Raw genomic sequence first — 56,673 nt, forward strand, 5'->3', positions numbered from 1 at the left:
ACTGCAATCATCCCCCAATTAGCCTCCTCACGCCCGCTGCGAGCGTTAGGGAGGGTGCTGACATCAAACGTCAGAGGGGTCGAAATTGGACGCGATTTTCGCCCCTCAGGGGGTCGTTATTGCAAGCGAATTTACATTCCTTGATCTGGCGCCGGTCACGGGCGACCTCGTGGAGTTCTGCCAGATGCTGCGCGGCGCGGTCCGCCAGATCGCGAAGATCCCGACCTGTGTAGGTGTCGGTCCCAGTAAAACAATTGCAAAGGCCGCAAACAAACTCGCCAAATCCCGACCCGAACTGAATGGGGTGTGCGATCTGCGCGACGAGGCGGCGCGCGTGGCCCTGTATCAGGACCTCGGGATTGGCGAGGTCTGGGGGATCGGCGGCAAGACCGCTGAGAAGCTTGCTGCCAGCGGCGTCCGGACCGTTGCGGATTTCCTGCGCCTCGATCCGCGCAAGGTGCGCGATATGATGTCTGTGGTGGGTGCGCGGGTGCAAGCGGAATTGCGCGGCGTGTCGTGTCTGCCGCTGTCGCTGATGGCGCCGCAGCGCAAGGGCATCGCGGTGACGCGTAGTTTTGGCATGCCGATCACCGATTGGTGGACGATGCGCGAGGCGGTGGCATCCTACGCGACCCGCGCCGGCGAGAAATTGCGCGAGCATGGTTTGCTCGCCAGCACGATGACGGTTCTGCTCCACACCAACCCGCACAATGGCGATCCCTGGTACAGCAACCAGCATTCGGCGCGGATCGAGGCGACGAACGATACGACATCGTTGATTGGTGAGGCGATCCGCATGCTGGAGCCGATGTGGCGTGCGGGGTTCCGGTATTCGAAGGCGGGGATCATGCTCGGCGAGTTGATCGACGCGGGCAGTCAGCCGGTGTCGCTGTTTCCGACCAGGGATCCTGTGCGGTCGGCGCGGGCGATGGCGGCGCTCGATGCGGTCAATGGCCGGTTCGGTCGTGACACGCTGCGTCCGCTCGCAACTGGGATTACGCGGACCTGGACAGCCAAGGCGATGAATTTGTCGCCCCGCTATACGACGCGGGTTGGCGAGATCCTGGTTGGAACCGCCTATTGAGGGGACGCGCTCTCGAGGGGGCACTCCCGGTTTGATGGCCTTGGCGGGCCGCAAGGGGCTATGAACCGCACGCGATCAGCCGCTGGAGGGGAGGGACCATGACCGAAGAGGAGGTGAAGCGGCTCGAGGAGATGGCGCGGACGCTCAGTGCCTCCGGTGCCTACCGCGTCCTGCGCAAGCTGGCACCCCGCTCGCCGGCCGCGGTCGAACCTGGCACGCCAACCCGGCCAGGATTATTCGTCGATGTCGAAACCACCGGGCTCGATCCCGAAACCGATGAGATCATCGAGATCGCGATCGTGCCGTTCACCTATGCGCTTGACGGTCGGATCACCGATGTCGGCGAGCCCTTCCAGTCCTTTCGTGATCCCGGTCGCCCGATACCGCCCGAGGTGGTGGCCCTGACCGGCATTACCGATACCATGGTCACGAACCAGACGATTGATCTGACGACGGTGGAGGGAATGGTGGCCCCCGCCGCTCTCGTGGTCGCGCATAACGCGGCGTTTGATCGCCGTTTCATCGAGCGTCTATGTCCGGCCTTCGCGGGCAAGCCCTGGGCGTGCTCGATGACGGAGGTCGATTGGGTCGCGGAGGGGTTTGAGGGTCTGAAACTTGCCTATCTCGCGATGGGGGCAGGTTTCTTCTACGACCGGCACCGGGCAGCGAATGATTGCCTCGCGGCGATCGAGCTGCTGGCCCTGCCACTGCCGCATTCGGGCACGATTGCGATGAGCCGTCTGCTCGATCGCGCCCGCGGCGTGACGTGGCGGATATGGGCCGAGGGTGCGCCGTTCGAGCTCAAGGATGATCTGAAACGCCGGGGTTATCGTTGGGGTGGTGACACGGGGTTCCGGCCGCGGACATGGTATATCGACGTTCCGGAGGCGAAGCAGTCCGATGAGATCGCCTATCTCAAGACCAAGGTTCTGGGTGCGGGTCGGGAACCATCGGTGCAGCGGATTACCGCCTACGACCGGTTCTCGAAACGTGGCTGAATCTGCGGCCGGCCAGCCGGATGCTTCAAGGATGTGAGGCTATCTCTCCCGGTTTGGCCCAGCCGTGTAGTCTGGATGTCAGATGGGCTTGCGGAGGACCAGATCGACAAACGCGCTCATGCCGGTATGGCGGGGGCCTTCGTTCAGTTCCGTGATCTGGTCGGCGAGGTGGATCAGTTCAAAGCCTGGAAATGCCGCCAGCAGCAGGTCCACAGTATAAAGATTTTCGACTTCAGGCGGGCCGCCGGTTTTGAATTCAAGCTGCTTTGGTGTGTAGCCGCGCAGGAAAATCCGGCCACCCGGCTTCGCCGTTTGTGCGATGCCGGCAAATGCCTTGGAGCGTGCGGCAGGGTCCAGGAATTGAAAGAAAATCCCGACCACCACGTCGTAGGCGTTCGGCGTCCATGGCCAGGTTTCTATGTCATGCTCAACCATGTTCACCGAGACACGCCGCTCGTCGAAAAGTTTCTGAGCCTTGGCGATCGCGGTATCTGAAAAATCAAAACTTGTGACGTTCATGCCAAGCTGCGCCAGATAGGCGCTGTTACGCCCTTCACCATCCGCAACCGAGAGCGCGGTATCGCCGGCCCGCAGTAAACTTTTGTGGCGTACCAGAAGTTCGCTGGGTTCCTTGCCGAAAATATAGTCGTCAATCGCGTAACGCTGATTCCAGGTCTCGCGTCTTGTCGCTTGGTCCATGTTGCGTTTTCTCCATGAGCGAAAGAGCCGCTCGCCTTCTCGCGGTGATAGCTAAACCTGAAACCGTATGGAATGTTGGGGGCACAATTCTCGTCGGCCGCACCTGATGTTTCGGTCATGTGAGAGCATCGATCAAGCGCCGCATGGTTGCTGGATCGACGGCACCGGCGACCAGCGTCAGCCCGACGAATGCCGGGAGACTTGGACACCTCGCATTGCCGCACCGCTTGCCCCGACAATCCCCGTCCGCCCCAATCCCCGTCCGCCCCAATCCCCGTGCGCCCCAATCCCCGTGCGCCCCTGCATTCCATCATCACCGAAACGTGAACCGGCGGGTGCGGTTTGCATTATGCACTTGCGATCCGGCTCGCAATGCTTCCGGCTGGAGGTGTTGTGATGGAACTCGCGCTAGCCAATTCCCGACCCTACGGGGCGGATGCCGTCCCGATTGCGGGCAAACTGCCGACTGTCGATATTCGAGCCGCGTTGCCGCATGCCGCGCCAACGCTGGGCGGGCTGATGCGCCTGTTGGTGTCGACCTATCGTTTGAGTCGTGGTCCGGGTCGATTGATGCCGGTGGAGTTCTTGCAGCATCGGCTGTGGGATCGCGAGCTGATGTCGGGCGATCAAGCACGTTTTGTGGGGCTTGCCGCGCAGGGTTTGTTTCATCGCACGACCTGCGATTACGGCTGGCGCGCTGTTGCCGATGACAAGCTCATCGCGCAAGCGACCTTGTCGGCAGCCGGTATTGCCGCCGTCCCCGAAATAACCGGGGTCGCACATCCGACCCGGGGCCTGGATGGTGCCGCGGCGTTGCGGTCGATCGATGATGTTGTCGGGTTCCTGCGCGATCCGTCACAGTATCCGTTGGTCGCCAAACCTATCGATGGCGTGTTTAGCGTTGGGGTGATCCACGCGGTATCGGTCGATCCGACGTCCGACACGATCCGCGGTGTCACCGACGCCACCGTGCCGCTACCGGCTGTCGCAACCCGCATCCTCAATTATCGGGGCGGGTATCTGATCCAGCGCGCCCTCCTGCCTCCAACTGAACTGGGCCGGGTGTCGGGTGGACGGCTTTGCACGGTTCGAGTGCTGGTGTTGCTCACGGATGCCGGCCCGGTCATCCATCGCGCCGCCCTGAAAATCCCGATCCGGGCGAACGAGGCGGACAATTACTGGCGGGAGGGCAACCGGCTTGGCGCGATCGACCTCGTCACGGGTGAGGTAACGCGGGTGATGACGGGGAAAGCGACGTCGTTGCGGCGCGATCCGATCCATCCCGATACGGGGTGCGCGATCGAGGGGGTCATCGTCCCGGACTGGAACGATCTCCGATCCCTGGTCACGCGGGCCGCGCCATTGTTTCCGGGGATCAGGACGCAATCCTGGGACGTCGCGATCACCGACCACGGGCCGATTTTGCTTGAGCTGAACTGGGGTGGTGATCTTTACCTGCATCAGATCGCCCACGGCGCGGGTGTGCTCGACGATGCCTATTGCTCGCATCTTCGCGCCTGTGGGTTTCAGGGACGGCTGCCGGGGTAGGTGAGGGCGAGGGGAAGGGGAAGGGGAAGGGGAAGGGGAAGGGGGAGATGCTCTCGATCGCGCCGAAAGGAAAGACCAGTCCTGCGACGCCGTTGTCGCGGCGCGAGGATCAGTTAGTGCGTCGCGCGTTCGGGCGCTATGCGGTGTTTGCGGAGCGTGTGCCTGCGGCCGATATCATCAAGCGCGTCCAGGACTCCGGCCCCGGTCACTGGATCCTGTGCGACTGCCTCGGCAGTGCTGGCGAGGACCGGCCACCCGCGCTGGTACCGGTCGCGTCGAGCCATATTCGTCGTCATACCAATGTCTGCTGGCCGCCGCATGCACCGGACTGCGATTTCTTCCGCGAGCCGGAGGAGCAGAAACACGTCACGGCGAGTTTCCGGCTGGGAGATCAACCGCCCTGTCTGATCAAGGGTTATGCCGTGGAACCCGTGGAGTACCGGGTTCACCTCTCCGGTGTGAGCCATGCCGAGGAGCGTTCCCCGCTTGCCCGCCTGCTCCTCGGGTTGGTTGAAGAAGCTGGCTTGCAGCGTGTGCGCCCCGGCTGGGTCGCGGGTGATCTCGCTTGCCAGTATCGCGCGCTGCGTCAGGCGGCGAAGCAGATTGAACTCGCCGACAAGGTGTACCTACGCCCGTATCTCGAGACCTATGCGCCGCAGTATGAGGCCTTTCGTCTGCGCATCGAGGAAACGCCGGCGAAGAAATTCCGCAAATCCCGCCCGCATGGGATTTTCATCACCGCGGCGCGGTCGATTTCCGAGGGTATGATTGAACCGATGGAGGGGATTTCGATTCCGGTCATCGGGCGGCTCTCGATCTTCGGCGAGATCGAGGGTCATGGCAGAATCCACGACGCGGCGGCGCGGCGGCCACCTTATCTGGTGGCGGCTCTGGTCGCGCGGCCCGACAAGGACAGTCCTGCCGCGATCCTGCGCGCCTATGCCCATCCGGTTGCCTCCCGTTCGCATCTCTTGCTGCTCGATAGCGACAACGAGCGCTTGACCTTGCACAATCTGATCGACCTGCAGGGATGGCTGGCCAGGGCGCGGAACGTGTTGATGACGATCGAGAAGCCGCAATTCGATCTCGGGCCCGAATTCAACCCGGCTGCACCGGACGCGAGTGCTGACGCGCGGCCGCCGATCATTCCGGATTTCGTGGTGAGGGCGAAAGCGGCGAATGGGCGCGAGGCCACGGTGATCGTCGAGACCATGGGTTATGACGATGACCGCTATCTCGAACGCAAGCGCCATGTTCATCCGCTGATGAGAGCGGCGCTTGGTGGCGCGCCGATCGTCCTGCATCATCCGCGTCGCGCAGGATCGAAGGTCACGCCGGACGACAAGGAGTTCAAGCGGCTCCTGCTCCGTTCGCTCTTCCAGCAGATCGATCCGCCCGGCGATCGGCCGCTCCAGCAGGCATCTGCGTAGTCGGGCATCTGCCGTTGCGGGCTTCACGATAAAGTGAAGATCTTCCCCTCTCTGACCTGTACGCAGTTGCAATCGCGGTCGCGAAGCTCTCCGGCGAAGGAGATTGATCATGCGTGTTGCTTTAGCTGTTTTCCTGGCGGGTCTGCCTGGTCTGGCAATCGCGGCGTCGGGTCCCGATTGTGCGGTTTCGTCTGCGAGCCTGGGGCAGGTGGCGTCGACCCATCCTCTGGCGTTGCCCACCTATCCCGCGCCGGTGATGCCCACCGCGAACCGGACGGTACTGGCGTCGCCGACCAAGGTGCCGCTCAAGACGAAACCGGCGTCGCCACCCTCAGCGCCTCCGACGCAGTTGGTTCACGCCGTCGATCCACCCCTGACACCCTCCGTCGCCGCTTTACCGGCGGCCCAGCCTGTTGTGGCGCCACCGTCCGCGCCAACACCAACACCAACGCCAACAGCAGCGCCCGCAACGACACCAGGATCACAGGCGGCACCGGTTCTCCATTCGGTTCGTGACCTGCCGATGCCCGCCGGGGTCAAGCGGATCCCGACCGCCGAGGTCGCCGCGGTCCCTGCGCTACGCCAGATCGCCTCTCATGGGGCGAAGCTCTACGATATCGGCACGGTGGACGGGATGCGGGGCGTTTTTGCCCGGAGCGGGCCGCTGTTTTCCGTCTTCTACATTGCCCCCGATGGCCGTTCGGAGATCCAGGGTGAGATGTGGAGCGACCACGGCAAGAACATCACCCTGCGCCAGGTGGCCGCCATTCCGGGTGTGCTGCCTACGGTGACGATCGGTCGGATCGGCAAGCATCAGCCGGTTACCCATGCCTTCGTCCACCACAGCGGTCCGTCTGCTGTCGTTCCCGCGACGGCTACGGTTCCAACCCGTACGACCAAATCAACACCCCCGGATGCCCCCCTCCCGGTTCCGGCTACCTCGGCGCAGAAGGCGAAGGAGGTCGCCTCGGTATTCCGGATGCTGCGGTCGACCGACCACGGGACCGTCGGACCGGCGAACGCTCCACATCTCTGGATGCTGATCGATCCGATGTGCATCCATTCGATCCACGCGATGCAGGCGTTGGCTCCCTATGTGAACGCGGGAAAACTCCGCCTGAGCGTCATTCCGTTGTCGATCCTGGATTACGAGGACAAGGGGGAGAGCACATTGAAGGCGAAAGTGATGGTCAGCCGCGCACCGACCCGGATGGTCGCCGACTGGATCGACAAGGGGTTGCCGGAGACCGCCAGCGCTGGCGCTACGGCGCGGCTGGCCCGCAACATGGCGGTGGCGCACGACATAGGGTTGACCGGCACGCCGACCTTGCTGTGGCACACGCGTGATGGGCTGATCGGCCGGAGCGATGGCAATCCGGGCGATCTTGCCGCGATCGTCGCGTCCCTCCCACCGCCGACCTGATCGGCGCGCAGCATGACGCGCAAACGGGCGCGCGCCGGAGAGAGCCAGGCGAGGAAGCCGGTCGGGCGCCCCCCCAACGGACACCATCATCCCCCTGAACAATTGGAGTTGCCTTTATGGACGAGCCTCAATTCCCCGATCCGCGTGATGCCGAAGCCTGGATCGAGCGACACGGTTGGGACGCCCTCACCATATTCCGGATCCCTCGCTCCGGACGACGCCTCCAGGGAATGACGGCGCGGATGGTCGAAGCCTTATGCAATCCCACCAACAGCGACTGGTTGAGGCGTGGCATCATCAGTTCTTCGGCGCGGGATGCGCTGGATGCCGCGCGGGATGCGTCGCATCTGGCGACATTGCTGGATGAGCGCCTCGATCGCGTATTCGCGGCCCATCCCGGCCGCGCGGTGGACATCAATAGAAGACAGGAGGGGTGAATGGCGCGGAAGGGGCAGACCGGAAGCCGGTCGAAGGACGGCAAGGATCCGAACCAGGCGGCGGGTATGTTCAAGCGGGCGTTCCGGTGGGGGGTTAGTCCGAACGCGATATTCGGGACCGATGAGATCCGGACGAACGCCCGCTATATTGGCGACATGTGGTCGGACATTCAGAGGGTACCGCCGCATCGTCGGCGCCGGCTGACACCGGAGGGGACGTACGATATCGTCGCGATGGCGTTCGATTATGGCAGATCCCCGGACCAGATCCGGATGATGATGGCGAACTCGCGGGTGATTGCGGCGCGGGCGAGCCGGATTTACCTGGTGTCGGGGATCCTGCTGCTGTTGTACTGGGCCTATCGGGTGATGGTCTCGCCGGTCGGTCTCGGAAATCTCTTCTATGTCCTGCTGGTGCTGGCGATGGGCGTATGGTTTCTCGTACTCTCGTTTTTCAAGGCGATGGAGAATTGGCGTTTGCGAACCCAACGACCCGGCACCTTCGCCGAGTTTCTGCACACGGAGGACAGCTGGTGGCCGCGGTGACCGCGATGGGCGGGGCAGGGGTTGTGGACCGGGTCATCCTGCCGGCAGCGCTGATCCTTTCGAGGAAACGCATCCCGCCGCCCTGAGCCGGATCGACGCGGCGATTGCCGAGACCGCGCGGCACCTTTCCCATTTACGTTCCTCTCCACCGAAAGCCCCGCGATCGGCGTCTCGTCCGTGAGTCTTTACGGGGAGGCGATCGCCGCGATGCGGCGGATCGTTCTGCTTGATGACAGGGTGACCCAGTTAGCGGAACAGAATCGCGACCTGACCGTGGTGGTGCAGGACCTCCGCGATCGGGTCAGCAGGCTCGAAGGGATGATTGCGGGAATGACGGTCAGCCCGGTTTCGAACCGGCCGCGCCGGTTACCGCCGTGGGGAAAGACCGACTGACGCGGTGCGTTCCGGCGGTTGAAGCTCTTCGGGGTTGGTCATCCAGAAGCGGATTACGGTGAACGTCGATCCAGCAGCGGCAGCATGGGCGTGACGCCGGCGGTTGCTGTGGGATTTCTGGACCGCCCCGGCCGGGGGATGGCGGGGCCGTCGAACAGGACGCCCTGTCGTTCGGCTTGATCGATCTGCCGGCAGGCGAGATCGAACCATTTGGGATCGATCTCGATCCCGATGAAACGCCGTCCGAGGCGCATGGCGGCGACGCCGGTGGTTCCTGATCCCATGAAGGGATCCAGAATGGTTTCGCCCGGATCGCTGGTCCATTCGACCAGCCAGTCGAAATGTTTCAGCGCGCGGGAGCAGGGGTGGCCGTTGGTCCGCGCGTCGTTCGGCTGGGCGGCCGGTGCGCGGCTGGGGATAAGGTTGCGGCCGCGACCAGGGCGGATTGGATCGCCGAACCAATAGGCGATTTCGTCGCGGCCGAGTTTGCGCCCGACGAACGCCGGGATGGTGTAGGGCAGGTGGATCAGGCGGAAGAAGGGCAGGGCGGTCGGCACCGGCGCAAGGAACCGCGGGTCGCTGTCGCCGCGCAGCACCACGACCAGGCGGGTCGGGATCCGCATGACCCGCATGGTTTCCTGCCAGAGCCGTGGCGGATCTTCGCTGCCGGCGATGAGACCTGTGGGGCAGTTCGGCCAGACAGGATCGGACAGGATGGTATCGACGGCCCCGATCTGGGTCAGAACATCGAGCGCGTTACCGCGATAGAGGCTGGCGCGGCCGATATCGACGCGCTCGATTGGATCGGACATGGCGGCGGCTCAGAACGTGGCGCTGAAGGCTGAGGATTTTGCGCCGGTGGCCCAGGGTGCGGCTTCGTAATCCGGACGGGTGAGGGTGACGCTGGGATCGTTTGGTTTAACGATGGTTTGCCAGCGATTGAGGACTGGGGGCTCCCAGGTGGCGTGGGTACTGCCATAAGGGGCGTAGGGGTTGAAAGAGGGATCGGCGACGGGTCGCGCGGGCGGGGCGTGGTAATCTGCTTCGGTTTTGAGGTTACCTGAGGCGCAGCCGGCGAGGGCGGTGCAGGACAGGATGACGGCAAGCATGGGTAGACGCATGGGTGATCTCCTTCGAAGGAGATCACCATGGCGGGTGCTATCGCCACTGGACGCATAATTTTTTTGGGTGGAGGAGGGCTGGTTTTCCGGGGGCTGGAACGAAAAAGGAGCGCCAAGGGCGCTCCTTTCGGTGGTGGTCAGAAGGACCTTACCAGTAGCCAGGAACGTCGTAGGGGTCGCCCTCCTTGATTCCGAGCAAATCACGATAATGCCGGTAGGCTTTCAGGAACTTGCCGATCGTTTTGACGAAACCGGCCCCGGCTTGCTCTTCACGTTGCAGCTTGAACTCGGTCTCGTGAAGTTTGATCCGTTCATCCATCAGATCGAGCTTCAGTTTCTCGATTTCGACACCCTTCCTTGAGACAACGGCATCCTTCTGCAAAAGTTGCCATTTTAGATTGGCATTCTCTTTGCTCTGCCGATTAAAGTCTTCAACCAAGGCATTATACTGGTTGATCAGGTCGTAGAAGCTCGCAGGGTCGACCTGAGGCTGGCTATTCTGGTTCCGGTTTCTCCAGGCGATCATCTCATCAAGCCGGCGCTGCGCTTGTTCAGACGCAAGGATTCCGTTGATGCTGCCCAGCTGCATAGCCATGTAATCACTCATAGCAGGCACTCCTTTCACTCTGCCGGCGGAATGACCTCGGTGGTCGCCGCCAGTGTGGAATCAACCTCGGCAGCAGCGCCGCCGCCTCCTGATCCACCAGGACTTGGTTTATTATATGGCAGATACCCGCCCGGTGTCATCCCGTTATTTCCGGAGCCGCCATAACCCGTGGCAAGATTGGCAATCTGGTATGGTGCCTTCCCGGAAACCCAGCGGGCGGCACCCTCAGCCCCGCCATAAGTCGCCTCGCGAGCGAATTGCATGCCATCCACTCGATCTGCCGGTTCGAGGTTGCCCCACCGCATGATGTTGGTGACCATCGAGATCATTCTGAAGGACAGGATCGCCAGCGTGGTGAGCATGATCACCATCACCGAGACCATGATCATGAGCCCGAAGAAATTGGTCACCACGTTTCCCTGATTAAACACAAAATCCGCGGCCAGCGTGAAGAGGTTGAAGATCAACCACGACCCGGCGGTGAAGATGAAATAACTGAGCATCAAGCCGAACAGCATCACGACGGGCCGAAGCAGGATGTTCAGGAGCATCTTGTAGCCGTAGCTGGCATTGGCCCCGTGGAAACCATCGCCGCGATAGGTCATATGAGCCAGTAGAAAGACCGGGACCGCGATGACGCCTTCGCAGACCAGGATCAACCAGTTGATCACCTGGGCGATCCAGAGGGCGAGCGGGATCATCGGGATCACATAGGCGAGCATAAGCCCCTGAAAAATCAATCCAATGCACACAAAATAGATGAAGTTGATCAAGCGGCTTAATACACCGCTGGCAGCCATCGCGGCCGTCGCAACCGCGCCGACCTCGTCGCCGACAAGCGCTTGCCCCCCGACTGCGGCAACCGTTCCGAGTTTGGTATTCAGCAGAGCGGAAAGCCCGATCGCGGAGATACCGGCCTCGACCATGTGCTGGCCGAGATTGATCATCGGCACGAAGGGATCGGACCATTCACCGTTGGTCGGCAGCACGGCGGTTGCCATGAAGTTCAACAGCCGACGGTTGATGCCGATGGCATCGAAGACGGTGTTGATGATCCCGAGCCCGCTCGATGAGGGGCGATTGCTGATCAGGGCGGTCGGGGGTGTAGCACCGGCGTCCACATTGGTATCGATCTGAATCTCGTTCAGGAAGCTGGTCACCGGCGGCATATATTGGGCGAGATCGGATTTGAGATCGGCGGGAAGTCCGCTCCAGCTGGGTGCCGCAACACTGGCGGTATTGTCGAGAATGCTGAGGTTGCGGCCGTTCATCGCGGCGATCTGGATGAAATACGCGCCGGCGCCACTCCATCCCAGCGCCTTCATCTGATTGAGGTTCTCCTTCTGGATCGTGCTCTGTCCCTCCTCCTTCACGACGCTGGACGCGGCCTTGGTGAGAGCGCTCGAATAGTCTGACGTTGCGGTGGTCATGACGTTCATCAGACCGGTGAGGAGCTGGGGATTATCCGACTGGAAATAATTGGCGATGATCGTCGAAACCTGGGGCTCGATGTCGCCGTAGTATACCTTGTCGAGGGCCGCTTTCTGATCGGTCGCGATATTTTCCGTGGCATTCAGTGCTGATCCGCTGGTGGGTGCAGGGGTGCGCAGGGTGATTTCGCCGCAGACGGGCGTTCCCCCGCTATCGCCACTGGTGGCGGAGAAGGGATAGATCAGCGTGCCTCCGGTGCCCACCGCCGGGTTCACGAAGGCGTTGAGTTCAGGTCCGATGTAGGGGATTTTGCTGATCGCGCTGCCGATGCTCGATGGGATACCCCATTCGCTGCCGTAGGAGCTTTGCCGGAAGATCGGCGCGGGTTCCGGTACGATCAGTGTCCGCGTGTTCGAGCCGGAGACATCGTTGATGAGATCCCGACACGCCTCGTCCTCCACCATGCCGGCGACGATACGCTGCGCGTTCGGAACTTGCGGGGTGGCGATCGGCAGGGCACCCGGACCGAGGGCGGTCAGCCCGGCATCATAGACCAGATCGGCAATGCCGACGCCCCACTGGGCGATCTGCACGACGGCCGCCTGGCCGACATTGAACCCGCCCGCCACCGGGATAATGAGGATCGCGGCCATGGCGATCCGGGGTGCGACCCATGAGCTGGTCCGTTCGGAGAGCACTTCACCGGTTTCGGCACCGCGATGGATCTCCATCAAGGTCGCGTAGGCGAACCACGCGGCCGCGATGAGGCCGACGATGCCGTTGAACAAGCCCATCATGGTGCCGATGACCGTCTGCTCGTTGCCGATCCCGGTTCCGGCAGTGGGTGTGCCGGTCTGTTGGCCGGTCAGGTTGATCGGGAACAAATCGTTGATCACCCCGCCCGCCCAATCGTTTGGCGCGTTCAGTTGCTGCCATGTGACCTGAGTGCCGGATTGGGTTGACCCAGTCCCAACCCCCGTGCCCGCCGCGGCGAGGGCGGGCGCGGTGATCGTGCCTGCGAGCATGAACGAGATCAGGATCAGCCTCGCAAGTCGCGCAATTTTTCCTATCATGATGGTCTCTCTGTGCGGGGTCCGGGAATAACGAAGCGGGTGAGGCGGATCAGCCGGGGCGCGGGCCGGGGCGTTGTTCGTTCTGTGGTCCAGCGGGGGAGGGGGAGGGGTCGCTTCCCATGCCAGGACCGAAGCCGAGGGCGGTTCGTGCCCGGTCGATGATCTGCATGATCGCCTCGCCGAATTTCGTGGCCATTTCCTCAAGCATGCTCAAGCCCGACGTCAGTCCGGGCGTTTTTTGCAGGGATTCGAACAACCCCTTTTCGACGGGGGCGAGGTCCTTATCGAGATCACTGACCTTCATGGCATTGCTGCGAACCCAGGATTCCGCATCCAGTCTGCTCGACACATATTGATCCAGGGCTGCGGTGGCTTGCTGGTAGGTTCCGGCAAAGCCTTGGGTCTGCTGGATCTGCGCATCCAGTTCCGACCGCAATTCGGCGTATTGGCCGCCGGGTTTCATGCCCGACATGACGTTGGCGTAGCCTCCGGGATCATTTTCAGCTGCAGCGTCGATCTTCTGGCCAATACCCCCCATCATCTGCCGCAGGCTGGTCAGGGCCTGTGCTGCTGTGACGGCGGCTTCGGTGACGCCTTCGACGATGAGATCCCGCTCAATGCCGGCAACAGCACCCTTATGATCGAAACTGGTATCAGCGTAGGGGGCGGGCTGGGTTGGTGCGGGTGCTGAGGTTTGTGCCGCTTCGGCGTTGTGGGTGAAACCGTTATTGTTGCTCGCCCGAGGGGCGGGGGCGCGGAACAACGGCGATTCCTTCACACGATTGGCAACGGCCTCCAGCCATCCGGGACCGGTCGATGTGCCTGGTGTGACCTTGACGTTGGCTGTCGTGGCTTGCACGACGGGGCGCTGCGTTGTTCCCTGTCCGGCCGCAGCCCCGGCTGTTTCCGATGGGGCCTGTGCGGTCTGAGCCCGCGCTTCGACAGTCCGGTTCTGCCGGACTTCCTGGTTAAGCTGATTGTCCTGTTCCATTCGCGCGCCCTTCTCGACCGAGAGGGTCTGTTGCTGTGACATCTGGTTTAGATTTTCGTCGAGAACGCGTTGTTCGAGTTTGGCGAGGACCATATTGTCGCCGGACTGAACCTGCGGGGGGTTGTTCTGGGCGACTCTCACCGCAAAATCGCGAATTTCGTCGACGGTGTCCTGATTATCCAGACGATTGGTGTATTTCATCAAACGAACGACGCTCGGGTCGCTCAACCCCTGGATCGTCACCGCGAGCGTGAGAAGCTGGTCGCGGATATTATCCCCGACATTCGTTTTGATCCCGGTTGCCCGCTCCGTGTCGGTCATTGCCCAGGCGATTTTCTGTTGGACCGCACTATCATCCAGCACACCGGCCTTTTGCGCCCGCTCCGTGAGGTCGGAGATTCTCTGCTTAAGTGCGTCGTTGATGTTGCCAGCCGGTAGCTGTGCGGCATTCTTCCCGAGTTCATCGAGCACTTGGAGATAGGGGTTCGTGTTCGATGTTGTGGGGGCTTTCGGGCCGGTATTTCCGGCGATGGCACGTTCGACATCCCGGCCGGCGCTGAATGCGGCACTTTCGCGGGCTTCGTCGCGGGTCGGGAAGGACTGGCTCCATTCGGATGCCGGCAGATCACGACCATTCAGGGTCACGATACTCTTATAATGGAAGCCGGCCTCGCTCTGGCCGATATCGACGCTGAGCTTGGCCGTTTCGTTGACCGCTCGCGGCTGACCGCGCTCGATCGTCTCGATATTCGGGGCGGTCCGCTCAGAGGTAGCGGGACGCGGGGCGGTAGCGCCGTCGTTTTCCGGGGCGCCTGTTGTGATGTCACGGGTGATCATGGCGTTGAAGTCCTTTTGTCCATGGGAGGGGAAGATCCGATCGGGCACGAAGCTGGCGGCGTGGCCAATGGCGGCGATCCGATCGGCGAGGGCATTGCCGGCGTCGGTCGTGGGGGTGGCGACAACGAGTGACAGCGTTTCCGGGTTGATCCGGTCGATGTAGGCCCGCAGTGTCGCGCTGGTTTCCGGCCCGACCGCCCCGCTGACTGCCGTGTAGAGCGTGTCGGTGCGCATGCGTTCGATCGTGGCGAGGCTCATCGCCTCGATCGGCGTGTCTGCGACGACGATGCGCGTGGCGTTGCCATTGGCGGCATCGAGCGTGAACAGGGACCGAGTGGCGTTTGAGGCGAAGTTTTTGAATCCCGGCCCTTCGGCATCCCATCCGGTCATGTCACCGGAAGCGGTGCGGTGTGCCGCCCAAAGGGTAGCATTGGGACCCTCGCGCAGTTCCTCCTGTGCGATAGCGGCCTGGGCGACGATCGGGTGGATACCGCGCTGCCCGGTGAGCCAGGTATAGGCCGGGCTGCCTTCCTTCAGCGGGTGATGCGTGACCCAGAGTCGGGAGTAGCTGCTCCGCCGTGCATCGCCGGGTGTGCTGGATGCAGTGACAGTTCGTGCCTGCTCGATTGCATCGGGTGAGGCCATACCCGCGACCCGTGCCCGCCGGGCCGGGAAAGACGTCAGGGTCGGATCGAGGTAGCCGGCGAGATCAAAGACGTCGCCCTTCGTCTGTGTGCCTTGCACAAAGAATCCCTGCCCGCCGTATGTGGTGACGATCGACGGCGCGCTCGGAGGCGCGTCGCGTTCGCGCCAGACCATTTTGTCGCCACCCGGTTTGTCATCCGTCTGCCACCCGGCGTTTTCCAGTACGGCCGGGCAGGTGACAGCGGATTTCAGGATCTGGTTGTCGGGCTGCGGGCTCATGATCCGGCTCCCGCATTCGATGCGATCTGCGGTGTCGGCAATGTGGCCGATGAAGGCAGCAGCACTTTCGCTTTGTCGGCGAGGATGCTCGCGAGCAGCAAGTTCGTTTGCTGCTGTGATTTCAGCCGATGCAGTGCGATGTAATTGCTCTGGGCGAGTTCATCGGCGACCGAGATCAGAACCGTTTTCGCGTTGGGGTCGGATTCGAGAGCCGCGTGCCAGGACGTGCTGCTTTCCCGGCGATCGACGGCGAGGGTGAGGGCACCGAGCCACGATGCGGTCTGTGTCTGAGGCATGCCGAGCGCTGTCTGTTCGGCCTGTTGGCTGGCGGTGAGGTCCACGCTGGGGGTGCGGGTAGCCTGAATGTCGGTGGCGACGCGCCGCGCCAACGACATCTGCGCGTTGTATTGCCGGCGTTTGACGACAGCAAACTGCCCTTTGAGCGACGTGAGCGCTGGCCCCCGCAGGGCGGCCGGCGCGTAGGGTTCGATCAGGGTCTGGCTATAATCATTGGCGGCCGTGGCCGAGGTCTGATTCGGGTAGGTTTCCACCCCAAGGAGGCTGGCCGCTTCCTGGTCGGCGTCGGGATCTGGGCTCAATCCATCCTTGCACGGCAGGCCGGCCGCCATGTCCTGAGCAGAGCAATAGCGCAGATCATGTAACGCATTGATCGAGGCGACGCCCTCGCTGACCGAATTATAGGAGGGATCGCCCGGTGCGGCGATCGTCACCGGGTCGGTTACCGATTCAATCGAATTGGCGATCCCGCTTGTCTGATGGGCACCGACGACGATCGATTGGCCATTGGTCAGTGCATTGCAGGCCTGGGGGGTGAGAACGTGATTGTTCTGGATCTGGATTTGATGGTTCTGGAGATTTTCTGTGGCTTTATCTGCTAGCACGGCATCGGCGACCTGCTCGTTGGCGCCGACCGCGGCCTTGGCGTAATTGGCGTTCTGATTAAATCCGTTTTGCAAGGTTGTGCGCAGATTACCGCCGCCCTGGGCACCCGAATACCCGAATTCGGATGCCAGTTTGCCCTCGATCGCGTTCTGCATGTTGGTGACGTCGGTGCCGACCGAGACGACCTTGCTGGCGACCGCATTCACGGCGGCAATCAGCGCCGCGATATCGGTTCCGAACAGGGCGTGTGCTTTGGGCGGTTGAAGGATCGTCGCCCCGAGCATGACGCCAACACCTGCGGTCAGCAGGACCGATTTTGTGAATTCATGAGCCATTGCCGGCGCTCCCCTGCGTCGTTTGTGGAGCGGGATATCCGGTTGGCATCAGGGATGTGCCGTTGACGTAGATACCTGTGTTTTGGCCGAGGCTCGGCGATCCGGTGACGGAGAGGAGGTTGGCGCCGCCGCCTCCGAAGGAGAGCTGCGGGCAGAAATTTCCGAAGCCTGTGGTCCCGAAGCCGCCGATCTGGAACCCGCTGATCGAGATGCCACACTGGCTGACCGAGGACGTGGCATTCTGCCAGGCTTGATTGACGCTGGCGCAGATCTGCCCCTCCACATCCTGAAAAATGGAGGTCAATGTGCTGGCGCTGAAGACTGATGTTATGAGATTGAGCCCGACGCCGTGAAAAAAATTCGACAGGCAGGTCAATTGGGTGACCGGCGTGGGTGCCGTCAGCACATTGGAATCAGCTGATAATCCGGCTGAGATACCTGCGGCAGCCCCGTTGGCCATTGCGACGCAGCCGGCCGTCTGCTCGGCGGACGATCCTTGCGTTGAGGTGGCCGCCCTTGCTGTGATGGCGAGGGGGAGTGCAATGGCGCTCGCTATCAGGAGCGCCTTTGATAAGCGCGCGGTCATAGGTTTGTCCTTGTGGATGTTGCAGTGGTGAAGGGGGCGAGGAGAGGGCGTCCGGACGTGGCGGCATGTAACGCCTCGATGCGGATGGGCTGGGTCATGCGCTCGATGATTTCGGCGCGGCGGATCAGGGTGATTGTCTCGCGCACCGTCCGGCCGCGGTGATCGGGATCGGCACCGACCATGGCTCTGATGATCCGGTTGCCCACGTCGTCTGGCAGATGTTCGAGGTAGATCAGCAGGGCCGTGCGTCGCTGCAGGTCGAGCCAGACGAAGCCGGTCAGCAGGTGGTCAAGCGTTTCCGGTTCGAGCAGCAGATCAGCGACGACTTTCGGGGGCCTCGTGCAGATTTCGTTAAATCGCTGTCCAACCTCCTGGACTTTGGCCTCGACTTCGGGTGTGTCGGCAAGGATGGTGCCGGGCGCCAGGAAGATCTGCGGGTAACATCGGATGATCCAGGCTTCGACGGCTTTGCGTTCGAGTGTCAGAGGCGAAGGTAAATCGGGCATGAGCGGTCCTTTCACGCGGAGCGTGGCAGGCGCGAATGCAAGTGGACGTATAAAAAATCGCGGCTACGAAAATTTTTTTATGGTGATCTTTGCAGTGGTCTGGGTGGCGCTGAGGTGCAAGCCGAGGGGGGCCAAAGCGGTGGCCAATGTGGCGGGCCACGGCAACCCGCCACGCCAGGAGCAGGGCATTTCGCGGTTCACCCCGGCCTCGAAATGCACACTGACATAAGGCGGCACTATCAATCGCAGGGCGGTCGCTATTGGGATGGCCGTGCCAAATCCTTTCACGATTGGATAATCAGGGTGGCGTGCCGGCAGCGATGGTGCATTGGGCTCACGCGGCGGGTCTTTCTTTGCGGGTCGCGCCGCGAGTTGCCCCGTAATGTTACTGCTCACCCCCTCGGTCATGCTGATCGCATAACGGGTTCCCCTGCCAGTGCGGCTTTGAGTGCGGCGAGAGCTGACCTGCCGTGCAATCGTTACTGCTCACCCCCTCGGTCATGCTGATCGCATAACGGGTTCCCCTGCCAGTGCGGCTTTGAGTGCGGCGAGAGCTGACCTGCCGTGCAATCGTCCAGTGGCAATGATGCTGGCGGCTGCAGCATAGACCTTGGCTCCCCATTCAGCGCGGAAGCCGCCGGTCACTTTTCGGAAAATCACGGACGGTCGAAGGGCTCGCTCACACGCGTTGTTCGTGTAGGGCACGTCGCGCCTTGTGATGAAGCGGAAAAGGTCAGCTCGATCGCGTCGCATGGCCCGAAACAGCCGGCGCGCCGCTGGACGCTCTGGCATCGGCCCGGACAGGAGCCGATCCAACCGTTTTTCGAGGTCACGAAGGTGGTTTGCCAGGGTTGTGTCCTTCAATTCGCCGCGTCGTTTGCCGATTGCCACAGCCCGAAGCAATAACCATCGAAAGCCTGGTGCAAAGCCGTCGTCACCGTCCTCGATCGCATATTTCGCATCACGCAGGAGATGGGCGAGGCAAATTTGCCGAACGGCGCCATGCCCGTTCTGGCCACCGTATCGATCTGCGACCCAGACTTCCGGCCGTGCGCCATTCAGGAAATCGGCAACCACGGAGGCGGCACGGGTATTGGCGATCACGTGGCAGATGGCCGTGGATCCCAGCAACACCCACTGCCACCAGTTGCTGCCGCCAACCCGCGCCGAGGTTTCGTCTGATCCGATCACGGACGATGCACGCACGGCGTTGGCGATCGGCTCTGCCGCGGCCACCAGGGGTGCTTCGGCGCGCGCGAGGATATTCGCGATCGCGCCTTCGCTGATCGTCACGCCGAAGACTTCATCCATCATAATGACCAGACGCTCGAAACTGATCGCCTGGGTGATGTGCAGATGGATGATCAGCGCACAAAGTTCCGGTCCGAACGGTGATCCCGGCGGAAAGCCTTCAGGGTGGGGAGCACCAACATGCAGGCCGCAGCACGGACAATCACCATGATAGCGGTTGATCCTGGTGATGATCGGCTTGATCGGCGGCAGGTCGATATGGTCGTAGGCGTGGATATCGGGCTGGTCAGCCGCACCGAGTGCGTGGGCGCAGTGGGGGCAGGCAGTCAATCGCGCATCGATGATACGATCGGGGTTTTCCGCCAACGCGCGCGCAACACCGGGATGGCCATGGCGGCGCTTCTTCCGCTCTTTCGGCAGGTCGGGTTTCTGACCCTTCGATGGTGGCAGGCTGGAATTATCCGGGGTTTTCGGGGGCACGTTGAGTTTGGCTTCCAACTCACGCACCCGTGCCGATAACCGCGTGACTTCGGCCATCAGGCGATCGATCTGCGCGGCCTGCGCGGCAATCTGAGCCTGTTGGGCCAACACCAGGTCGACCAGAGACTCCTTGGAAAAGGTCAGAAGAGTTTCGCGTTTCACGAGGATGGTGAATCGAACCCGCCGTGACCGTGTCAAGCAAAATCTTCACGTCGCAGGCAGGAACCAATCAGATTGGGGGTGAGCAGTTACCCCGTAATTGTCTTTGTGGAGGTCGCGAGGATGACGATATTGGCCTGTGCTGTTTGTGATACTGCTGTGACGACCAGCAGGGCAATCCCGAAGAGCGCTGGATTGCGGGTCTGGCGATCTCTGTTAAGCAGGACGGGCATGGCAACTTCCTTTCAGTAAAGTCCCGCGAATGCCGTCTTCTATCGCCACTACAAAGAATTATTTTATATCGTAATGACGTATGATAACGAAATATAGTAACCTGTTTTCTTACATTACCAATTATTTATTACGATCTAATTTCTATTCACTCCCTTGTGATTAGCCACAAACGCCCCTGATGTAACAATTATGTAACTATCATTGTCTGTTACTCATTTTCGCAACGCAACGTTGCAATAACTGGATGATTTGCTGTTTCTAAACTTCATTCCGCGCTCGAATCCCGTCTTATAACCCTATGTCACACGAGTCTTTTGTCGAGTCTGTCCGCGTCGCACGGCGGCGCTCCTACGCGACTCAATATTTGGATTTTTTGCTTTGTTGGGTCCATAAAAACATCCCGTTATTCTCGGATTTTAGCTCTTAATTTATAGAGTACGTCTTTCGTTACGACGACGTTCTTATAGTGCAACTCGATTTTGCACATGTCCCGGGGTGACTAAAAATACCTGTTGCATGACAATGTGCCTGTAGGGGATGAATTTCCGCATCCGGTCTATTTCGATCGGGGTCGGAGGCTCGTATGTCCATGACTACGGTCTACTCATTGCCTTATAATGATGCCATGCAACCTCTCCAGGGTTTTCCTGGGGATGAGCAGAACTCTGTAAGCCGATATATATGGCATAACGGCGCGCGAGCGGCCCGGTTAGGTGATTCGTTCACAGTTCTCGAGCAGGATCCGGCGCGGCGGGATAATCGGGGAGACGCAGGCTGCCCGTCTGCATCCGCGGCAGCTGTAGCGGCGGCTCCTGACCCTCTCTCCGAGCGCCAGGCAACTATTGTCGCCGTGAAGATGATGACCCGATTTGCGCTGAGACCTGAGCGGGGGCCGGGTCGTCGCCAGATCGCCGCGTGGGTTGGTCTGTCACCGGAATTAGTCGTGCGTATTGCGCAGGATGCCGGGCTTTCGCCGCCCCACGACCGTCCACTTCGGCATTACAAGTCCGCGCGCTATTTGTCGCACGATCAGCGCGGGCTGATCGTCAGGCACTATGTGGCGCAGACGCCGATCGAAGACATCGCCTCTCTGGTTGATCGCACGCGGACCCAGTTACTGTCATGCCTTCGTCGCATGGGACTGCCGTATGGGCGCGGTGGCTCAATGCGCGCCGCGCTTTGGGCAGATTTGGCTGACCGCGCAGTTGGTTTGGGCAATGCCGAAGCTGATCCTGAATCTGCTATCCCGTCACCTGGCCTATCGAGGCCGGCGGGACCTTCATCTGAGCCATCGCAGTCAGATCACCGACGCAAGCGTGCCCGGGCGCGGAGCAGGTCACCGCGCCCGGGCCGGCAGGCAAAGCCCCGGTGCCCGTCGCCGCTTTATCCTGCCGCACGCGCCGACAAGCTGTTGACCTCTTTTGTGGCACAGGTGGGCTCGGAATTGGATTCGACTTCCCTGGCTCGGCTGATGACTGCGGCGGAAACCGTCTATCGAGCCGCGAGCAATCCTGATTTCCGGATCGTGAAGCCAGCGCGGGGAATTCCCCCGTTGCTGCGCGAGTGCTTCGGCGTGCTTTATGTCGCGGGCGTTTCCCCCGATGGCTGCGCACGCATCGTCGGGGTGTCGCGTCACGTCGTCGCGCGGATTTTCTCAAATTATGGCGGGAGATCCGACGCGGAATACGGCCGATCCAGTCGCGCCGTCTGGCCTGGGCGGCTCAGCCCGGGCTTCGATCTGGCCCAGATCTCGCTGTCCTATGGCGCGCAGAATTTCGTTTTCAAAAAATGCCTGAACAGCGGCATCCTGTTCCCCGTTCGTCGCACCGAAATTTCATCCCGTCATATCGCACCTCACATCATCGCGAGTGCACATGGTTATGAGGGGTACAGTCTGTGACGATGCTGATTATTTCTTCGTTTTTGCCAAATTCCGACACTCTTTTTTTCCTCTTTGGACTCGCGATAGCGTCTGCGACTCTTCCCCCCACGATGACAAATCGGGATCGGGAGATCAATGGATGAGCGACGTGACGGCAGGAACTGAGCTACGCGTACCACCGGAGACGGGGCCATCCTCGCGTCAGATTCTCAATCCGTATTTTCTGCTTGCGCGGATCCGCAGCCTTTTGACGGCCAATTTCATTCTGGCGATTGCGGTGGCCATGCTCGCGGGATGCCAGCTTTGGACGCTCCTGCATCCACGACAAGAGATTTTCTTTGGCACATCTCGCTCCGGCGATCCGATCCGGCTTTATCCGCTTAATCAGGCGATTTATGCCCAGAGCCGCGTTTTCCGGTTCGCGGTCGATGCGACTGATCAGGCTTATTCCGTCAATTTTGTGAACTATCGCGCGCAGTTCACCCGTGTTTCCAAAAAATTCACCCCAGCCGGATGGCAGGCCTTCGCCGCCAGTTTCATCAAGGAACATGATTTCGAGCGGATGAAATTCTACGACCTTGTTGGCAGTGCTGTCCCGACGGCTGGCCCTGCGATCAAGAAACAAGGCGTTGTGGGCAATCGATATACGTGGATTCTGCAATTTCCGATGGTCGTGACGTACCGAAATGAGGAGCGTCATTACACAGAGACGCGCATGATGACTGTCGATGTCGTGCGCGCCTCGCTGTTTCACCATCCATCCGGTCTTGCGATCAGCCAGATTATTTCTGCACCAATGGGATGATCCAGATGTATTCGACGTATCGACACAAGCGCATCAGCCTCACCCTGTGCTCGACTACCGCCTTGATGATCATGTGCGGGTGTCCGGCGTGGGCGCAGAACGCCCAACCGGTCAACGGACAACTCTCGGGTGCGGCCCGGTCGGTTAACCCGGCGTTTCTGCCACAGAGCGGATCGCGGCATCCGAATTTCTCGGCCGCAGCGCAAAACGCCATTCCGATCACCCCGGGGATGATCCGCGCGCTGCAGCATCGCTATGACGGCGTCTCGAAGGCAATCGCGGATGCTCATACGTCGCCAATGGCAATCCCCGTGACCAGCACGGTGACGATCGGTCTCGGGCCGCAATCGGTCACAAACATTATCGAAACCGCCTATGGATTTCCGACCGCGGTTGCATTTCTTGACAGTTCCGGAGCGCCCTGGCCGATCGCATGGACGACCAATTCCAATCCGGCGCCCGGCTCTCCGACCACCAAATCGGATACCTGTGTGAACGGCGGTAATCCTGCGACCGCAGCGACTGCGGGCACGGCTATGCCCGCGATTGTGGCCAGTGGGTTCATTGTCTGCGTTCCGTACAAGGGATCGAACGTCCTCGAGATCTCTCCCCGTTCGCGCTATCCGCGCGGCGGGTTGCTGGTCAATCTCAAGGGCGCTGCGGCCCCACTTCCGTTTCTGATTCTGACAAATTCCACGCATTACGAGGCCCGCCTCGATGTGCAGATCAATCAGCGCGGTCCGGACGCCTCCCCCGAGGTCTACGTCCGGTCGAACGCTCCCGAGACCGGCGCTCCGGCTTTGACCGCGATGCTGAATGGCGAACCGCCGGCGGATGCTGTGCCGCTCGGTGTCATTGGCGCATCGCCCGAAGCGATCCGGGCCTGGCGGTATCGCGGCCAGATCTACATCCGCACGCGCGACAAGATCCTGTCGCCGGAATGGGACGGCTCGGAATACGGCCCCGATGGTGTCGGGATCTACGTCGTGCCCAATACGCCGGTCGTCCTGATGTCAGGTGGCGATGGCCGCACTTTCTCCGTCTCTTTCAAGGAGGACTGATATGGCCACTAAATTTCCCATCTTTGACCAGATCCGTACCGGCGTGTCGGCCGTCGGCAAGCGCAAGCTGCTGATCGGCGCCGGCGTGCTGGGGGTCACGGCGATCGGTGCGTACGCGGTGGTCAAGCCGAAGCCCAAGCTGCCGGTCAGTGTCGCCGGCGTGGTCCCGAAGCTTGGGCATGGCGGCGGCACACGGAATCGCTCGACCTCGACCTACGACCGGCATTTGATGGCGTATCAGGATAAGCTGGACGCGAAGAAAGCCGCCGCAACGGGCGGAAGCTATGCGGGCCCATTTGGGAGTGCTGTCGCCAATCATCCCCGGCAGATGGCACAACCCGTGACACCGCCCATCGTTGCGGTCGATCAGACATTGCCGGCGCATTCTGCTGCCCCTCCGTCAAAGCAATCGACCCAGCCAATACACAAGCCAGGAGGTGCGGATCCGCGCGTCACAGATCCTCCGCCAACCTCCGTCGCTTCGTATGATCCATCACGGTATAAGGCTTACACGGCTGAGATCAGGATGCTGATGGGCCAGATGTCCGGCCCGGGTCCGGTCACAAATGTGATCGTCAAACCCGTCGCCGTGAAAGACCCGCCCCCGGTCCCGGTCACCGCTGCGCAGGGTGGCCCTTCGCGCGAAACCGGCAAGATCCCCTTCGGGGCGCCACGCGCGCGCCCGCGCGTTCTGATACCGGCCGGTCACGGCGTGTATGGGGTCACGAAGCTCGCCGTGTCTTCCGATCAGGGCGGTAGTCCGGTCGAAGTCCAGGCCTTGTCCGGGCCGATTGCCGGGGATGACATGCTCGGGTCTTTCAGCCGCGAGGGCGACCGGCTTGTCGTCAAGCTGAACTCGATCACCCTGAAGGATGGCGAGCAGTCGTCGATCAACGCGCTGGTCGTGACACCCGATACGATGCGCACGGCGGTCGCGACGTCGGTGAACGAGCATTATGTCGATCGGATCGTCCTGCCGGCCGCGGCGGCTTTCGTCGAGGCGCTCGGCGGATCGCTCGGACAGAGCGGTTCGATAGAGCAGACCTCCCCGCTCGGTGGATTGACCGTTTTCTCTCACGTCAACACCGGTCAGGCGGTTGCGGCCGGTTTCGGCAATGCCGCCGGAACACTCGGCAACATCATCCAGCAGACGGCACCGAAAGGCCCCACAGTCAAACTGGCGGCAGGGACCGATGTCGGCGTCCTGTTTCTCTCACCCATGAAAGCCGCCACGCCGTGACAAGCCGTCATCCCTCCCTGCCGTTCTCCCTGCCGTTCCGTTTCTTCGAAAGGCCCCACCATGTCTGATGCAACCTCCGACGTACCCCTCCCGCGCGCTCCGATCGCCCCCACCACCGAGACTGCCGCCCCACGCCGACCTCGCAAACGCGACACGATCCTGTTTGCGACAACCGCCCTGGTCGTTGCCGGCGCAACGGCGGGCGTGATCCTGCACCACCGGATCGAGCCGGTGATCGAACCGCTGATCGCGCATGTGCTCAACCGCAAGATGACCGATATTAGGCCTTCATCTCCCGCGCGTCCCATGGCCGCCAGCCCGGTCATCCCAGAATTGTCGCCCCCGCCGGCTTTCCGCGTTGGCGATCACGCGGTCGCATCGGATAAAGCACGACCCGCCGCAACATCGACCGATACAATTGTCGGTGTCGCCCATACCCATACAGATGCGGCGAAGACGCATGTCATGAGCCACACGATGTCGTCGTCCGGGCATCCGGCAAATCTGTCGAAATCCACCTTTCAATCGATCCTGGACCTCAAGTCAGGATCGTTCCCGACGGCATCACACAAGCCTGTCGCTTCCAGGCCGACTGCGACCGGAGCAAAAAAGTCGCGATTGGGCGAGAGCGTCGTTGTCCCTGTCATGGGCGATAAACATCCAGCCACCACGGCACGGCTTGCCCCTGTTCCTGTCATGGCCACGATCCCCCACCAGCCTGTGCCAACAAAATCTCCTGCTGCGTCATCGGGGACGACCGCATCGACGTCTCCAACGGGATCAGCGGTCGCGCCCAAGGTGCTTTCGCCCGCCCCGAAGTCAGCTGCTGCTGCTGTCGGTGCGTCTCAGCTGCCCACGACACCTGCGGTCAACGCCTTGCTTCATCCGATTGCGCCGACAATGGCGCCGCACGTCACGTCCACACCAGCCGCTTCGATCGCCCCACTTCCTATGGCAACCGGTGATACCGCCCACCCGCATTCTCTGCCGATCGGAACAGCCGGTGGTCCTGCGACGCTGGCAACGATTGCCCATCCGGTGCAGACGGCAACGCATCTCGTGGCCGGGCCTTTGACCCCGAAATCCGAAATTCCCGTGCTCTCGCTGGTCTCCCAACTCGGGGTTCTGGTGGCCCAACTGCGCAATGAGAATGAGGCGCTGGCGCATCAGGTGGCCACCTTGCAGGCAACGACGACGCGGCGCCTCGATATTTTCAGCCGCACCCTGCACCTCGATGAGGCAAAGAGCGCGCTGGCGCTGGCCGTGCAACCGGCTCAGGCCCCGCGTGCGGCCATCCATCCGCATATCTTCCAGTCGCACAGCGCGGTTCCGTCCGGGAAGATCTCGGCGTCAAGCTATCGGATCATCGCGTCATCGCCCGGTGTTGCGATCATCTCCCGCGACGGGCGCACCGATGAGGTTTCGGTCGGTGATGTCGTGCCAGGGGTGGGGCGTGTGGTGTCCGTGACGGAAGATGGCACATCATGGGTGGTCAACACCACGCATGGCCAGATCCACCAGTAAGGGGAGGGTGCTGCCGTGCAGGGGTTTCTCAATCTGGCGGATGCGATCGGCAATGCGATCACGATTATCCTGCCCGCGCTCTGCTACATCATCGGCAGCAGCCTGTTCATCCTCGGCGGCTACGGGCTTTGGCAGTCGGCCAAGCCCGGGTCCTATTGGGCCGGTCATAAATATCTGCCGGTCTTCGCCCTCGGGATCGGCAGCTGTTTCCTGAGTTTCGATCGCATCCTCGACAAGCTGGAGGCGAGCTTCGGCGGGACGGTGAATTTCGGCATCGCCTCGCAGATCACCTCCTACACGTCTTCGACCGCGACCGGGGTACTCGGCGCGACGCCGGAAGCGACCGTGCTCAATATGGTTCAGATGTTCATCGGCTTTTTCATCCCCTTCGGCGCGTTGATGGTCTTCCTTGCGGGAAACAAGGTTTACGCGATCGGCAAGGGCGAACGGCGCGGCGGATATTCCGGCCCGTTCATTCAGACAATCTTCGGCCTGGGGCTGATCAATATCGTCACGGTGACGCAATGGCTCATGTCGAATTTCTCCTGACACGCGGGAACGGGCGCATCCGGCACCGCTCCGTTCCCCCGCGTGCCCCTGGCGTCCGGCCTAATTCGGACGCCCAAATCACAAAAGCGTGCAACCCGCATTTTGTTCGCTCCACTTGCAATGCAGACCGCTCTTTTGATGCCGGGAATTGTCCCTCAACCACGGAGTTTTTCATGACAAGCCTCCAGGATATCGTCTCCACTCCGACCATTGTACCGAAATCCCGCCCGGCCCTGCGCCGGATCCTCGGGGCCGGTGCGGTGGCCATCGCCGCGATCACCTTCGGTCACGGCATCGCCTTCGCGGCGGGCACCGCGCCCACCGCCGTTACCGGCGGCATCGGCGCGCAGGCCGCGGCGACATCCGGCGATCTCTCCTACGGCTTCGGCTTCGCGCTGGAGTTTGTCAGCTACTGCATCGCCGGCATCGCAGCCGCCTATGCCGCCTACACCTTCTGGCAGCACCACAAGAACCCCAACGGGCAGCACAAGATGAGCTACGCGTTCGCGTCGCTGCTCGCCGCGGGGTTCATGGCGGGTCTGCCCAGCATGGTCGGCAAGTCGGCAGAAACCGTCACCGGTGGGGTGGCAACGGTCACCGGCCAGACGGCGCAGATGACCTACGGCAACGGCGCTGGCGCCGGCTGACCGGAGGTCATGTGATGGCGCGTCTTCAGCATCTTATCCCTTCGGTCTGCCGTCCCGCCCATCCGGCGGCGCTCGATCTGGGCGATGCTGAGACGCGCCTGTCCGTCATCGCGGACGCGACAGATGTTTGCGCCATCTGCACGGCGCGTGGTGGTTGGCTCGATCTCTATTTCCTGGACAATGACGCAAGGAATTTCAGGCGCAGCAATCTGATCGCGGCTTGCCCGCTCTGCCGTTCATGTCAGTCGTTGCACCGGTCCCATGCGGCGATCGAGTTTCTGCCGGTGTGGGTACCGGAGATCCCGCAGATCGCCATCAACCGGCTGACTCGGCTCTTGCATCAGCGTCTGATCAGCGCGGGCGAAACCCCGATCATCGATCATCGTAACAGACCCGCACTCGACGATCAGACAACAAGGGATCTGGTCTCAACCTATCTTGCTCTGGCCAATCGAAACGTGCGCCTCAGGATCATTCTCGGCGGCTACGCACCGAATGCCCGCGATCTGGTGACCCTGTTCTATGCAGCCGATCCGGGCCGCGGATCCTGTCCTGAGAAGCTGAGTGTCGGGCTGCGCCTGCTGCCGCTCGGTCGCTACGTCGTCGATGGTCGGGATCGGTATGCCGCAGCACTCGGCGTTGAACCACCCGCCCTCGACGCAATCAACACAGATCTGGTTGCTGCGTGATGCCGACAATCAAATCCCACATCAGGAGTATGCAGCCGATGCCTCTTCCCGAAATCATAAAATGCATCGCCGGGGCCTGCCTTGATTCCGGCGAAACCCTGCTTGGTATGGCTCGGGCCGCGAGCGCTGCATCAATCACGGTCGGAGCCGGTGGGGTGCTGGCAACAGCCTGGTTCGATCATGTTGGGCTTGACGCGGTGATCAGTGATCCGTCGCGCTTGCAACCATGTCTGACCATCGCCGCTACGGCCCCAATCCTGCGTGGTCTCATCTATATGGCGCGGTTTGAATCGATGGTCAGTCGGATCACCGGTGTTGCGTGTGACACCTCATCCGCAGCTGCGACGCCGATCTATCCGCGTACATCCCCACCACCCTCGCGTGACGCGTGAGGGGATCATGGCCCTGTCGGATAAAATTCTCGGCGGCATTTTCGGATTCTTCAAGCAGCCCCTCGATGCGTATTGCGATCTCGAGACGGTGGATGGCGCGGCGCTGCTGAGCAGCAAGGGCGAGTATATCACGCTGATCGAGATCCACGGATCACGGCGGATGTTCAATACCAGCGACGTCGATGCCAAGGTTGAGGCGTTGCGTCTCGATATCCAGTCGGGATTCGAATTTCAGGGCCACGGCCTTCAAGCGTGGTTTGCGACCGATCCCGGCCTCATCCAGGAGACCATCGCCACCCATCTGGCCGCACCGCGGGCGATGGCGCGTGAACTCGACATCAATCTCGACGACATCCTCAATGAGCGTGAGGTGGTGTTTCCCAAGCTGATGCGCTGGGAGCGCTGTTTCCTCGTGGTCTGGTCACGCCGGGCACTGCTGACCCGCGATGAAGAAAAGATCGTCTCCGCCGAACAGGCCAAATTGTCCGAGGGTGCCCCCTCGCTCACCAACACCCAGAACATCTTTCTGGCCACGGATCTGCTCGCGACAAAACACACCGCCTTCGTCGCCCGGGTGGTCACGGCGTTGCGGGGGATCGACGTCGCCTGCGATGAACTCGATCCGCGCGATGCCCTGCGCTGTATCCGTGAAGCGATCGGGCAAACCACTGAGCCGCACTGGCGGGCGATCCTGCCCGGTGATCCGGTTGCCCCCCGATTGCCCGACGGCAAGCCGAAGAAGGGGCAGGTTGATTTCCTGCTGTGGCCCTCGCTGCCATCCCAGCTGCTCGCAGATGATGCCGAGACCGAGGGCATGCGGATCGTCACCATGGGGGCCTACGAATGGACCACCGTTGAAATCACGGTCGGTCCCGAGGATGCGCGATCGTTCTCCGAGCTGGTCGCGCGCATGGCCGCCTCGAACATTCCCTGGCGGATGTCGATGTGGGTGGAGGGCGGCGGGGCGATCCTCGCGGGGCTCAAATCCGGCATCGCGACGATGCTCGCCTTCGATCCGACCAACCGGGCGGTGATGCGGGCGTTTCAGAACCTGCGCCATCTGAAGGAGACGACCGCCGAGGTTACCGTGCGCTGGCGCTGTTCCTTTGCCACCTGGGCACCGCGCGGCGAGCGCGCGATGCTGCGCCGTCAGGCGGCGATACTCGCCCAGCGCGTCCAGGCCTGGGGCAATTGCAATGTCGGGCTGACCGCGGGTGATCCCCTCGAGGCACTCATGGGCAGCGCGCTGGGGCTGGCCTTCGGCTCGACCGCCCCCTCGGGTACCCCGCCGATCTCGCAGGCGCTGAGGATGCTGCCCTGGGGCCGCCCTGCGTCGGCCTGGCGCAAGGGGAGCGTGCTGTTCCGCAGCCCGGATGGGCGGATCGCGCCGTACGATCCGTCCGGCTCCGGGCGCGGTGCCGTCTTCACCCTGATCGTCGCACCGCCGCGCTTCGGCAAATCCACCCTGGCGAATGCAATCAACCTCGGCCTCTGCCTGTCGACCGCATCCCAGGGCCCTCTGGGTGCCAAGCTTCCTTTGATCGGCAAAATCGATATCGGCGATTCCGCGGAGGGCTTCGTGCTGCTGCTGCGCAACGGACTTCCGCCGGAGCGCCAGAACGAGGCGATCTATGTCCGCCTGCGCTTTCGTTCCGGCTATGAATACAACCCCTTCGATCTCCAGTTGGGGTGCCGCCATCCTCTGCCGCTCGAACGATCGTTTCTGATCAATTTCCTGTCGCTGGCGACCTTGTCGCAGGATGCCTCGGTCGGCTTCGAGGGAATGAACCAGTTCATCGGCCTCGTGATCGATGAAGCCTACCGGATGTTTGGCGATGGCGGTGAGAATATCACCCCGAAAGTCTACGTCGCCGGCACCGTGCCGGAAGTCGACGCCTATCTCGCGGCGAACGCCATCCGCATCGAGGCGACCCATCCCTGGTGGTGGGAGATCGTCGATGTGCTCTGTGCCCGCGGTGAATACGCCCTCGCAGCACTCGCCCAGCGTCACGCCGTGCCGATCCTCGAAGATCTGATCAGCGCCGCGCGTGCCGAGCGGATCCGGGGCGATTTCTCATTCAGGGGCAAGGAAACCTCCGAAACCCTCGCCGAGATGTTCGAGCGCTACATCAAATCCCTGATCCGCGAGATCCCGACCCTCAACAAGGCCACCAGTCTGGATTTCGGGCCGGCCCGGGTGATCGTGCTCGATCTGCAAGAGGTCGCGCCCAGCGGCAGCGCGGATGCCGATCGCAAGACGGCGCTGATGTATATGCTCGCGCGCCACATCATCGGGCGAAACTTCTTCCTGCATCCGGACTATCTGGTCCATGTCCCGGAAGCGATGAAAGCCTATCACGCGCCGCGGTTCCGTGAATTCAAGGAATCGGTCAAGCGTCTCGATTACGATGAATACCATCGCACCAAGGCCTCGCCCTTCGTGCGCGCCCAGGTGGTTCGCGATCTCCTCGAAGGTGGCAAGCACAATGTCCAGATCGTCGTCGCCTCGCAGAGTATCGAGCATTTTGACGACGATCTGATCCGGAACACCAATGAGCAGATCGTCCTCGGCGCGCGCGACGACAAGGAACGCGAGACCATCATCAAGCGGTTCCAGTTATCGGCGGCCTCTGCTTTCGTGCTGCGCAACCGGCTGACCGGTCCCGACCGGAACGGGGGTGGTGCGCCGTTCCTGATGATCGCCGAAGTCGATAACGCCAAATACGAGCAGATGATGGTGAACAGCCTGGGTCCGATCGAACTCTGGGCGCTGAGCACGACGCCGCTGGATGTTCATCTGCGGACCCGCCTCTATTCCATGCTCGGCCCGGCCGAGGCGCGCCGTCGCCTCGCTCTGGTGTTTCCCAAAGGCAGTGCCGAGGGCGAGATCCGTCGCCGGCGTGATGAACGCCTCACGCGGGACGCCGATCAGGCGGCCATCGAGGCCGGCGTCACCGACGAACTGGCACAGGACATCTACGATGGCCGGGGCATCGCGATCATGCTGCGCGGCTTCGACCAGGAACCCGTCAGACCCGCCAGACAAGCCTACCGCGAGGCCGCCGAATGACCGCCCCCAAAGATCGCCTCATCGCCAAACGGATCTGGCGCCCGGAGCCGCAAACCTCGGCGTCGGTCCGGTTCACCATCCGCTCCGCCAGCGCTCTCAGCGCGTGGCTCGATCGGCAATCACAGATGGCCCACACCGCAAACCAGGCCATGAACATGGCGTTCGAAAGCCTGGCCGTGGTCGAACCCGACCCGGACACACGCGCGATGATCCGGCAGATGCGCGGTGATCTCGACGACATGAAACGCCGGCTGGTCACCGCCGAACTCGGCCTCGACGATCTCGAACGAAAGGTTGATCGCCATGGAACATGAACGGGACATTCCCCTTGAACCCTTTACGCCCGGCGCGCCAATGGCGTTCGCGCGCCGTCTCCCCGCAACCACTGCCGTCGGTGGTCAGCCTGCTCCTTCGACGATCAGTGCCGCCCGCGCGGGCGATCTGTTCGATCTGCTGGTCGCCGGTGCTACGACAGGGGGTGCTGCCGCTCTGGTCTGGATAGCCTACAACACGGCTTTCGATGGTCGGTGGCTTCTCCACCTGCCGGATGATCCGTTCAGCCTCGAGCTGCTGGGTCTGATCTTTCTGGCCTTCGGGGGCTTCCGGATCGTCGCCCTGGCCTATGACCGGTCGGAATCCGGCGGCATTATGCGACGAACCCGCGAGATCGAGGGCCGCAAAACCCGGTCGTGCGGCAACAGGGATGATCTGCGGTCATGATCTCGATCTGTCCACAATCCGGCCCGGCCCCGGTGATCAGTTTCCTCGATAAGGCGCGGATCACGCTCGGGATCAATGTCTATTATCTCACGAGCAAGCCGGTGTTGCAGGCGATCGCGGCCGATGTGCATCGCGGCGTGAAGACCTATGTGATCGTGGACGGCGCGCCTTATGGTATCCCACGGTCGGCGGTGATTCGCGAACTGGCCCATCTCCGGGCCACCGGCGCGCATGTCCATATCGCCCCGAAACGCTTCGAGGGCAGATATCGGTTCGATCACGCCAAATACGCTGTCAGCCATGGCGAAGTGCTGATCGGCTCGGCGAACTGGGACGCATCAGCGTTCCACCATGACCGTGACTATATCGACCGCACCGCCAGCCCGGCTCTGGTGGCGGCGCTGGAGCGGATCTTCCGGGCAGATTGGTATAATCGGTCAGCCGGTGATCGGGGCCGGAGTGGCGCGCCCACCCTGGTCGTCTCTCCCGGTTCTGAACCCACGCTCGCCCGGGTGATCGACCAGCCCGGCCATGTGGATATCGAAGCCGAGGAACTCGGCGACGATCCCGTCATAATCCGGGCGATCGAGGCCAAGGGCGCCGATGCGCGGATCATCTTTCCGATGACACTCTCTGCATCGGATCGTGATCAGGTCGCGGCCTTACAGCGTCACGGCGTGCAGGTCGGTTTTCTGCCGAAACGCCCGGTCTATCTGCACGCCAAGATGATCGTCGGGCCGCAGGCCGGGTTTATTGGCTCGCAGAATTTCTCGCGGACCAGTCTCAACGCCAATCGTGAGATCGGGATCATTCTGTATTCCGGCCCGGACCGTGCCGCCTTGCGGCGGCAGTTCGAGATCGATTGGCACGACGCCGATCATCTGCATCAGCCGACATGAGGAAAGGCACGGCCATGAACGATCATTTCCATGATGAACCCACGCATCTGCGCCTCCCGTCTGCCCCGAAAACCGGACAAGGTATGGAGCCGCTCCTGAGCCGGATCTTCCTCGGGATCAGCGTGGCGCTGATCCCTGCGATATGTTTCGATCTGCCCGGCCTGCTGCTCGGGGAGGCGGGGGAGACGAGATCGATCCTGCTCATGATCGTCGCCGTGACCGCGGCCGTGGTCGCCCTGTTCCAGGCCTGGCGCGCGCGTCTGCGTCGGGCGGCCGACCGGCCGGCGGGTCTCCTGAAATCGATTGCCGCAGAAGGCGACATCATCGCCATGGTGCCCGTCCGTGATCTCGCCGCACTGGACCTCGGGCTGGTCGAGGATCCGGCGATCGCCGTCGAGCAGGCCCTCAATCTGTTCAAGGTCATGGTGCGTCTTTTCTCCAGTATCTTCGTCGTCGCGCCGCTCGCGCTGGCCTGGGAGATGCTGTTCTTGTTTGCTTTCGGCGGGTTGAAGATGCCCTTGCTTCACGCGGCGGTCACCGGATCGCAGATCATCCGGATCGGTGACCTGGCGCGCAGCCTGATAGCGTTCGACGCGCTCGTCGTCTCGTTCGGTGCGGTGATCATGCTGGTCGCGGGCAAGCAGCCGAGCCGCCGGTTCGGGTTCCGCAACATCTATCGGGACCGGCGGGATGCCTATCTGCGCGAGCAGTTCTCCGTATCGGACGACGAAGCGATCACGATTTCGATCGCCTCACCCCGGTTCACCCCCGTCCACCAGAGGTCGTTTTGAGCACCCCGGCCGGCGGGGTCACCGCTCCGGCGCGGGGGCACCGCAGCCCTCCCGCCGCTCTCGTTTATCCACCAACGGAGATTTCCATGAAACAGTTCCGGACTAACCGCCTATCCCCATCGCTCCTTGTGCTTGGTGCCGCGATAGCCGGTATTTCGGCTTTCGGTCTCGCGCCATCGGCCTGCGCGCAATCGCCCTTGACGGCCACGACCGGTATTCCGGTCACGCCACAAATGGCCGCCGAGCTTGCCCAGCATGGCCGGCAGAATGCGCTGGATCACGAAATTCTAAAGCAGTTGGCCGTCCTTAATCAGGAGGTCATGGCGCTTGATGACCGCGGGGCTACCAACAGCGGCACCAATACCTGTGTGTACGGCCACAGCCAGTACACGCACGGGGCGATCCTGAAAGTCGGTAACATCGAGCTCGAGTGCGAGCAGCCGGTCAGTATGACCGGATCTTTCTTGCCAATGAAATGGCATAATCTGGGACCGCAATGATCGGATCGGGGGACATCATGTCATCGGTGCGTACCGATCAGACAGCCGTCGCCGGTGTTGAGGCCGGCGCAGGGGCAGGAGCAAGGGCCGAGGCGGTGAATTTCGCGGCGCGTTTCCGCAAGGCGATCAATCTCGCCCTACCCCCCGATCGCCGGTTCGTCGGAAACCTGTCACGGGTGATGGGCAAACGCGGTTTCGATCGGTATCGCGCCGTGGCCAGCGGAGAGGCGACGCTTTCACGCCCCGAGACGGAGGCGTTTGCCGCGATGATGGGTGTTTCGTCCAGGTGGCTGGGGTCAGGGCAAGGTCATCCGTTTGTCGTTGGCACCGTGCCGCTGGGAGACGAACCGATCAGCCTCCTTGCGATCCTGGCCGGTCTTCGTAACAGCGGTAACTGGGGTCCCGTCCAGTCCATCATCTTTGTCGCCTGCGCTTATCCAGCCTACGGCAAGGTCCTGATCATCTGCGAATACGAGGGCACCGCGCTCAATCCGCATCGTTACGGCGTCATCAGAACCACCACCGCTCTGGACGCTCCGCAGGATGGCGCCTGGACCTGGCAGCCGGGAGCATTGCTCCTCAACATGGCCTTCCTGTCGCGCCTGCATGTCCGGCGCGGTGGCGTTCCCGGGCAGGGGATGATGAGCATCATCGTCTCCGATGACACCTATGACGCCTTGTCCGGTGGGACGGCTCATATCCGTGATCTGCCGCTCCTAGTCGGTGATTCGACCTGGCATCTCGATCTGCTGGACCGGCAGCGCCTGCAGGATCCCGCGCTGGTGTTCCAGCATTTTCAATACTGGCAGGATTTCGGGAACTGGACCTTCAACCATCTCGCCAAAAACCCAGCGCTGGGATCGTGTCTGGATGGCTATCTGCGCGGCGATCATCCGGATTTCGATCAGGCGGACGCCTTACTCGATTGCGGCCCGGGACCCGCCAGCACCCTGACCCGCACACCCTATCTGCAACGCCATCCCGAGGCAGCGCGGTCCGAACCCCCGCCCTCCGGCCTGCTGAATTAGCACTACGATGGACCGGCCCCCTGAAAGACCACTTCCTCTCCTTGCCGATCTGACGGCCGCACAATCTGACGCGGCCCGTCAGGACGGACCCGTTCTGGTTCTGGCCGGTGCCGGAACCGGCAAGACCAAGACACTGACGGCCGCAATCGCGCGCCGGATCGGCGCGGGTGTCACCCCGTCCCGCATCCTCGCCGTCACGTTCACGAACAAGGCGGCGCGCGAGATGACGGAACGGATCGCTGCCGCCCTGGGCGAGAGCGACCAGCCCGGATGGGTCGGCACATTCCATGGACTGGGCGCGCGTCAGCTCCGGATCGAACCCGAAGTGGCGGGTTTGCGGCCGGGCTTCGATATTCTCGACGCCGATGATAGTCGCCGCCTGCTCAAAAGGGTCGTGAAGTCGATGCAGATCGACGCCGCGATCGATGAGGGCATGGCCTCGTCGCGGGATCCGATCAAGCTGATGGCCAAGCGGATCGAGACCTTCAAGGATAATCTCATCGCGCCGGAAGACGCGGCGTTGCGGGTGGAGGGACTGATCGGGGCGGCCACCCGTGAACGTCGCCCGATCGATGCGGCGGGGTTCCGTGCGGCGGTTCCGGTCTATGCCGAATACCAGCGCCGCCTGCGCGAGGCGAACGCCGCCGATTTCGGGGATCTGCTGCTGTGGCCGACCCTGACCATGCAGCGCGATGAAACCTACCGGCTGCGCTGGGCCGGGCGGTTCGATTGCGTGCTCGCGGACGAATATCAGGACGTGTGCTACGTCCAGTACGCGTGGCTGCGCCTGCTCTCGGCAGATCACCGCCAGCTGTTCTGCGTGGGCGATGACGATCAGGCGATCTATTCCTGGCGGGGCAGCGATCTCGCCTATCTGCGCCGGTTTCTCAGGGAGTATCCCGACGGCAGATTGATCCGGCTGGAGGAGAATTTTCGCTCGACAGCCCACATCCTCGATGCCGCGAACGCCGTCATCGCCCATGACGCCGAGCGGATGGGCAAGACCTTGTTCACCCGCAAGCCCGCCGGCGACCTGATCGAAATCCTCCGTTTTCCTGACGCGGGTGCGGAGGCGAACGGGATCGCCGACGAAATCCAGCGCCGGCATGGCGAGGGGGTCGGATGGGACGACATGGCGATCCTCTATCGCAGCAATTTCCTCTCGCGCGGTTTCGAGGAGGCGATGATGCGCCGGCGCATCCCCTACGTGCTGATCGGCGATGTCGGGTTCTATCAACGGGCCGAGATCAAGGATGCGCTGGCGTATCTCCGCATCGCCACCACACCGGACGATGTACAATCCGATGACGCGTTGCGGCGGGTGATCAATATCCCGCCGCGCGGCTTCGGTCCGAAAGCCCTCGATGAGTTGGAAGCCGAGGCCTCGTTCCGGCAATCCTCGCTGTTTCGCGCGATCGAGACGGCGGATCTGCCGACGAAGTGCCGCAGCGCCGGCCTCCATTTCATCGACCTGATCCGGGCCGTCGGGCGGGACACCCAAGCGAGTGTCGCCGATCAGATCTCCACTTTACTCGATCAGACGGGCTACCGGGCGATGTTGCGGGCCAGCCGGGCGGAGACGACGGAGGATCGGCTGGAGAATTTGCAGGAGCTGCTCGAAATCGCGGCGGGATTTCATACGGCGCGGGACCTGCTGGATCACGCGGCGCTGGCAACCTCCGGACCTGGCGAGGATCGGGTCGATCGGGTCAAGATGATGACCCTGCACAAAGCCAAGGGGCTGGAATTTCCGCACATCTTCCTCCCGGGCTGGGAGGCGGGCGCGTTTCCGCCGCCCTATGGCGACGTCGCCGAGGAGCGGCGGCTCGCCTATGTCGCACTGACGCGCGGCATGCGTCGGGTCACGGTCTCACATTGTGAATACCGGCGCGGGTATGAGGCGCCTTCGCTCTATGTCGACGATATTCCAGCCGCGCACAAAATGGCGGGTTGGCTTCGGGCAGAGTCTCGATCGGTCCCTGTCGGACGCAGGGAGCCGATTTTATCGCCGGTCAACGATCTTGAGATGCTCGGCCGCCGTCCAGGTGTCGGGCGTTGGCATTAAAAGCAGTCAGAAAGGTTTTCCGATGGCAAAATTTCTGAATACGAGCGGGCTGAATTACCATCTCGAAGAGATGATCAAGGGGGCGCGGGACCGGCTTGTTCTGATTAGTCCGTTTCTGCGGCTCAACGATCGGATCAAGGAGCTGATCGCCGACAAGAACCGCTTGAAAATCGATGTCCGGATTGTCTATGGTAAAAGCGAACTCGCACCTGCTGAGATCGACTGGCTGCGTGGCATGATGTTCGTGCGAACGTCCTTTTGCAAAAACCTCCATGCCAAATGCTATCTCAACGAGGAACGCTGCATCATCACGAGCCTGAATCTCTATGAGTTTTCGATGGTGAATAACAACGAGATGGGCGTCCTGCTCGATCGAACCGAAGATGCAGCGGTGTATCGAGATGCCTATGACGAAGCCCAACGGATCGTGCGAATCAGCGAGGAGATACGGATCACGCTTGAGCGGGTCGAGAATGATGAACGCGAGGCGGCTGGACGCAGCGACAAGGACGAAATCCTATCCTTGCCCGAGGCCGCACGATCATCGGCCAGCGAGACCGAGTCCTACGACAGGTTGACCACAGCGAAATTGGCGGCCCAGATGGGCATGACAACGCATGATCTGTTCGATCGTCTGGCCGATAGTGGTCTGGTCGAGAAAAAGGGGGAAAAATATTTCGTTACCGCTGCGGGAAAAATTGCGGGCGGTCGATGGATGCCGGGCAAGACAGGCGGCGGATATATCCTTTGGCCACGCTCGATGACGATCAGCGACCGGGGTCGGGCGGCATGAAAGCAGTCACCTCCATAATGCCGTATCGTGTGGTCCCCGGATTGCCAATCGTCCTTGCCACGTTGTCCTTGCTGGTGGGATGCGCCCTCCCGCAGGCGGGTGGCGTGGGTACGCCCAACCTCAATCCGGCGGCTCGTGGCCCGCTCTACTACCGGTACATCCCCTCAGCGGCGCATCAGATCGGTCCGAATTTACCGTTTCCGGGACCGAGTTATGCTCAGCAGCGTCAGATCATCTCGGTGGCCGGCTTCAATGGCGCCGAAACTGAAACGGGCATCGGTAAATTCGTCAAAAATTTCTACGCAGGCGGCTTTCCAGCGGTGCAGGCCAGTGTCGAGCGATGCTACGCGATTTCAGAGCACTATTTCGAATACGAATACGGCTTCATGCTCGGGCAGGTCGTGCCTTGTGAGGCGGAAGACACGACGGCCTATGCCTACAATACTTTGTTGACCGAGAACTGGGGTTTTCCGTCCTATCCTTTCTTTTCGCTCAACCCCTTTGCCCGGCGCAGTTTGATAGAATTCAAGATCGCCCATCAAAGTCTTGCCTCAGCTCACCACATTACCGATGAGCTGACCCATGATATCCTGATCATTCTGCCCACCGAGATCGAACTGCCGGTCGCAGAGGACCGCCCCTGAGTGCGGGGCTTTTCTCCCGTAAAGCCCGTCGGAAGCATCGCTCGAAGATAAATTATCCCAATTGCGTGATCACCTGAAATACATGTTTGGAGTGGCGATACGATTGCGGATCGTGGTCTCGAAGGGAGACCACCATGCGCGTTTTTCACCATTCTGCCATTGCATCAGGATTGTTCGCGGCGACGCTTCTCGCCGGCTGTGCGTCCGGTCCGGTCCCGAAAGTCGCGGCCAATGTCGTGACACCCGGCATGCCCAATCTTCAGACCGCGCTCAACAACGCAATTCTGCGAACCGATCAGGCCGTCGATCAACTCGACGGTGAGCCGGTGATGACACTGGCCTCGGCACGATTGCCCGAAGCCCTGCCCGGCGAACTCGAACAACGGATCCGGTGGAATTACGAGGGCAATCTCGGGCCCGCGGTCCACGCGCTCGCCAGGCTGATCAACTACCATGTGGTGATCCATCATCCGAAGGGTGTCGCCCCGGTTCTGGTCTCGGTGCACGCCGACCAGATCCCGGTCTCGACGGTGATCCGGACCCTGGGCATCGAGGCCGGGTCGCGTGCGACGGTCACCGTCATTCCCGCCGAACAGACGATCGACGTGCGGTATCCGCGACCTGATGCGGTGGCCGCCGCGTCGGGCCAGTCGTGAGGAGGGTGTCATGGCGCGAAGATATCGTCGGCTCCGGTCCCCCCGCCGCTCGTCACCCCGGCTCCGTCTGCCGGTTCGGATGATCCAGATCACCGATCCGATGAGTGATTTTCTTACCGATTTGGTCTCCGGCGCGCGCCGGCGCGCGTTGCTTTTCCGTCTTGGCATCACCGACCCCTTGCCACCCGAATTGTTCAATTCCCGAGGAGACTATCGATGAGTCGCGTTCTACCCATGGCCGTGCTGCCGGTCGCCCTGTTGCTGGCACCGGCGGCTTACGCAGCACAGGCGCCGTTCCCCCAGATCGGTATTTCGGACAGTCCCGGCGCGATCGCGCGGAGCCTGCACGATAACGCCAATCCGCTCAACAATCCGGTCGCCGGGGCGCGGATCAACGGCATCCTGACAGGAGGACAGGCTCCCCCCTCTCTCAATGAACTCCAGGCACTCCGGCCACTGACGGGTAAGCACAAGGCGATCTCGCCGATGCGACGCGAGGCACTCCGGCAGAACGCGCTCAGCTACGGTGCTCAGGGCGGCCTCGCCGCGGAAAGCTATGCCATCAATCTGATGCTGGTGAATTATCAGGCCGATCTCGACCGGACGTTCGATTTCGGGAAACTGATGGTCAATGTGAGCAATGGGCAGACCCTGTTGCGCCCGCCAATCGTCACCGAAGCGCAGATGGCCTTCGCGCTTGCGCCCGGCGGTCAGATCGCCAAGCAGACCGATCAGGTCTACGAGATCACCCAGCAGGCACAACTTGCCTCCGCGCCGCCCAACTGGCGCACCTATCTGGTCCGAACCTGGGCGAAGCCGACACCCCCGCCGAGCGCGATCCGGCCGCGCACGCGACTGGAAGTCGAATACTGGCACAAATGGGTGGCCGAAGGCTGGGCGCTGGGCGAGGCCCAGGGTGCCCAGATCTTCCTCGACGATCTGAGCCGTCTCGAGAACAACTATATCGGGATGGTCCGCTACCAGGTGCTCCTGCGCGCCGGCCTCGTGGAATCCCCCGATCTGGTCTTTCATCACCAGGCGGTCTCCGGTGGGCGCAACCGCATGCTGATCGGCAACGACGTCATCCGGATCACCAATCAGCCGGGCCTCGATCCCAACGCCGCGAACTGGCGTTCGGTCGATGTCCCGCGTGGCGGGCCGATCGGCCAGCCACCTTCACGCTGAGGGGAGTGTGCTCATGGTCAGCAGAGGTCCAGACAATCGTCCGATTGATGACTATCGGAAATTCCACCGCCCCATCCTGATCGATCCGTCCGACAATTTCGATCGACCTGTTGCGGTGCAGGAGTTTCTCCGCCGTGCCGTGCAGGAAGGTGTCAGCGAATTGTTCTTCGGCGATCAGCGACCGGTCGTCGCGAAGATCGACTGGGAATTTTGCACGACGACGCACCACCTGCTCACCCCCCACGATCTGAAGGGTCTCCGGAAATTCCTGTTTGGCGATCACACCCAACCAGCCAGCCCCCATCGGCACTGGCACAAGATCGGCCGGGTTCATCTGAAGGACAGGGAGTATCTGCGCTATGAGGTCACCGAGACCGAGATCCATGACGCATCGGAACTCCGCGGCCATGAGATCGTCCTGCGTCTCCTGCCCAATGTTCTGCCTGACATTCTTTTCTATGAACTCGATCGGGAACTGTGGGATCATCTGCCGCGGAGTGGTCTTGTGCTGGTCAGCGGCGGCATCGACAGCGACGCGACGGGCCTGATCGCAGCCCTTGTCCGTTGGGTTGTCGAAGACCGCAGCGTCGAGCACCGAGCCGTCATCTACGGGTTGACGGATTATTCGTTCACCCAGGAAATCCGGCCGATCGAATGGGAAAAATCCTCGATCCTGCAGATCGAGACACCGCCAGGCGAACCCCTGAACCGGGCGATGGTGCAGGCGACCTCGATTGGCGCGGACGTTGTGGCGATCGGTGCATGCCGGGATCCCGCGACGATGGAAATCGCGCTGGCGCTCGCGGCGGAGGGCAAGCGGGTGTTCGTGGGCGTCAACGCCAGTGGCGTGATGAATACGGTGGCGCGGGTTCTGGCGCTGCTGAGCCGGGGGCAGGGGGAGGATTACGCCCCTGGCCTGCCCGAACTCGCGCTGAACCTGCGCACGATCATTTCGCAGAAGATGGTCCGCAACCAGCAAGGATCGATCTCGGCGCTTCAGGAATACCTGATCGTTGGCCCTACGCTCCGCGAAGCCCTGCTCCAGACTGCGCCAAGCGGCTGGTTGCTGCCTTTCCTGAAGAGTTTCGAGGAGGAAGGCGAGAGCTTTGCTGCCTGCGCCAGTGTTGCTCGCAACGCCGGCGTGATCAGCCCGGACGTGTTCCGTCGCGTCGTTGCTGAGACCACCGCGCCCATCATTCCCCGTCGTCCCCGGAAATCGAAGCCATGAGAGGAATCCTGATCTCATCGATTTTGCATCGCCGCCTCTGCCCCCTGCCGATCCAGATGCTCGGCTCACTCATAAACGGAGATCCACAATGAAAATCCATGATACGGCATCCTGCTCGCCATCCTCTGTTCCAGAGTTGCGGTCCTTGCCCCTGAGCGATCAAGCGAGACTCGCGTTGGCGACACTTGCGACACAAGCCTCGCCCGCGGATCGTCCGGGTGACTGGTGTGACCGAGGTATCATCGCCCGGTTCGGGAGCGATGCTGTCAGCGAACTGATTGATGCCGGTCTCGTCCAGCGTGGCGGTGTCCCCGATCCGCTCCCCGCCGAAATCGAGACTTCCTGCCGGGAGACTATGGTGCGGCATTACGAGATCTGTGCTCGGGAGGAGGGCTTCGGCAGGCCGCTTTATCCGGCTGGTGGAGATATCCTTCTGGTAACACGGGCAGGTTGGGCAACCTTGGCGCGGTTGGGAGATGAACAGCCGCTGGATGATCCGGCCAGGCTTATGGAAGCGCCGGCGTCCGGCGCGGATCAACATGCGGACAAGAACGCGGACGATGCGGCGCTCAATGATTATCGGTCCTGCCTGTCCTCCCCTTGGGACAAGAGTGCCGGTCCTCCCGTTGACTTGATCTATGCCGAACCGGGGCATGGGAAGGGATTTCTTGCGCCGGATGATCCTCTTCAACATCGCTACATCCTGGGGTCCACCGCAGAGGCAGGCCGCCTCATCGGAACCACCGCCAAGGGGGATCATCATGGTTGAACCCAACCGTCACGAGCTTCGGATCGTTCCTGCTTCCGAAGCCCCGCCAGATGCCCTCTCGGTGAAGCACGCGCTTGACACGGATCTCGTATTCGAGCCGATGCCACCGCGGATGTACGAGGCGGACTGGAACCGCTTCATGGTCTGGGCGGCCGATCGCAACGTCTCGGATATCAGGTTGCAACCTTTCGCGCCGGCGTTCGTCCAGCGCTACGGTCGGTTGCGACCGGCAACCCCGCGCGATCTCACCATCCCCGAGGTCGAAACCGCCACCAACCTGTTTTACGGCGCGGATGGCATGGCCCGGCTCAAACAGGGCATGGATTTCGACGTCAGCTTCAAGGCGCGACCAGAGCGGAATCGTTCGATCCGGTTTCGGGTCAATGCGACCGGTTGCGAGACCCATGGTGTCGTCACGGTCTCGATCGTCGCCCGTGTCCTGCCCGAACGAGCACCCGACCTATCCAGCCTCGCCCTCGAACCCGAAATCCTCGCCGCTTATCGGGTCAGCAAAGGGGTGGTCATCGTCAGCGGTGGCACCGAGAACGGTAAATCGACCCTGTTGGCGGCAATGATCCGCGCCATGCTGCTCGACCCCAACGCCGATCTCTCGATCCTCGAATACGCCTCGCCGATCGAGTTCGTCTATGACGATGTGCGCGGTGCGTCCGCATTGATCAGCCAAACCGAAATCCCGCGCGACGTCCCCAGTTTTGCCGCGGGCGCCCGCAACGCCAAGCGGCGCAACCCCAAGGTCGCCGTGCTCGGCGAGATCCGTGATGCCGAAACCATGGTGGTGATGTCACAGATGGCGATCTCGGGCACCGCGATCTACGGCACCATGCACGCGGGGTCGGTCGAGGAAACCACCCAGATCGCGGTCAGCCTGTGCCCGGTCAATGAACGCAATGCGGTCGCCGTCCAGCTGGGTCAGTCGCTGCGGTTGATCATCAATCAACGTCTGGTTCCCTCGGTGGATGGCAAACGCACCGCGTTGCGGGAGTTCCTCGTCTTCGACAAGCCCCTGAACCATCGGCTGGTCAGCGCCTCGCCCGATGACTGGCCGCTGATTTGCCGCGAAGCGCTGCGAACCCAGGGGCAGAGTTTCTCGGTCGCAACCGACCGCGCGCTCGCCCAGGGGCGTATCTCCGAAGAAACCGCGTTTTATTTCAAAAAGGAGTTCGGCGATGTGGCGTGACACGATGAAGCCGCTGCGGCTGTTCATTATCGATGCCTGGGCCTTGGTCCCCGCCCTGATCTTTCTGCTCTACTGGTCATTCACCACGCTGGTGATCGCGCTCGTCGGCATCATCTTCTTCGGCGTGATCGGATGGTTCGGAGTCAATATCGTCGCGACCATGCGGATCCTGCGACGCTGGCTGGTCGGGCCGCTTCGTCCGGCGGTTCCGCGCGGCCGCAAACGGCGCTTCGTGTGAGCGGGAAGGTCGCCATGAAATCCCAACTCCCATCCGAATCCCTCACCGTCGTCGCTGGTTCCGGACAGGCCCGATCTGCGATCGCCCTCCTGAGCACAGCGTTTTCCCGGTTGTTCGTCATGGGCCGTCGACCGGTCCTGCTGCGCGATCTCGATAGTTGGCAACCGACCGTGATCTCGCCGTTCCTCGCTTCTCATGCCAAAGGCCTTCTGCCGCTGTTCGTGCTGGCCGGGAATGCGGTGTGGGCCGATCTCGGGGAAACACCGTTCCCGGTCCGGATGCAGGATTGCCGGCGTGCGCTGGCCGGCATCGAACTGGTCTCGATCGCAGCACCGGACGGTAATCTGACGCCGTTGATGCTTGCGATGATGGAAGCGATCAGCCAGGTGGCCGATCAGACCGGCATTCTCGTCAATGACCTCGGCCCGTTGATCGAGCGCGCCCCCGGCGCGCAATGGGTTGGTGCCACACTCGCGATGGTGCCGCAGCCCAAACCGGCGCTCGCGTCATGAGCAGGCGGGGCGCGTTCAGCAGGGCGGTCGGCGTGCTGATGGGATTGAGCGCCATCTCGTCCGTCCCGCAAGCATGGGCAGGGCCTTATCACGACGCAACCCGGCCGGTGCCGATCGCCGCGACACCGCAGGCTGCGGATCACACGATCAGATCCTGCATCGACGCCGCGGCAGGTTTGTATCATCTGCCGCCCGCCCTGTTCATGATCCTCCTTCATGTCGAAGGAGGGCGTCCGGGTTTCGTCAGCTTCAATACCAACGGCACCGTCGATATCGGCCCGATGCAGATCAACCAGATCTGGTTGCCGACCCTGGCGCGTCACTGGCATGCAACGACACGGGCGACCTTCCGGGCGATCCGGGATAATTTCTGCGCCAATGTCGCGGCGGGTGGTTGGATCCTGGCACGCTCGATCCACGATGCCGATGGCCATCTCTGGCAGGGGGTGGCGTATTACCATTCCCGCACCCCGCGCTATCAATCGGCCTACCTGCGGGCCGTCCTGCGCGAGGTTGAGCGACTCGAAGCCGAAGTCGGTCACGCCCCCTCGTCACAGGGGCACCGATCATGAGCGGCAACATCCGCCAGCAGCAGGCGGCTGTCGAAAGTGTCGTCCTGTCGCTTGCGTTCATACTTGTCGCCCTCGTGTTCGTCCTCGGCTTCGCCTGGCTGAAGGCCCATACGGCGATCTCGCGTGCCGTGCTGGAGTTCATGGCATTCCAGATCCTGCATTTCGACTGGACACCCGCGAGGCACGCGCACGCACTGGCCGACGAGATCAGGACGATCCCGGCATCCTCCCTGTCCATCATCGGATTGTTCCGGGTGGTCGGTGCGGTCTCGGCGCTGTTCGCTGTCCCATTGTCGATCTTTGTGACGGTACTCGGAATCATTCTGGTGATCTTTGCCCCGGCAAGCCGGTACGCGACGCCGCTCAACCTCGATGGTCTGATCAAGGTCCAGGCGCCGGTGTTCCGCTCGATCGCCGCCTATCTGCCGCGCCGCCTCGTACCGGTGGCCCCGAACCTGCCGGCACCACGACCCGCCGATCCGGCGTTGCACCTTGGCGAGTGGCTCGCCTGCCACGGCTTGGACGAGAGGGGCGTGTTTCAGCAGGATCAGGCGGTTGCAGCGCTCGAGGCACAACTGGGCGATCCATGGAGCGGCATCGATCGGGCTCCCGCCCCGGCACGCATGATGATCGCCGTCTGCGGATTGCACGCATGCCGCCGACGCAAGGAGGCCGCGGCGTTACTCGGACTCGTATCGGAGAGTCTCGCGGTCGATGCCGCACAGGAAGGCGGTACGGGGCCGGAGCACCCGCTCGTGCTGTCGCCCGCCATCATGCAGGCGGTCGACCGGATCCTCTCCGAAACCCCGGTCCGCTCCGAAGTCGAACCCGTGCTGCGTCAGCATGGCTTCGTGACCACCGCCGTGATGGGGTTGTTGAATTTCGCGCGGGCACGCGCCGGACTGCTTCCGCCGGCGCAGTTCAATTTCCTGAAACTGATCGACCGGAACCTCTGGTACGCGCTGCAATCGCTCGGCTTTCCTGTCTCGGAGACCGAGGATGGGCCGTTTCCCAATCCGAAGATCGAGGCGCTCGGGGCGCGGGCGCATTGGCAGACCGAACGCGCCGAGCGTGTCGCCCTGGTCCTGCCGCATATCGAAATGGCGATCGATCTCGTGGTCGGGCGGGTCGACGCAGCAAGCACCAGGCAACAGCCGCTGAAGGATCTCAGATGAACATCACGATCTCTCATGATGGTAGAGCCATCATTCTCAGGATTGAACCGCTCGCCGGCGATCCGCCGGTGACGATCGCGGGACTGGCGTCGCTTGGGAGTGCCGATACGGCCAGACCGACGCTCCATACCTCGACCGTCTCCCAATTCTCTTCCTCCTCCTCCTCCACCTCCACCTCCTCCTGGTGGCAGTCGCGACCCGTGCGCCTGCTGGCCCTCGGCGTCGTGCTGGTGGCGTTCATCCAGGTCGGGATGGTGGTGTCGGGGGCCTCGCGCACCGCGGTACAGCCGCCTGTGGCGATGGCGCCGATGTCCCTCTCGGGTGGTGCATCATCGGGCGGGAAGCGGAGACCGGCCACGACGAAACACCGGATCGTGCCGCCGGTAGCCGCGATCGACGATGCGCTGGCCGATGGCGCGAAGCCGATCGGCACGGTTCATCAACCCACGATCGCCCCGGGAACGGCGGCCGCGCAAGCGCGCTTTGGGCTCGACCCATGATCCCGCGCGAAGTCAAAGGCCCGGAAGCCAATACCGAACGGGCCGGGCCACAGCTGACCCGCGACATCCGCCCCGGATCGGTGCGGTTTCTCCAGGCGCTGCAGACCCCGCTCAGCGGATTTCTCCTGATCGCGGGTGGAGTCGGATCGTTCTTCGCGCCGGTGATCCTCGATCCGGTCGTGGTGCTGGCGGTCATCATCGCGACCTACGTGCTGACGCGCCCGACCATCCTGCCGATGCGCCTGCCAAGCTACGCCCGCGGGCGCGATCGCAACCATCCGTCACCACGCGACCGCTCGCCCCAGAAACCGGCGGGGATTTTCTATCTGGGGGCGGATTTTCGGACCGGGCAACAGATCTGGCTCACCAACGAGGATTGCCGTCAGCATGGCGTGGTGCCCGGCACCACCGGCGCAGGGAAGACCTACACCCTGGTCAGCATGGTCGCGAATTCCCTCATCCACGGCAGCGGGTTCATCTTCGTCGACGGCAAGGCGGATAACAGCCTCTACGCCATGCTCTATTCCCAGGCCCGCCGCTTCAATCGCGAGGACGACGTCGTCGCGCTGAATTTTCTGGTCGCCAGCGGCAATCGCGATACCAACACCTTCAACCCGTTCGCCTCGTGCAACGCCGACGTGCTGCGCGAATTGCTGGTCAGCCAGATCGAGCGTAACCCGCAGGGTGGGGCCAACGATCCGAACGGTGTCTTCCTCTCGCGCGCGGTCGCTCTGCTCGGTGCCCTGGCCCCCGTGCTGGTATGGCTGCGCGACAACCGCAACATCCCGATCGATATCGAGAAGATCCGCCTCGCCACCGAATTGCGCTCGGTCATCGCACTCGCGCTGCACTCGAAATACCGTCTGCGCGATCCCGAGGCCGGCACCTTCACCGAGATCGATCTCAAGGAGGAACCGGCGATCCCGCCCGCCTATCTATTCCCCCTGCAAGCCTATCTGGGTGAGACCGGCGGGTTCGATGTCGGCAGTTTCGGCAAGGACAGTTCCGCCGCAAAGATCGAGGAGGCGTTGCGGCGGAGCGATGAACCGGCCCGGCAGCACTCGTTCGCCGTGATGCACTTCTCCCAGACCTTCACCCAGATGGCGGTATCGCTCGGTCACATCTTCAAGGTCGAGAGCAGCGATATCGACATGCGCGACATCGTGCTCAATCGCCGGATTCTGGCGGTCAATCTCCCGACCCTGGAGAACTCAGGCGAAAGTACCGCGGCGCTGGGCAAGATCGTCGTGGCGACGTTGCGCAACATGATGGCGCAGACCTTGGGGGCGGATCTCGAGGGGAATTTCGACGACATCATCGCGAACAACGCGGCCGAGTCCGCGACGCCGTTCCCGGTGATCTTCGATGAGGTCGGCTACTATGCCGTGACCTCGATGGACAAGATGATGGCGATGGGGCGCAAGCTCGGCCTGTTCTTCCTGCTCGGGTTTCAGGAGATCGTGGCGCTCAAGGTCAGGATGGGGGAATCAGCGCTGTCCATGCTCGGCAACGCCAATCTCCAGATCATCACCCGTCTGCAGGAGGGATCCGAGACCAGGACCTATATCGAGAAGACCGCCGGCGACACCTATGTGACCCAGGCGAGCCGTTTCGATGCGACCGGGGTGGGCGGGTATTCCGAGGGCATGCAGGCCGAGGTCCGCCAGGTCTCGCGGGTCGACTGGCAGGATGTCAGGGGATTGATCGAGGGAGAGGCGATAATGCTCTACGGGCGCTTTCGGGTTTATGCCAAGACGTTCGATGCTGAGCCGAAGGCGCAGGGGGCCTTGCGGATCAACCGCCCGCTCGCCCTGCTGCCCGCCGGTAAGAAGTCGGGCGTAACCCGCGACGGCTGGGTCCAGGCGGCGCTCACGGCCCTGCAGGACGATCGACCGGTTGCCGCAGAACCGGGTGGTCCGTTCGAGGCGATCATCCGATCCCTGGAGCCGGCGATCAAGGCGGTGATGGTGAAAACCGGGTCGGGCGAGCTGGTAGGCGAGGCGGGCGATACCGCCATCGGCGATGCGATCACCGCGGCTCTTGCCGATCTTGATCCGGACATGCGCGCACCCGGCATCTACTATCAGGCGTTCCAGGTGTTCCCGCGCATCCCTGACGATGAAAAGGAGGGCGATGAACGGAAGCGCCCCCGCTATGATCTCAAACTCTTCATGCTCCAACGGTCCGTCATCCACCGCGATGATGCCAAAACCGCCGAAGGTAAACCGGTCGATGGCGCTGCATCCGATCAGGTGTCGTTACCGGCAGGCCGCAATCTCATGACGCTCATTCCCGATGAAGAACTACGCATCCAAGCCGCGTTGGGTGGGATTTCGGTTCGGGATTATCTCATCAGTCTGGACTATCTGATCGAGACCTTCAGCCAGGCGATCCCACCGTCCGGACCGACGGAACAGGGCGATGCTGTCGCGATGGCAGCGCCACCGATACCACCGACACAATACCGCGCAACAACGGACGATCCGGCGGCTTCGGACGCTCGTGAGGCAGGGCAGGGGGAGGCAGGGCAGGGTGTGCAGGACGCAGCTGCGCCTGGTCAGGATGCCCCGGTCGGATCGCCGGTGTTGAATGGCGGAACTGGCGAGGATCAAAGCAAACCGGCACCGGACGATGCCACCGCCACCCAGCGACGGTTCAGCCCGGGACGATAAGCGGGAAGCGGGAGTTGCATGGATGGTCCGCCTTACGCGATCGAGCACGCTGTAATCTGCGACATCGTGCCCGACTCAAGCGGTATCTCATCCTGCCGGACGCCCCTGCGACTGGTGCTATCGCTGTGATCACGGTGCGTCCAGTAACCGCCTCGGCAGGTTTGGGGTGGTCCCCGGCGGGATGGGTGGTGCGATCAACATCCCACACGATCAGGGCATCGGTCTGGATGATCCGGGTGAGTTGCCAATCAGGCGCTTTGAAAATAAATCTTTCTTCAGGGACGGAAAATGGAGCGTATGGGAATGTTCGTCATCCGAGTCAGTCTCATGGGGCTCGTCGTGGCCATGCTGACCTCGGCATCGGGTGAAGCGGCGCTTCCTGCCCAACCAATCCCCCGTGCCGTCTATGTCGGCGTCCAGTTGTTCCGGAAATACGATCAGACCGGCGGCATGGCTCAGGTCGTACAGGCCGTGAATGGATGCTATCGCGTGATGGCACCATCCCCCGGGCTGACGCTTGGCAAGATCGAGTGTCTGGGTGAGGATTCCGCCGCCTATGAGATGTCGATCGCGATGACCCGGGTTCATGGTTTCCCGCCACTCCCGTTTTACACCCAGGCACAGTTCTTTGGCCGAACCCTCACCGTTCTCAGAAACGCGGGCATCCACCCGTCCTCTGAACGAAAACATCTGATGTCGAGCATTCTCCTGATGAGCGGTCAGGATTATCGTGAGATCGCGGGGCCGGTGGCTCAGTGAGCGGCCCAGCAATGAAGATCGGGCTTTCGGTAAAGTAATGCAAAAAGGTAAATCGCCGAAACTGGTAACTCTGCGGAGATCTTTCGTCGCGGGCCATATACTGTGGACCGAAGATGAACTTCATACGCCGATCGTCGGCGAGGATCGCAATCTGGGCGGCAATCTCCTCGGGTATGAACCGCACGGGCCGGACCTGCCACTTCTCTTTGATTTGCTGGTGCCGTGTGTATTCTTTGACTTGAAACGATTTGTGGTTCGTCGCGCCGGGTTCAAATGTGAGGTGTGTGGCAGGACTAATTTTCATCGGCCATTCGATCGGTGGGTCTATGACAAACGGCGGAAAATACGAACGCTGCGTCGGCTGATGTGCCTTTGTAAGCAGTGTCACATTGCGAGCCTACGCAAGTTCGACCGGCCGCTTCATCCTCTGGATCCGAGAGATTATCAGATGCGGACCTTCCGGGGCATCACCCATGAACAACTCGAGATCTATGCGGCGGAACAAAAAAAGCTCCATGAGAGTCTGGAGAAGATCAAATGGAAGTCTGATCTCTCGATCCTGACCCAACGCGCCTATGTGGGTTTACCTGAACCCGATGACCGGTTGATCCTTAACTATCCAAATCCGCCGATAAAACCACCAGCCGATCGCATGGTCGTTCGTTTTAAGACTCGGGAAGTCAACTCGCCCTATCGCCCTTTTAGGTCCTTTACAACAGAGGAACCGGCGATGGCCGAAGCAAAGAAATTATGGCCTCTGCTCGAGGAATATACGGCGAAACAGATCTCGGAGATCACGGGGATCGATTTATTTCGACTGCATCATACTCTGGGATCGCGGCGGGTGGCTGCAGGTGTCGTACCCATTCCGAAAGCGACAAAGCTGGCGGATGAAGGCAAGGACAAAAAGCGCCGGCGCAGGAAGGCCAAGAAGAAAAACAAAAATTCTTGACCGAAATGTTTTTAGATCGACGTCAGCGGTTCACCGGGATGACCCTTACCCTTCGGGGATGATGGCTCAATTCGCATTAGCAATGCACGCGGGCCTGAATTCAGCAGACCTGCGGTTGTGGCGAGGACGGCTCAAGGCGAGGGGGGTCGAGGAAGGTCGACGAGAGGATACCATCGTAATTTCACTTAAATCAAAATGGTCCGTCGCAGATTTTCGGATAAGCGCGACATATTCCAAAAACAGAAAGTCTTCGAAATCTCGGACGTATCGATTTTTGCACGGATGATAGAGGACATTATCACATAAAAGATTGTGACCGGTACAAAGCTTGTTGTACGGCTTCATTCCGTATACTAGAGTTAGAGAAAGTAAGGAGTTCTCATGCCACGCCCTCACACTGAAACCGGTCGCGTCGAATTGCGGCTCCGGCCCGAAGACAAGGCGACGCTCACACGCGCCGCGTCGCTCCGACGGCTTGACCTGACCGGCTATATTCTTGGCGCCGTGCTGCCGAAGGCTGCGGCGGAAGTCGCCGAAGCCGAACGACTCACGCTCTCCGAGCGCGACTCGATGCGCGTTCTTGCCCTTCTCGAAAACCCGCCCGCCGCGCCAGATCGTCTTGTGCGGGTTGCAAAGGCTGGCCTCACGCTCCGATGACTGCCCTTGTCTGGGAGGAAGCGGCGATTACTAAGCAGCATAATCGCGCGGGTTTCGATTGCGGAGATGCCGACCTTAATCTCTATGTGCGGAAATTTGCCCGGCAAAACCACGAAAGCGGCGGTGCCAAGTGCTTTGTCGCTGCCCCAGCCGACACGCCGGCGCGCATCCTCGGTTTTTACACGCTCAGCCCCGCCTCGCTTGAATATGCCCGCACGCCCACGCTCGCGAAAAAGGGCCTTGGGCGCTATGACGTGCCGGTGTTTCGGCTCGGCCGCCTGGCAGTCGATAACAGCGTGCAGGGCCGGGGGCTGGGCGGCGCTCTGCTGCTTCGTGCCGCTGACCGCTGCATTCGTGTAGCGCAGGATGTCGGCGGCGTTGCCCTGCTGATCGACGCAAAAGGCGACCGTGCCGCCAGATGGTATGAATCCTATGGCGCGCTTCGCCTGGAGGACGCGCCGCTATCGCTCGTTCTGCCGCTTGCGGTTGCCGCCGATGCGCTTGGACGGGCGAGATAAGACGGCTGCGGCCTAGTGAGGAATTGCGGGCTTATCTTTTGCAAGCCGGAACCCTTTAGTCGGGCTAGGTTTTTGGGAGCTATCGAAAGCCTTCAATTTCAGAAACAACTTAAGCGGGTATCCATATGAATATCCTATCCTCAAGACCCTGGAATGGGCATATTTTCGATGCCGCCTAATCGCTATAACGTCACGGCGATGCTGCGATGCACAAAAAGTGATTTCACCAATCGACGTGGTTGTACCATATCAGGGGCAAGCAATGGCGACGATGTCGTTTTGCTTTTTTGACGTTTTCTCCCTGAACTCGGCGGCACGAAAGTGCTGCCTCTTTTTTTGTCTCACGCCTTGAAATCTCTTGCCGCGGTTGGCCCACATCGCGGACGACCTGACCAGCGATCGGCAATGGCCATTAATCCGAACAACGTGCCCACAGGAGGGCGAGCCTGTATGGGGAATGGCCGCAATGGGTGGTTTTCTGCCGGTCGGCTTACGGCCGCGAAAAGCGGTTATCGGACACTCGCCTTATGGCGAGACCTGGCCGAAACCGGAATGGCAGGTCTGGATCAGGTTGTTCAAGAAGCTGCCGTTCGCTTAACCTGAACCGCTGATGGATACCGACCTTGAAGCGGCCGTTCAATGGCCTAAGGCGCTGCCTGGTGATTGCGGGAGCCTTGTATCACGTCGGTAAACGGTCAATTGACCGAACGATACCGCCCTAGCCGCTACTGTTACGCAACGGACCGTCCAAGTCGCACTGCGGGCAGTCGATCTGTGCGTATTTGTGACCTGTTGTGGCGCGGATTGTCATAAACATAACCCTCCTGTAAGATTTGAGAATGATAAAGCGAGCAGTTGTGAACTCAGCGGCTTCGCCCGAGATGGTGGTGTTGGTCGCAGCCCAAGTCTGGCTTAGCCGATATGGCAAAGCTTGCGTCGTTGTCCGTCGCAGCCGCCGCCTTTTGGAGGATCTGCGCGGTGCTCGACGGCGGCGCCGATGCTGATCGGGGCAGCCCCTTCCAAGGCTCTCAATGCCCGCTGACCGCAGTGCGTCAGTGGCACATAATCAGGATGCCCTGCTGGCCGAAAATGAGCGGTTGCGCTTGCAGCTCGCGGAAGCGGAGCAACGGGCCGCGCGACTCGCCACGCAAGCCGCCATCGGGGGGCCTTTTCGAGACGCCGAGTTTATGCGCAGCGTGCTTGCCTCGTCCGACGACTGCATCAAGGTACTCGACCTTGACGGCAACCTTACCTTTATGAGCGAAGGCAGCCAACGCACCATGGAGGTGGGCGACTTCAACGCCATCCGAGGCTGCACTTGGCCAGACTTCTGGCATGGCGAGCTGAATGTAGACGCCAGGACCGCGGTAGAAACCGCCAAGTCCGGAGGCACTGGTCGTTTCCAAGGCATGACCGAGACGATGGCCGGCACGCTCAAGTACTGGGATGTGCTGGTCACGCCAATTCGTGGCCCAGATGGCAAGCCGGAGAAGCTGCTTTCGGTTTCGCGCGACATCACCGCCACCCGGCGCGTGGAGGAAGCCCTAGGGGAAAGCGAGGCGCGGTTCGAGGCCATCGCGGACTCGATCGACCAGGTGATCTGGTCCACCCGGCCAGACGGGTTCCACGACTACTACAACCAGCGTTGGTACGAGTACACCGGCGTGCCCGAGGGTTCGACCGACGGCGAAGCTTGGAATGGCATGTTCCACGCTGATGACCAGGAGAGCGCCTGGACCACTTGGCGGCACAGCCTCGCCACTGGAGAGCCCTACCGCATCGAGTATCGGCTTCGGCACCGATCCGGCCGCTACCGTTGGGTCCTGGGCCGGGCGCAGCCCGTGCGGGACGCCGAGGGGCACATCACGCGCTGGTACGGCACCTGCACCGACATCCACGAAATCATGGAAGCACGCGAGGTCCTGACCCATTCGCGCGAGGAGTTGGAGCGGCAAATCGAGGAACGCACACGTGAGCGGGACCGGGTGTGGCAGAACTCTCGCGATTTGCTCGTCATCGTTGGTGCCGACGGCATTTTTCGGGACGTCAATCCGGCATGGACGGCGGTCCTTGGTCATGGTCCTGCAGAGGTTGTAGGCCGCAGCTTTCTCGACTTCATCTGGCCGGACGATGCGGACCTGACCACAGGCGGACTGCAGGCGGCCGCTTCCAAACGCGACCTCACGCATTTCGTGAACCGCTATAGACACAAGGACGACACCCCGCGTTGGATTTCGTGGCAAACCTCGGCGGAGGGCGAGTTGGTCTACGCATATGGGCGGGACATCACGGCCTTGAAGGAACAAACCACGGCCCTGCAGCAGTCCGAGGAAGCCCTTCGACAATCGCAGAAGATGGAGGCGGTGGGCCAGCTCACCGGCGGTCTCGCACACGACTTTAACAACTTGCTCGCCGGCATCTCGGGCAGCCTGGAGCTGATGCAGACCCGCGTGGCCCAGGGGCGGATCGGCGACCTGGAACGGTATTTGGTTGCAGCACAGGGCGCCGCCAAGCGGGCGGCGGCGCTGACCCACCGGCTGTTAGCCTTCTCGCGGCGGCAGACGCTTGAACCTAAGCCCACCAATGCGAACCGTCTCGTCACTGGCATGGAGGAGCTGGTCCGCCGCACCGTCGGACCGCATGTCACCGTCGAGGTGGTCATTGCCGGCGGGTTGTGGACCACCCTGGTGGACCCGAACCAGCTTGAGAACGCCGTGCTAAATCTGTGTATCAACGCCCGCGACGCCATGCCCGACGGCGGGCGCCTAACGGTCGAAACTGCCAACAAGTGGTTGGACGAGCGCACGGCCCGGCAGCGGGACGTTCCGGCAGGCCAGTACGTGTCGCTCAGCGTCAGTGACACCGGCACGGGCATGACACCCGAGGTGGCGCGCTGTGCGTTCGACCCGTTCTTCACCACGAAGCCTATTGGTATGGGAACCGGGCTTGGCCTGTCCATGATCTACGGCTTCGTGACGCAGTCGGGGGGGCAGGCGCGTATCTACTCGGAGCCGGGCCAGGGCACCACCGTCTCCCTGTATCTGCCCCGGCATGACGGCGAGGCAGCCATCGAGGATGTCGGAGCCGAACTAGCCGGGGCACCGCGCGCCGAGGCCGGCGAGACTGTGCTTGTCGTAGACGACGAACCGACCGTGCGTATGCTGGTAACCGAGGTGCTGCAGGACCTAGGCTACACCGCTATCGAGGCAGCCGACGGCCCGGCCGGGCTGCAGGTGCTGCGCTCGAATGCGCGCGTAGACCTGCTGGTGACGGATGTGGGCCTGCCCGGAGGCATGAACGGGCGGCAGGTAGCGGACGCGGGACGTGCGATGCGGCCCGGCCTGAAGGTGCTGTTCATCACGGGCTACGCTGAGAACGCCGCGCTGAGCCACGGGCACCTCGACCCCGGGATGCACGTGCTCACCAAGCCATTTGCAATGGAGGCGCTGGCTGGGCGAATTAAGGAGCTGATTACCGGTAACCAGTGGAATGGCAGCAGGTAGCCGTTCGGTAAGCTAAGATGAGCAGGATCACGTTGTTTGATGGTCCTCCGATCGTAAAATCTGATGGACTTCCGGGTTCCACTTCCCGTGTTCTGTAGGGGGTCCGGGAAGCGGGAAGCGGAAGTATGCATTGGTGATGCGGGGTCTGATTGGCGCGGTGGTTGAGGTTTGCCGTGCCTTAATCGCGGTTGCTGCCCTGGCGGGACTGGGGTCAGTTTTTGGTGAGGCGGTATCCGTCGGGGGATTTGATGACGCAGCCGTTGTCGATCATCGCGGTGAGGCGC

Annotated in this window: 56 protein-coding genes (1 of these 56 only partly in view); 44 read left to right on the plus strand and 12 right to left on the minus strand. The window is 61.9% G+C overall.

What is annotated here, in order from left to right; all coding sequences use genetic code 11:
• The first annotated feature begins 169 nt into the window (after positions 1-169).
• Entirely contained in the window at positions 170-1,084 is a 915-nt protein-coding gene (locus AruPA_RS17070) for a DUF4113 domain-containing protein (protein WP_265637951.1), read from the plus strand.
• 98 nt (positions 1,085-1,182) lie between these two features.
• A complete protein-coding gene (locus AruPA_RS17075) occupies positions 1,183-2,082 on the plus strand; it encodes a 3'-5' exonuclease (RefSeq protein ID WP_265637952.1) in 900 nt (299 codons plus the stop codon).
• 78 nt (positions 2,083-2,160) lie between these two features.
• Here the strand turns inward: AruPA_RS17075 and AruPA_RS17080 are convergent, their stop codons facing one another.
• Positions 2,161-2,781 carry a bifunctional 2-polyprenyl-6-hydroxyphenol methylase/3-demethylubiquinol 3-O-methyltransferase UbiG gene (locus AruPA_RS17080; RefSeq protein WP_265637953.1) on the minus strand — a complete coding sequence of 207 codons (621 nt, stop codon included), beginning with the start codon at positions 2,779-2,781 and terminating at the stop codon, positions 2,161-2,163.
• Between the two features lie 396 nt (positions 2,782-3,177).
• Between AruPA_RS17080 and AruPA_RS17085 the strand changes: the two genes are divergently transcribed.
• The 6 genes from AruPA_RS17085 (at position 3,178) to AruPA_RS17110 (ending at position 8,558) form a co-directional block, all read left to right on the plus strand.
• Positions 3,178-4,329, plus strand: coding sequence for a sugar-transfer associated ATP-grasp domain-containing protein (locus AruPA_RS17085; RefSeq protein ID WP_265637954.1), 1,152 nt, complete (start codon positions 3,178-3,180; stop codon positions 4,327-4,329).
• 47 nt (positions 4,330-4,376) lie between these two features.
• Positions 4,377-5,759 carry a hypothetical protein gene (locus tag AruPA_RS17090; protein ID WP_265637955.1) on the plus strand — a complete coding sequence of 461 codons (1,383 nt, stop codon included), beginning with the start codon at positions 4,377-4,379 and terminating at the stop codon, positions 5,757-5,759.
• Between the two features lie 109 nt (positions 5,760-5,868).
• Positions 5,869-7,182 carry a hypothetical protein gene (locus tag AruPA_RS17095; protein ID WP_265637956.1) on the plus strand — a complete coding sequence of 438 codons (1,314 nt, stop codon included), beginning with the start codon at positions 5,869-5,871 and terminating at the stop codon, positions 7,180-7,182.
• 116 nt (positions 7,183-7,298) lie between these two features.
• A complete protein-coding gene (locus AruPA_RS17100) occupies positions 7,299-7,619 on the plus strand; it encodes a hypothetical protein (protein ID WP_265637957.1) in 321 nt (106 codons plus the stop codon).
• Entirely contained in the window at positions 7,620-8,165 is a 546-nt protein-coding gene (locus AruPA_RS17105) for a hypothetical protein (RefSeq protein WP_265637958.1), read from the plus strand. It abuts the gene before it with no gap.
• A 177-nt stretch (positions 8,166-8,342) separates the two neighbouring features.
• Complete coding sequence (locus AruPA_RS17110) at positions 8,343-8,558, plus strand: hypothetical protein (protein WP_265637959.1); 216 nt, start codon at positions 8,343-8,345, stop codon at positions 8,556-8,558.
• A gap of 53 nt (positions 8,559-8,611) precedes the next feature.
• Here AruPA_RS17110 and AruPA_RS17115 read toward each other — a convergent pair whose 3' ends face one another.
• From AruPA_RS17115 to AruPA_RS17160, 10 genes are all read right to left on the minus strand, one after another.
• Positions 8,612-9,370 (minus strand): site-specific DNA-methyltransferase, encoded by a 759-nt coding sequence (locus AruPA_RS17115; protein WP_265637960.1) that lies wholly within the window; start codon positions 9,368-9,370, stop codon positions 8,612-8,614.
• A gap of 9 nt (positions 9,371-9,379) precedes the next feature.
• Entirely contained in the window at positions 9,380-9,679 is a 300-nt protein-coding gene (locus AruPA_RS17120; RefSeq protein WP_265637961.1) for a hypothetical protein, read from the minus strand.
• Between the two features lie 148 nt (positions 9,680-9,827).
• Positions 9,828-10,286 carry a hypothetical protein gene (locus AruPA_RS17125; protein ID WP_265637962.1) on the minus strand — a complete coding sequence of 153 codons (459 nt, stop codon included), beginning with the start codon at positions 10,284-10,286 and terminating at the stop codon, positions 9,828-9,830.
• A 14-nt stretch (positions 10,287-10,300) separates the two neighbouring features.
• On the minus strand, positions 10,301-12,790 hold the full coding sequence (locus AruPA_RS17130; protein WP_265637963.1) for a DotA/TraY family protein: 2,490 nt from the start codon (positions 12,788-12,790) through the stop codon (positions 10,301-10,303).
• Between the two features lie 49 nt (positions 12,791-12,839).
• Complete coding sequence (locus AruPA_RS17135) at positions 12,840-15,542, minus strand: DUF3991 domain-containing protein (protein ID WP_265637964.1); 2,703 nt, start codon at positions 15,540-15,542, stop codon at positions 12,840-12,842.
• Positions 15,539-16,780: a hypothetical protein gene (locus tag AruPA_RS17140; protein ID WP_265637965.1), complete on the minus strand. Its 1,242-nt coding sequence runs from the start codon at positions 16,778-16,780 to the stop codon at positions 15,539-15,541. The genes AruPA_RS17135 and AruPA_RS17140 overlap by 4 nt, the downstream gene beginning before the upstream one ends.
• Positions 16,770-17,366 carry a hypothetical protein gene (locus AruPA_RS17145; RefSeq protein ID WP_265637966.1) on the minus strand — a complete coding sequence of 199 codons (597 nt, stop codon included), beginning with the start codon at positions 17,364-17,366 and terminating at the stop codon, positions 16,770-16,772. The genes AruPA_RS17140 and AruPA_RS17145 overlap by 11 nt, the downstream gene beginning before the upstream one ends.
• Positions 17,363-17,872, minus strand: coding sequence for a hypothetical protein (locus AruPA_RS17150; protein ID WP_265637967.1), 510 nt, complete (start codon positions 17,870-17,872; stop codon positions 17,363-17,365). The genes AruPA_RS17145 and AruPA_RS17150 overlap by 4 nt, the downstream gene beginning before the upstream one ends.
• A 498-nt stretch (positions 17,873-18,370) precedes the next feature.
• Positions 18,371-19,765 (minus strand): IS66 family transposase, encoded by a 1,395-nt coding sequence (gene tnpC, locus AruPA_RS17155; RefSeq protein WP_265637968.1) that lies wholly within the window; start codon positions 19,763-19,765, stop codon positions 18,371-18,373.
• A gap of 86 nt (positions 19,766-19,851) precedes the next feature.
• The gene (locus AruPA_RS17160) at positions 19,852-19,995 is read right to left on the minus strand and encodes a hypothetical protein (protein ID WP_265637969.1); all 144 of its coding nucleotides are present in this window, start codon (positions 19,993-19,995) and stop codon (positions 19,852-19,854) included.
• 851 nt (positions 19,996-20,846) lie between these two features.
• Between AruPA_RS17160 and AruPA_RS17165 the strand changes: the two genes are divergently transcribed.
• From AruPA_RS17165 to AruPA_RS17340, 36 genes are all read left to right on the plus strand, one after another.
• Positions 20,847-21,896, plus strand: a complete 1,050-nt coding sequence (locus AruPA_RS17165; RefSeq protein ID WP_265637970.1) for a hypothetical protein — start codon at positions 20,847-20,849, stop codon at positions 21,894-21,896.
• A 121-nt stretch (positions 21,897-22,017) separates the two neighbouring features.
• Positions 22,018-22,683 carry a DotI/IcmL family type IV secretion protein gene (locus AruPA_RS17170; protein WP_265637972.1) on the plus strand — a complete coding sequence of 222 codons (666 nt, stop codon included), beginning with the start codon at positions 22,018-22,020 and terminating at the stop codon, positions 22,681-22,683.
• Positions 22,680-23,744, plus strand: a complete 1,065-nt coding sequence (locus AruPA_RS17175; protein ID WP_265637973.1) for a DotH/IcmK family type IV secretion protein — start codon at positions 22,680-22,682, stop codon at positions 23,742-23,744. Before AruPA_RS17170 ends, AruPA_RS17175 begins: the two co-directional genes overlap by 4 nt.
• A gap of 1 nt (position 23,745) precedes the next feature.
• Positions 23,746-24,984 (plus strand): DotG/IcmE/VirB10 family protein, encoded by a 1,239-nt coding sequence (locus AruPA_RS17180; RefSeq protein WP_265637975.1) that lies wholly within the window; start codon positions 23,746-23,748, stop codon positions 24,982-24,984.
• Between the two features lie 60 nt (positions 24,985-25,044).
• Entirely contained in the window at positions 25,045-26,508 is a 1,464-nt protein-coding gene (locus AruPA_RS17185) for a hypothetical protein (protein WP_265637977.1), read from the plus strand.
• A 15-nt stretch (positions 26,509-26,523) separates the two neighbouring features.
• On the plus strand, positions 26,524-27,057 hold the full coding sequence (locus AruPA_RS17190) for a hypothetical protein (protein ID WP_265637979.1): 534 nt from the start codon (positions 26,524-26,526) through the stop codon (positions 27,055-27,057).
• A gap of 173 nt (positions 27,058-27,230) precedes the next feature.
• Positions 27,231-27,704: a hypothetical protein gene (locus AruPA_RS17195; protein ID WP_265637981.1), complete on the plus strand. Its 474-nt coding sequence runs from the start codon at positions 27,231-27,233 to the stop codon at positions 27,702-27,704.
• A 14-nt stretch (positions 27,705-27,718) separates the two neighbouring features.
• Positions 27,719-28,393 carry a hypothetical protein gene (locus AruPA_RS17200; protein WP_265637983.1) on the plus strand — a complete coding sequence of 225 codons (675 nt, stop codon included), beginning with the start codon at positions 27,719-27,721 and terminating at the stop codon, positions 28,391-28,393.
• The gene (locus AruPA_RS17205) at positions 28,393-28,785 is read left to right on the plus strand and encodes a hypothetical protein (protein WP_265637985.1); all 393 of its coding nucleotides are present in this window, start codon (positions 28,393-28,395) and stop codon (positions 28,783-28,785) included. Before AruPA_RS17200 ends, AruPA_RS17205 begins: the two co-directional genes overlap by 1 nt.
• 7 nt (positions 28,786-28,792) lie before the next feature.
• On the plus strand, positions 28,793-31,855 hold the full coding sequence (locus AruPA_RS17210; RefSeq protein ID WP_265637986.1) for an ATP-binding protein: 3,063 nt from the start codon (positions 28,793-28,795) through the stop codon (positions 31,853-31,855).
• Positions 31,852-32,169 (plus strand): hypothetical protein, encoded by a 318-nt coding sequence (locus AruPA_RS17215; protein ID WP_265637988.1) that lies wholly within the window; start codon positions 31,852-31,854, stop codon positions 32,167-32,169. The genes AruPA_RS17210 and AruPA_RS17215 overlap by 4 nt, the downstream gene beginning before the upstream one ends.
• Positions 32,159-32,575, plus strand: coding sequence for a hypothetical protein (locus tag AruPA_RS17220; RefSeq protein ID WP_265637991.1), 417 nt, complete (start codon positions 32,159-32,161; stop codon positions 32,573-32,575). Before AruPA_RS17215 ends, AruPA_RS17220 begins: the two co-directional genes overlap by 11 nt.
• Before the next feature lie 32 nt (positions 32,576-32,607).
• A complete protein-coding gene (locus tag AruPA_RS17225) occupies positions 32,608-33,474 on the plus strand; it encodes a phosphatidylserine/phosphatidylglycerophosphate/cardiolipin synthase family protein (protein ID WP_265637993.1) in 867 nt (288 codons plus the stop codon).
• A gap of 14 nt (positions 33,475-33,488) precedes the next feature.
• On the plus strand, positions 33,489-34,265 hold the full coding sequence (locus tag AruPA_RS17230) for a hypothetical protein (RefSeq protein WP_265637995.1): 777 nt from the start codon (positions 33,489-33,491) through the stop codon (positions 34,263-34,265).
• An 86-nt stretch (positions 34,266-34,351) separates the two neighbouring features.
• Positions 34,352-34,765 carry a DUF1496 domain-containing protein gene (locus tag AruPA_RS17235; protein WP_265637996.1) on the plus strand — a complete coding sequence of 138 codons (414 nt, stop codon included), beginning with the start codon at positions 34,352-34,354 and terminating at the stop codon, positions 34,763-34,765.
• The gene (locus AruPA_RS17240) at positions 34,762-35,793 is read left to right on the plus strand and encodes a hypothetical protein (RefSeq protein ID WP_265637997.1); all 1,032 of its coding nucleotides are present in this window, start codon (positions 34,762-34,764) and stop codon (positions 35,791-35,793) included. Before AruPA_RS17235 ends, AruPA_RS17240 begins: the two co-directional genes overlap by 4 nt.
• A 7-nt stretch (positions 35,794-35,800) precedes the next feature.
• Positions 35,801-37,858 (plus strand): ATP-dependent helicase, encoded by a 2,058-nt coding sequence (locus AruPA_RS17245; protein WP_265637998.1) that lies wholly within the window; start codon positions 35,801-35,803, stop codon positions 37,856-37,858.
• Positions 37,839-38,651: a phospholipase D family protein gene (locus tag AruPA_RS17250; RefSeq protein WP_265637999.1), complete on the plus strand. Its 813-nt coding sequence runs from the start codon at positions 37,839-37,841 to the stop codon at positions 38,649-38,651. Before AruPA_RS17245 ends, AruPA_RS17250 begins: the two co-directional genes overlap by 20 nt.
• A complete protein-coding gene (locus tag AruPA_RS17255) occupies positions 38,648-39,295 on the plus strand; it encodes a hypothetical protein (RefSeq protein ID WP_265638000.1) in 648 nt (215 codons plus the stop codon). Before AruPA_RS17250 ends, AruPA_RS17255 begins: the two co-directional genes overlap by 4 nt.
• Before the next feature lie 134 nt (positions 39,296-39,429).
• Complete coding sequence (locus AruPA_RS17260) at positions 39,430-39,951, plus strand: DotD/TraH family lipoprotein (RefSeq protein ID WP_265638001.1); 522 nt, start codon at positions 39,430-39,432, stop codon at positions 39,949-39,951.
• 79 nt (positions 39,952-40,030) lie between these two features.
• On the plus strand, positions 40,031-40,171 hold the full coding sequence (locus AruPA_RS17265; protein WP_265638002.1) for a hypothetical protein: 141 nt from the start codon (positions 40,031-40,033) through the stop codon (positions 40,169-40,171).
• Positions 40,168-41,136, plus strand: coding sequence for a type IV secretory system conjugative DNA transfer family protein (locus AruPA_RS17270; RefSeq protein ID WP_265638003.1), 969 nt, complete (start codon positions 40,168-40,170; stop codon positions 41,134-41,136). Before AruPA_RS17265 ends, AruPA_RS17270 begins: the two co-directional genes overlap by 4 nt.
• Before the next feature lie 13 nt (positions 41,137-41,149).
• Positions 41,150-42,364: a hypothetical protein gene (locus AruPA_RS17275; RefSeq protein ID WP_265638004.1), complete on the plus strand. Its 1,215-nt coding sequence runs from the start codon at positions 41,150-41,152 to the stop codon at positions 42,362-42,364.
• Positions 42,365-42,452: 88 nt separating this feature from the next.
• Positions 42,453-43,133 carry a hypothetical protein gene (locus AruPA_RS17280; protein ID WP_265638005.1) on the plus strand — a complete coding sequence of 227 codons (681 nt, stop codon included), beginning with the start codon at positions 42,453-42,455 and terminating at the stop codon, positions 43,131-43,133.
• Positions 43,126-44,331, plus strand: coding sequence for a type IV pilus twitching motility protein PilT (locus AruPA_RS17285; RefSeq protein ID WP_265638006.1), 1,206 nt, complete (start codon positions 43,126-43,128; stop codon positions 44,329-44,331). Before AruPA_RS17280 ends, AruPA_RS17285 begins: the two co-directional genes overlap by 8 nt.
• The gene (gene icmT, locus AruPA_RS17290) at positions 44,321-44,569 is read left to right on the plus strand and encodes an IcmT/TraK family protein (RefSeq protein ID WP_265638007.1); all 249 of its coding nucleotides are present in this window, start codon (positions 44,321-44,323) and stop codon (positions 44,567-44,569) included. Before AruPA_RS17285 ends, icmT begins: the two co-directional genes overlap by 11 nt.
• A gap of 14 nt (positions 44,570-44,583) precedes the next feature.
• The gene (locus tag AruPA_RS17295; RefSeq protein WP_265638008.1) at positions 44,584-45,081 is read left to right on the plus strand and encodes a hypothetical protein; all 498 of its coding nucleotides are present in this window, start codon (positions 44,584-44,586) and stop codon (positions 45,079-45,081) included.
• Positions 45,078-45,653 (plus strand): lytic transglycosylase domain-containing protein, encoded by a 576-nt coding sequence (locus tag AruPA_RS17300; protein ID WP_265638009.1) that lies wholly within the window; start codon positions 45,078-45,080, stop codon positions 45,651-45,653. The genes AruPA_RS17295 and AruPA_RS17300 overlap by 4 nt, the downstream gene beginning before the upstream one ends.
• Entirely contained in the window at positions 45,650-46,828 is a 1,179-nt protein-coding gene (locus tag AruPA_RS17305; RefSeq protein ID WP_265638010.1) for a hypothetical protein, read from the plus strand. Before AruPA_RS17300 ends, AruPA_RS17305 begins: the two co-directional genes overlap by 4 nt.
• On the plus strand, positions 46,825-47,328 hold the full coding sequence (locus AruPA_RS17310; protein ID WP_265638011.1) for a hypothetical protein: 504 nt from the start codon (positions 46,825-46,827) through the stop codon (positions 47,326-47,328). The genes AruPA_RS17305 and AruPA_RS17310 overlap by 4 nt, the downstream gene beginning before the upstream one ends.
• Positions 47,325-50,000 carry a type IV secretory system conjugative DNA transfer family protein gene (locus AruPA_RS17315; protein WP_265638012.1) on the plus strand — a complete coding sequence of 892 codons (2,676 nt, stop codon included), beginning with the start codon at positions 47,325-47,327 and terminating at the stop codon, positions 49,998-50,000. Before AruPA_RS17310 ends, AruPA_RS17315 begins: the two co-directional genes overlap by 4 nt.
• 288 nt (positions 50,001-50,288) lie before the next feature.
• Positions 50,289-50,759 (plus strand): hypothetical protein, encoded by a 471-nt coding sequence (locus AruPA_RS17320; protein WP_265638013.1) that lies wholly within the window; start codon positions 50,289-50,291, stop codon positions 50,757-50,759.
• 37 nt (positions 50,760-50,796) lie between these two features.
• Entirely contained in the window at positions 50,797-51,711 is a 915-nt protein-coding gene (locus AruPA_RS17325; RefSeq protein ID WP_265638014.1) for a hypothetical protein, read from the plus strand.
• 381 nt (positions 51,712-52,092) lie between these two features.
• Positions 52,093-52,368 (plus strand): DUF1778 domain-containing protein, encoded by a 276-nt coding sequence (locus AruPA_RS17330; protein ID WP_265638015.1) that lies wholly within the window; start codon positions 52,093-52,095, stop codon positions 52,366-52,368.
• Positions 52,365-52,886, plus strand: coding sequence for a GNAT family N-acetyltransferase (locus AruPA_RS17335; protein ID WP_265638017.1), 522 nt, complete (start codon positions 52,365-52,367; stop codon positions 52,884-52,886). The genes AruPA_RS17330 and AruPA_RS17335 overlap by 4 nt, the downstream gene beginning before the upstream one ends.
• A gap of 1,055 nt (positions 52,887-53,941) precedes the next feature.
• The gene (locus AruPA_RS17340) at positions 53,942-56,389 is read left to right on the plus strand and encodes a hybrid sensor histidine kinase/response regulator (protein ID WP_265638018.1); all 2,448 of its coding nucleotides are present in this window, start codon (positions 53,942-53,944) and stop codon (positions 56,387-56,389) included.
• Positions 56,390-56,600: 211 nt separating this feature from the next.
• Here AruPA_RS17340 and AruPA_RS17345 read toward each other — a convergent pair whose 3' ends face one another.
• Positions 56,601-56,673, minus strand: the 3' portion of a protein-coding gene (locus tag AruPA_RS17345) for an AAA family ATPase (RefSeq protein ID WP_265638019.1). It continues 881 nt past the right edge of the window; only the last 73 of its 954 coding nucleotides appear in the window; its start codon lies off the right edge, out of view — the gene reads right to left on this strand; it ends in the stop codon at positions 56,601-56,603.

This window comes from Acidiphilium sp. PA (assembly GCF_026191915.1).
GTDB lineage: Bacteria > Pseudomonadota > Alphaproteobacteria > Acetobacterales > Acetobacteraceae > Acidiphilium.

What these genes read in the sequence shown, in the direction of transcription:
- AruPA_RS17215 (WP_265637988.1), top strand. Translation starts at nt 31,852, where the DNA reads ATGACCGCCCCCAAAGATCGCCTCATCGCCAAACGGATCTGGCGCCCG.
- AruPA_RS17085 (WP_265637954.1), top strand. Translation starts at nt 3,178, where the DNA reads ATGGAACTCGCGCTAGCCAATTCCCGACCCTACGGGGCGGATGCCGTC.
- AruPA_RS17310 (WP_265638011.1), top strand. Translation starts at nt 46,825, where the DNA reads ATGAACATCACGATCTCTCATGATGGTAGAGCCATCATTCTCAGGATT.
- AruPA_RS17140 (WP_265637965.1), bottom strand. Translation starts at nt 16,780, where the DNA reads ATGGCTCATGAATTCACAAAATCGGTCCTGCTGACCGCAGGTGTTGGC.
- AruPA_RS17205 (WP_265637985.1), top strand. Translation starts at nt 28,393, where the DNA reads ATGCCGACAATCAAATCCCACATCAGGAGTATGCAGCCGATGCCTCTT.
- AruPA_RS17240 (WP_265637997.1), top strand. Translation starts at nt 34,762, where the DNA reads ATGATCGGATCGGGGGACATCATGTCATCGGTGCGTACCGATCAGACA.
- AruPA_RS17315 (WP_265638012.1), top strand. Translation starts at nt 47,325, where the DNA reads ATGATCCCGCGCGAAGTCAAAGGCCCGGAAGCCAATACCGAACGGGCC.
- AruPA_RS17295 (WP_265638008.1), top strand. Translation starts at nt 44,584, where the DNA reads ATGAAATCCCAACTCCCATCCGAATCCCTCACCGTCGTCGCTGGTTCC.
- AruPA_RS17125 (WP_265637962.1), bottom strand. Translation starts at nt 10,286, where the DNA reads ATGAGTGATTACATGGCTATGCAGCTGGGCAGCATCAACGGAATCCTT.
- AruPA_RS17095 (WP_265637956.1), top strand. Translation starts at nt 5,869, where the DNA reads ATGCGTGTTGCTTTAGCTGTTTTCCTGGCGGGTCTGCCTGGTCTGGCA.
- AruPA_RS17280 (WP_265638005.1), top strand. Translation starts at nt 42,453, where the DNA reads ATGAAAATCCATGATACGGCATCCTGCTCGCCATCCTCTGTTCCAGAG.
- AruPA_RS17305 (WP_265638010.1), top strand. Translation starts at nt 45,650, where the DNA reads ATGAGCGGCAACATCCGCCAGCAGCAGGCGGCTGTCGAAAGTGTCGTC.
- AruPA_RS17255 (WP_265638000.1), top strand. Translation starts at nt 38,648, where the DNA reads ATGAAAGCAGTCACCTCCATAATGCCGTATCGTGTGGTCCCCGGATTG.
- AruPA_RS17275 (WP_265638004.1), top strand. Translation starts at nt 41,150, where the DNA reads ATGGTCAGCAGAGGTCCAGACAATCGTCCGATTGATGACTATCGGAAA.
- AruPA_RS17270 (WP_265638003.1), top strand. Translation starts at nt 40,168, where the DNA reads ATGAGTCGCGTTCTACCCATGGCCGTGCTGCCGGTCGCCCTGTTGCTG.
- AruPA_RS17285 (WP_265638006.1), top strand. Translation starts at nt 43,126, where the DNA reads ATGGTTGAACCCAACCGTCACGAGCTTCGGATCGTTCCTGCTTCCGAA.
- AruPA_RS17170 (WP_265637972.1), top strand. Translation starts at nt 22,018, where the DNA reads ATGAGCGACGTGACGGCAGGAACTGAGCTACGCGTACCACCGGAGACG.
- AruPA_RS17195 (WP_265637981.1), top strand. Translation starts at nt 27,231, where the DNA reads ATGACAAGCCTCCAGGATATCGTCTCCACTCCGACCATTGTACCGAAA.
- AruPA_RS17220 (WP_265637991.1), top strand. Translation starts at nt 32,159, where the DNA reads ATGGAACATGAACGGGACATTCCCCTTGAACCCTTTACGCCCGGCGCG.
- AruPA_RS17080 (WP_265637953.1), bottom strand. Translation starts at nt 2,781, where the DNA reads ATGGACCAAGCGACAAGACGCGAGACCTGGAATCAGCGTTACGCGATT.
- AruPA_RS17230 (WP_265637995.1), top strand. Translation starts at nt 33,489, where the DNA reads ATGAACGATCATTTCCATGATGAACCCACGCATCTGCGCCTCCCGTCT.
- AruPA_RS17325 (WP_265638014.1), top strand. Translation starts at nt 50,797, where the DNA reads ATGCAAAAAGGTAAATCGCCGAAACTGGTAACTCTGCGGAGATCTTTC.
- AruPA_RS17200 (WP_265637983.1), top strand. Translation starts at nt 27,719, where the DNA reads ATGGCGCGTCTTCAGCATCTTATCCCTTCGGTCTGCCGTCCCGCCCAT.
- AruPA_RS17075 (WP_265637952.1), top strand. Translation starts at nt 1,183, where the DNA reads ATGACCGAAGAGGAGGTGAAGCGGCTCGAGGAGATGGCGCGGACGCTC.
- AruPA_RS17175 (WP_265637973.1), top strand. Translation starts at nt 22,680, where the DNA reads ATGATCCAGATGTATTCGACGTATCGACACAAGCGCATCAGCCTCACC.
- AruPA_RS17120 (WP_265637961.1), bottom strand. Translation starts at nt 9,679, where the DNA reads ATGCGTCTACCCATGCTTGCCGTCATCCTGTCCTGCACCGCCCTCGCC.
- AruPA_RS17330 (WP_265638015.1), top strand. Translation starts at nt 52,093, where the DNA reads ATGCCACGCCCTCACACTGAAACCGGTCGCGTCGAATTGCGGCTCCGG.
- AruPA_RS17160 (WP_265637969.1), bottom strand. Translation starts at nt 19,995, where the DNA reads ATGCCCGTCCTGCTTAACAGAGATCGCCAGACCCGCAATCCAGCGCTC.
- AruPA_RS17105 (WP_265637958.1), top strand. Translation starts at nt 7,620, where the DNA reads ATGGCGCGGAAGGGGCAGACCGGAAGCCGGTCGAAGGACGGCAAGGAT.
- AruPA_RS17150 (WP_265637967.1), bottom strand. Translation starts at nt 17,872, where the DNA reads ATGCCCGATTTACCTTCGCCTCTGACACTCGAACGCAAAGCCGTCGAA.
- AruPA_RS17090 (WP_265637955.1), top strand. Translation starts at nt 4,377, where the DNA reads ATGCTCTCGATCGCGCCGAAAGGAAAGACCAGTCCTGCGACGCCGTTG.
- AruPA_RS17185 (WP_265637977.1), top strand. Translation starts at nt 25,045, where the DNA reads ATGTCTGATGCAACCTCCGACGTACCCCTCCCGCGCGCTCCGATCGCC.
- AruPA_RS17245 (WP_265637998.1), top strand. Translation starts at nt 35,801, where the DNA reads ATGGACCGGCCCCCTGAAAGACCACTTCCTCTCCTTGCCGATCTGACG.
- AruPA_RS17335 (WP_265638017.1), top strand. Translation starts at nt 52,365, where the DNA reads ATGACTGCCCTTGTCTGGGAGGAAGCGGCGATTACTAAGCAGCATAAT.
- AruPA_RS17300 (WP_265638009.1), top strand. Translation starts at nt 45,078, where the DNA reads ATGAGCAGGCGGGGCGCGTTCAGCAGGGCGGTCGGCGTGCTGATGGGA.
- AruPA_RS17130 (WP_265637963.1), bottom strand. Translation starts at nt 12,790, where the DNA reads ATGATAGGAAAAATTGCGCGACTTGCGAGGCTGATCCTGATCTCGTTC.
- AruPA_RS17100 (WP_265637957.1), top strand. Translation starts at nt 7,299, where the DNA reads ATGGACGAGCCTCAATTCCCCGATCCGCGTGATGCCGAAGCCTGGATC.
- AruPA_RS17180 (WP_265637975.1), top strand. Translation starts at nt 23,746, where the DNA reads ATGGCCACTAAATTTCCCATCTTTGACCAGATCCGTACCGGCGTGTCG.
- AruPA_RS17260 (WP_265638001.1), top strand. Translation starts at nt 39,430, where the DNA reads ATGCGCGTTTTTCACCATTCTGCCATTGCATCAGGATTGTTCGCGGCG.
- AruPA_RS17115 (WP_265637960.1), bottom strand. Translation starts at nt 9,370, where the DNA reads ATGTCCGATCCAATCGAGCGCGTCGATATCGGCCGCGCCAGCCTCTAT.
- AruPA_RS17145 (WP_265637966.1), bottom strand. Translation starts at nt 17,366, where the DNA reads ATGACCGCGCGCTTATCAAAGGCGCTCCTGATAGCGAGCGCCATTGCA.
- AruPA_RS17320 (WP_265638013.1), top strand. Translation starts at nt 50,289, where the DNA reads ATGGAGCGTATGGGAATGTTCGTCATCCGAGTCAGTCTCATGGGGCTC.
- AruPA_RS17265 (WP_265638002.1), top strand. Translation starts at nt 40,031, where the DNA reads ATGATCCAGATCACCGATCCGATGAGTGATTTTCTTACCGATTTGGTC.
- AruPA_RS17135 (WP_265637964.1), bottom strand. Translation starts at nt 15,542, where the DNA reads ATGAGCCCGCAGCCCGACAACCAGATCCTGAAATCCGCTGTCACCTGC.
- AruPA_RS17210 (WP_265637986.1), top strand. Translation starts at nt 28,793, where the DNA reads ATGGCCCTGTCGGATAAAATTCTCGGCGGCATTTTCGGATTCTTCAAG.
- icmT (WP_265638007.1), top strand. Translation starts at nt 44,321, where the DNA reads ATGTGGCGTGACACGATGAAGCCGCTGCGGCTGTTCATTATCGATGCC.
- AruPA_RS17235 (WP_265637996.1), top strand. Translation starts at nt 34,352, where the DNA reads ATGAAACAGTTCCGGACTAACCGCCTATCCCCATCGCTCCTTGTGCTT.